At 43.0% G+C, this 57,671-nt stretch carries 62 protein-coding genes, 1 riboswitch and 1 other annotated feature (2 of these 64 cut by a window edge); of the genes, 14 read left to right on the forward strand and 48 right to left on the reverse strand.

What is annotated here, in order from left to right; all coding sequences use genetic code 11:
- The 20 genes from AC1DPK_RS05870 to AC1DPK_RS05965 form a co-directional block, all read right to left on the reverse strand.
- Positions 1–444, reverse strand: partial view of a biotin--[acetyl-CoA-carboxylase] ligase gene (locus AC1DPK_RS05870; protein ID WP_477509634.1) — the 5' portion only. The gene continues 531 nt to the left of window position 1, outside the view; only the first 444 of its 975 coding nucleotides appear in the window; its start codon is at positions 442–444; the stop codon falls past the left edge of the window.
- 52 nt (positions 445–496) lie between these two features.
- Positions 497–1,774 carry a CCA tRNA nucleotidyltransferase gene (locus tag AC1DPK_RS05875; RefSeq protein WP_477509635.1) on the reverse strand — a complete coding sequence of 426 codons (1,278 nt, stop codon included), beginning with the start codon at positions 1,772–1,774 and terminating at the stop codon, positions 497–499.
- Between the two features lie 30 nt (positions 1,775–1,804).
- The gene (gene bshA, locus AC1DPK_RS05880) at positions 1,805–2,971 is read right to left on the reverse strand and encodes an N-acetyl-alpha-D-glucosaminyl L-malate synthase BshA (RefSeq protein ID WP_477509636.1); all 1,167 of its coding nucleotides are present in this window, start codon (positions 2,969–2,971) and stop codon (positions 1,805–1,807) included.
- Between the two features lie 64 nt (positions 2,972–3,035).
- The gene (gene bshB1 / locus AC1DPK_RS05885; RefSeq protein ID WP_477509637.1) at positions 3,036–3,731 is read right to left on the reverse strand and encodes a bacillithiol biosynthesis deacetylase BshB1; all 696 of its coding nucleotides are present in this window, start codon (positions 3,729–3,731) and stop codon (positions 3,036–3,038) included.
- On the reverse strand, positions 3,731–4,150 hold the full coding sequence (locus AC1DPK_RS05890) for a methylglyoxal synthase (protein WP_339202866.1): 420 nt from the start codon (positions 4,148–4,150) through the stop codon (positions 3,731–3,733). Before AC1DPK_RS05890 ends, bshB1 begins: the two co-directional genes overlap by 1 nt.
- Positions 4,151–4,179: 29 nt before the next feature.
- Positions 4,180–4,986, reverse strand: a complete 807-nt coding sequence (dapB, locus tag AC1DPK_RS05895) for a 4-hydroxy-tetrahydrodipicolinate reductase (protein WP_477509638.1) — start codon at positions 4,984–4,986, stop codon at positions 4,180–4,182.
- Positions 4,987–4,991: 5 nt separating this feature from the next.
- Positions 4,992–5,534 carry a tetratricopeptide repeat protein gene (locus AC1DPK_RS05900; protein ID WP_477509639.1) on the reverse strand — a complete coding sequence of 181 codons (543 nt, stop codon included), beginning with the start codon at positions 5,532–5,534 and terminating at the stop codon, positions 4,992–4,994.
- A 54-nt stretch (positions 5,535–5,588) separates the two neighbouring features.
- Positions 5,589–5,924 carry a nucleotide pyrophosphohydrolase gene (locus AC1DPK_RS05905; RefSeq protein ID WP_076265695.1) on the reverse strand — a complete coding sequence of 112 codons (336 nt, stop codon included), beginning with the start codon at positions 5,922–5,924 and terminating at the stop codon, positions 5,589–5,591.
- A 243-nt stretch (positions 5,925–6,167) separates the two neighbouring features.
- On the reverse strand, positions 6,168–7,037 hold the full coding sequence (locus tag AC1DPK_RS05910; protein ID WP_477509640.1) for a sporulation protein YpjB: 870 nt from the start codon (positions 7,035–7,037) through the stop codon (positions 6,168–6,170).
- 42 nt (positions 7,038–7,079) lie between these two features.
- The gene (locus AC1DPK_RS05915; protein WP_441875575.1) at positions 7,080–7,712 is read right to left on the reverse strand and encodes a DUF1405 domain-containing protein; all 633 of its coding nucleotides are present in this window, start codon (positions 7,710–7,712) and stop codon (positions 7,080–7,082) included.
- 90 nt (positions 7,713–7,802) lie between these two features.
- Entirely contained in the window at positions 7,803–8,672 is an 870-nt protein-coding gene (locus AC1DPK_RS05920; RefSeq protein ID WP_076265692.1) for a menaquinol-cytochrome c reductase cytochrome b/c subunit, read from the reverse strand.
- 18 nt (positions 8,673–8,690) lie between these two features.
- On the reverse strand, positions 8,691–9,362 hold the full coding sequence (gene qcrB / locus AC1DPK_RS05925; RefSeq protein ID WP_053376377.1) for a menaquinol-cytochrome c reductase cytochrome b subunit: 672 nt from the start codon (positions 9,360–9,362) through the stop codon (positions 8,691–8,693).
- 16 nt (positions 9,363–9,378) lie between these two features.
- The gene (locus AC1DPK_RS05930) at positions 9,379–9,912 is read right to left on the reverse strand and encodes a Rieske (2Fe-2S) protein (protein WP_477509641.1); all 534 of its coding nucleotides are present in this window, start codon (positions 9,910–9,912) and stop codon (positions 9,379–9,381) included.
- A 241-nt stretch (positions 9,913–10,153) separates the two neighbouring features.
- Positions 10,154–10,576 carry a DUF2487 family protein gene (locus AC1DPK_RS05935; protein WP_441875282.1) on the reverse strand — a complete coding sequence of 141 codons (423 nt, stop codon included), beginning with the start codon at positions 10,574–10,576 and terminating at the stop codon, positions 10,154–10,156.
- Between the two features lie 196 nt (positions 10,577–10,772).
- Positions 10,773–10,955: an IDEAL domain-containing protein gene (locus tag AC1DPK_RS05940; RefSeq protein ID WP_076265688.1), complete on the reverse strand. Its 183-nt coding sequence runs from the start codon at positions 10,953–10,955 to the stop codon at positions 10,773–10,775.
- Between the two features lie 22 nt (positions 10,956–10,977).
- Positions 10,978–11,484, reverse strand: coding sequence for a gamma carbonic anhydrase family protein (locus AC1DPK_RS05945; RefSeq protein ID WP_339202874.1), 507 nt, complete (start codon positions 11,482–11,484; stop codon positions 10,978–10,980).
- 105 nt (positions 11,485–11,589) lie between these two features.
- Positions 11,590–12,765: a hypothetical protein gene (locus AC1DPK_RS05950; RefSeq protein WP_441875278.1), complete on the reverse strand. Its 1,176-nt coding sequence runs from the start codon at positions 12,763–12,765 to the stop codon at positions 11,590–11,592.
- Positions 12,766–12,954: 189 nt separating this feature from the next.
- Positions 12,955–13,536, reverse strand: coding sequence for a histidine phosphatase family protein (locus AC1DPK_RS05955; protein WP_477509642.1), 582 nt, complete (start codon positions 13,534–13,536; stop codon positions 12,955–12,957).
- A gap of 69 nt (positions 13,537–13,605) precedes the next feature.
- Positions 13,606–14,208: an anti-sigma factor family protein gene (locus AC1DPK_RS05960; protein ID WP_430058651.1), complete on the reverse strand. Its 603-nt coding sequence runs from the start codon at positions 14,206–14,208 to the stop codon at positions 13,606–13,608.
- Positions 14,205–14,801, reverse strand: coding sequence for an RNA polymerase sigma factor (locus AC1DPK_RS05965; protein ID WP_076265683.1), 597 nt, complete (start codon positions 14,799–14,801; stop codon positions 14,205–14,207). The genes AC1DPK_RS05960 and AC1DPK_RS05965 overlap by 4 nt, the downstream gene beginning before the upstream one ends.
- 396 nt (positions 14,802–15,197) lie before the next feature.
- On the opposite strand from AC1DPK_RS05965, the gene AC1DPK_RS05970 reads away from it, so the two are divergent.
- From AC1DPK_RS05970 to AC1DPK_RS06000, 7 genes are all read left to right on the forward strand, one after another.
- Positions 15,198–15,542 carry a hypothetical protein gene (locus tag AC1DPK_RS05970; protein WP_477509643.1) on the forward strand — a complete coding sequence of 115 codons (345 nt, stop codon included), beginning with the start codon at positions 15,198–15,200 and terminating at the stop codon, positions 15,540–15,542.
- Between the two features lie 65 nt (positions 15,543–15,607).
- The gene (locus AC1DPK_RS05975) at positions 15,608–16,279 is read left to right on the forward strand and encodes a class F sortase (protein WP_477509644.1); all 672 of its coding nucleotides are present in this window, start codon (positions 15,608–15,610) and stop codon (positions 16,277–16,279) included.
- Between the two features lie 255 nt (positions 16,280–16,534).
- Positions 16,535–16,720, forward strand: a complete 186-nt coding sequence (locus AC1DPK_RS05980) for a hypothetical protein (protein WP_339202884.1) — start codon at positions 16,535–16,537, stop codon at positions 16,718–16,720.
- Between the two features lie 392 nt (positions 16,721–17,112).
- A complete protein-coding gene (locus AC1DPK_RS05985) occupies positions 17,113–17,292 on the forward strand; it encodes a hypothetical protein (RefSeq protein ID WP_430058644.1) in 180 nt (59 codons plus the stop codon).
- A gap of 127 nt (positions 17,293–17,419) precedes the next feature.
- A complete protein-coding gene (locus tag AC1DPK_RS05990) occupies positions 17,420–17,533 on the forward strand; it encodes a sporulation protein YjcZ (RefSeq protein ID WP_083681477.1) in 114 nt (37 codons plus the stop codon).
- A 202-nt stretch (positions 17,534–17,735) separates the two neighbouring features.
- Positions 17,736–17,846 carry a YjcZ family sporulation protein gene (locus tag AC1DPK_RS05995; protein ID WP_441875260.1) on the forward strand — a complete coding sequence of 37 codons (111 nt, stop codon included), beginning with the start codon at positions 17,736–17,738 and terminating at the stop codon, positions 17,844–17,846.
- 285 nt (positions 17,847–18,131) lie between these two features.
- Positions 18,132–19,028, forward strand: coding sequence for an NAD-dependent epimerase/dehydratase family protein (locus tag AC1DPK_RS06000; RefSeq protein WP_477509821.1), 897 nt, complete (start codon positions 18,132–18,134; stop codon positions 19,026–19,028).
- A gap of 12 nt (positions 19,029–19,040) precedes the next feature.
- Here the strand turns inward: AC1DPK_RS06000 and AC1DPK_RS06005 are convergent, their stop codons facing one another.
- Entirely contained in the window at positions 19,041–19,529 is a 489-nt protein-coding gene (locus AC1DPK_RS06005) for a MarR family winged helix-turn-helix transcriptional regulator (RefSeq protein ID WP_339202888.1), read from the reverse strand.
- A 123-nt stretch (positions 19,530–19,652) separates the two neighbouring features.
- Positions 19,653–20,498, reverse strand: coding sequence for a copper amine oxidase N-terminal domain-containing protein (locus tag AC1DPK_RS06010; RefSeq protein WP_441875254.1), 846 nt, complete (start codon positions 20,496–20,498; stop codon positions 19,653–19,655).
- 218 nt (positions 20,499–20,716) lie between these two features.
- Between AC1DPK_RS06010 and AC1DPK_RS06015 the strand changes: the two genes are divergently transcribed.
- A complete protein-coding gene (locus AC1DPK_RS06015; protein WP_477509646.1) occupies positions 20,717–21,511 on the forward strand; it encodes an RtcB family protein in 795 nt (264 codons plus the stop codon).
- Positions 21,504–22,211, forward strand: a complete 708-nt coding sequence (locus AC1DPK_RS06020; protein ID WP_477509647.1) for an RtcB family protein — start codon at positions 21,504–21,506, stop codon at positions 22,209–22,211. Before AC1DPK_RS06015 ends, AC1DPK_RS06020 begins: the two co-directional genes overlap by 8 nt.
- 123 nt (positions 22,212–22,334) lie before the next feature.
- Here the strand turns inward: AC1DPK_RS06020 and AC1DPK_RS06025 are convergent, their stop codons facing one another.
- The 3 genes from AC1DPK_RS06025 to AC1DPK_RS06035 are packed head-to-tail and all read right to left on the reverse strand — an operon-like array spanning position 22,335 to position 25,389.
- Entirely contained in the window at positions 22,335–22,568 is a 234-nt protein-coding gene (locus tag AC1DPK_RS06025) for a hypothetical protein (RefSeq protein WP_477509648.1), read from the reverse strand.
- A 10-nt stretch (positions 22,569–22,578) separates the two neighbouring features.
- The gene (locus AC1DPK_RS06030; protein ID WP_441875245.1) at positions 22,579–23,781 is read right to left on the reverse strand and encodes a Ger(x)C family spore germination protein; all 1,203 of its coding nucleotides are present in this window, start codon (positions 23,779–23,781) and stop codon (positions 22,579–22,581) included.
- A gap of 3 nt (positions 23,782–23,784) precedes the next feature.
- Positions 23,785–25,389 carry a spore germination protein gene (locus tag AC1DPK_RS06035; protein ID WP_477509649.1) on the reverse strand — a complete coding sequence of 535 codons (1,605 nt, stop codon included), beginning with the start codon at positions 25,387–25,389 and terminating at the stop codon, positions 23,785–23,787.
- 242 nt (positions 25,390–25,631) lie between these two features.
- On the opposite strand from AC1DPK_RS06035, the gene AC1DPK_RS06040 reads away from it, so the two are divergent.
- From AC1DPK_RS06040 to cydS, 4 genes are all read left to right on the forward strand, one after another.
- Positions 25,632–26,729: a GerAB/ArcD/ProY family transporter gene (locus AC1DPK_RS06040; protein ID WP_441875239.1), complete on the forward strand. Its 1,098-nt coding sequence runs from the start codon at positions 25,632–25,634 to the stop codon at positions 26,727–26,729.
- 382 nt (positions 26,730–27,111) lie between these two features.
- Positions 27,112–28,464 (forward strand): cytochrome ubiquinol oxidase subunit I, encoded by a 1,353-nt coding sequence (locus AC1DPK_RS06045; RefSeq protein WP_441875236.1) that lies wholly within the window; start codon positions 27,112–27,114, stop codon positions 28,462–28,464.
- On the forward strand, positions 28,461–29,474 hold the full coding sequence (locus AC1DPK_RS06050) for a cytochrome d ubiquinol oxidase subunit II (protein WP_441875233.1): 1,014 nt from the start codon (positions 28,461–28,463) through the stop codon (positions 29,472–29,474). Before AC1DPK_RS06045 ends, AC1DPK_RS06050 begins: the two co-directional genes overlap by 4 nt.
- Before the next feature lie 47 nt (positions 29,475–29,521).
- On the forward strand, positions 29,522–29,608 hold the full coding sequence (gene cydS, locus AC1DPK_RS06055; protein WP_441875572.1) for a cytochrome bd oxidase small subunit CydS family protein: 87 nt from the start codon (positions 29,522–29,524) through the stop codon (positions 29,606–29,608).
- A gap of 63 nt (positions 29,609–29,671) precedes the next feature.
- Here cydS and AC1DPK_RS06060 read toward each other — a convergent pair whose 3' ends face one another.
- The 10 genes from AC1DPK_RS06060 to AC1DPK_RS06105 form a co-directional block, all read right to left on the reverse strand.
- The gene (locus tag AC1DPK_RS06060; RefSeq protein ID WP_477509650.1) at positions 29,672–31,141 is read right to left on the reverse strand and encodes a phytoene desaturase family protein; all 1,470 of its coding nucleotides are present in this window, start codon (positions 31,139–31,141) and stop codon (positions 29,672–29,674) included.
- Positions 31,138–32,352 carry a glycosyltransferase family 2 protein gene (locus AC1DPK_RS06065; protein WP_477509651.1) on the reverse strand — a complete coding sequence of 405 codons (1,215 nt, stop codon included), beginning with the start codon at positions 32,350–32,352 and terminating at the stop codon, positions 31,138–31,140. Before AC1DPK_RS06065 ends, AC1DPK_RS06060 begins: the two co-directional genes overlap by 4 nt.
- Positions 32,328–33,083: a lysophospholipid acyltransferase family protein gene (locus tag AC1DPK_RS06070; RefSeq protein ID WP_477509652.1), complete on the reverse strand. Its 756-nt coding sequence runs from the start codon at positions 33,081–33,083 to the stop codon at positions 32,328–32,330. Before AC1DPK_RS06070 ends, AC1DPK_RS06065 begins: the two co-directional genes overlap by 25 nt.
- Positions 33,052–33,774 (reverse strand): carotenoid biosynthesis protein, encoded by a 723-nt coding sequence (locus AC1DPK_RS06075; RefSeq protein WP_477509653.1) that lies wholly within the window; start codon positions 33,772–33,774, stop codon positions 33,052–33,054. The genes AC1DPK_RS06070 and AC1DPK_RS06075 overlap by 32 nt, the downstream gene beginning before the upstream one ends.
- Positions 33,771–34,646 carry a phytoene/squalene synthase family protein gene (locus AC1DPK_RS06080; RefSeq protein WP_477509654.1) on the reverse strand — a complete coding sequence of 292 codons (876 nt, stop codon included), beginning with the start codon at positions 34,644–34,646 and terminating at the stop codon, positions 33,771–33,773. Before AC1DPK_RS06080 ends, AC1DPK_RS06075 begins: the two co-directional genes overlap by 4 nt.
- Before the next feature lie 4 nt (positions 34,647–34,650).
- Complete coding sequence (locus AC1DPK_RS06085) at positions 34,651–36,093, reverse strand: phytoene desaturase family protein (RefSeq protein WP_441875215.1); 1,443 nt, start codon at positions 36,091–36,093, stop codon at positions 34,651–34,653.
- A complete protein-coding gene (locus AC1DPK_RS06090; RefSeq protein WP_477509655.1) occupies positions 36,084–37,634 on the reverse strand; it encodes a phytoene desaturase family protein in 1,551 nt (516 codons plus the stop codon). The genes AC1DPK_RS06085 and AC1DPK_RS06090 overlap by 10 nt, the downstream gene beginning before the upstream one ends.
- Before the next feature lie 95 nt (positions 37,635–37,729).
- Complete coding sequence (locus tag AC1DPK_RS06095) at positions 37,730–38,656, reverse strand: MerR family transcriptional regulator (protein WP_477509656.1); 927 nt, start codon at positions 38,654–38,656, stop codon at positions 37,730–37,732.
- The gene (locus AC1DPK_RS06100) at positions 38,656–39,156 is read right to left on the reverse strand and encodes a glycosyl-4,4'-diaponeurosporenoate acyltransferase CrtO family protein (RefSeq protein WP_477509657.1); all 501 of its coding nucleotides are present in this window, start codon (positions 39,154–39,156) and stop codon (positions 38,656–38,658) included. The genes AC1DPK_RS06095 and AC1DPK_RS06100 overlap by 1 nt, the downstream gene beginning before the upstream one ends.
- Positions 39,153–40,289: a glycosyltransferase family 2 protein gene (locus AC1DPK_RS06105; protein ID WP_477509658.1), complete on the reverse strand. Its 1,137-nt coding sequence runs from the start codon at positions 40,287–40,289 to the stop codon at positions 39,153–39,155. Before AC1DPK_RS06105 ends, AC1DPK_RS06100 begins: the two co-directional genes overlap by 4 nt.
- A 480-nt stretch (positions 40,290–40,769) precedes the next feature.
- Between AC1DPK_RS06105 and AC1DPK_RS06110 the strand changes: the two genes are divergently transcribed.
- On the forward strand, positions 40,770–42,275 hold the full coding sequence (locus AC1DPK_RS06110; protein WP_477509659.1) for a phytoene desaturase family protein: 1,506 nt from the start codon (positions 40,770–40,772) through the stop codon (positions 42,273–42,275).
- A gap of 73 nt (positions 42,276–42,348) precedes the next feature.
- Here AC1DPK_RS06110 and AC1DPK_RS06115 read toward each other — a convergent pair whose 3' ends face one another.
- From AC1DPK_RS06115 to AC1DPK_RS06175, 13 genes are all read right to left on the reverse strand, one after another.
- On the reverse strand, positions 42,349–43,536 hold the full coding sequence (locus AC1DPK_RS06115) for a chromate transporter (protein WP_477509822.1): 1,188 nt from the start codon (positions 43,534–43,536) through the stop codon (positions 42,349–42,351).
- Positions 43,537–43,670: 134 nt separating this feature from the next.
- Complete coding sequence (locus tag AC1DPK_RS06120; RefSeq protein WP_477509660.1) at positions 43,671–44,147, reverse strand: C40 family peptidase; 477 nt, start codon at positions 44,145–44,147, stop codon at positions 43,671–43,673.
- Between the two features lie 3 nt (positions 44,148–44,150).
- Positions 44,151–44,285, reverse strand: a riboswitch (cyclic di-AMP (ydaO/yuaA leader).
- A 235-nt stretch (positions 44,286–44,520) separates the two neighbouring features.
- The gene (locus tag AC1DPK_RS06125) at positions 44,521–45,873 is read right to left on the reverse strand and encodes an MATE family efflux transporter (protein WP_477509661.1); all 1,353 of its coding nucleotides are present in this window, start codon (positions 45,871–45,873) and stop codon (positions 44,521–44,523) included.
- Between the two features lie 78 nt (positions 45,874–45,951).
- A complete protein-coding gene (locus AC1DPK_RS06130; protein WP_477509662.1) occupies positions 45,952–46,851 on the reverse strand; it encodes a CehA/McbA family metallohydrolase domain-containing protein in 900 nt (299 codons plus the stop codon).
- Between the two features lie 24 nt (positions 46,852–46,875).
- Complete coding sequence (locus tag AC1DPK_RS06135; protein WP_477509663.1) at positions 46,876–47,787, reverse strand: carbohydrate ABC transporter permease; 912 nt, start codon at positions 47,785–47,787, stop codon at positions 46,876–46,878.
- A 130-nt stretch (positions 47,788–47,917) separates the two neighbouring features.
- A complete protein-coding gene (locus tag AC1DPK_RS06140; protein ID WP_477509664.1) occupies positions 47,918–49,639 on the reverse strand; it encodes an extracellular solute-binding protein in 1,722 nt (573 codons plus the stop codon).
- Between the two features lie 91 nt (positions 49,640–49,730).
- The gene (locus AC1DPK_RS06145) at positions 49,731–50,591 is read right to left on the reverse strand and encodes an ABC transporter permease (RefSeq protein WP_430059321.1); all 861 of its coding nucleotides are present in this window, start codon (positions 50,589–50,591) and stop codon (positions 49,731–49,733) included.
- A gap of 131 nt (positions 50,592–50,722) precedes the next feature.
- Positions 50,723–51,448 (reverse strand): glycerophosphodiester phosphodiesterase, encoded by a 726-nt coding sequence (locus AC1DPK_RS06150; protein ID WP_477509665.1) that lies wholly within the window; start codon positions 51,446–51,448, stop codon positions 50,723–50,725.
- Between the two features lie 266 nt (positions 51,449–51,714).
- Positions 51,715–52,509 carry a DeoR/GlpR family DNA-binding transcription regulator gene (locus tag AC1DPK_RS06155; protein WP_441875181.1) on the reverse strand — a complete coding sequence of 265 codons (795 nt, stop codon included), beginning with the start codon at positions 52,507–52,509 and terminating at the stop codon, positions 51,715–51,717.
- Positions 52,510–52,516: 7 nt separating this feature from the next.
- Entirely contained in the window at positions 52,517–54,283 is a 1,767-nt protein-coding gene (locus tag AC1DPK_RS06160) for a LamG-like jellyroll fold domain-containing protein (RefSeq protein WP_477509666.1), read from the reverse strand.
- Positions 54,284–54,288: 5 nt separating this feature from the next.
- On the reverse strand, positions 54,289–54,855 hold the full coding sequence (locus AC1DPK_RS06165) for a 5' nucleotidase, NT5C type (RefSeq protein ID WP_083681473.1): 567 nt from the start codon (positions 54,853–54,855) through the stop codon (positions 54,289–54,291).
- A gap of 252 nt (positions 54,856–55,107) precedes the next feature.
- A complete protein-coding gene (gene asd / locus AC1DPK_RS06170; protein ID WP_477509667.1) occupies positions 55,108–56,193 on the reverse strand; it encodes an aspartate-semialdehyde dehydrogenase in 1,086 nt (361 codons plus the stop codon).
- A gap of 143 nt (positions 56,194–56,336) precedes the next feature.
- Positions 56,337–56,597 (reverse strand) — a binding site (T-box leader).
- A gap of 179 nt (positions 56,598–56,776) precedes the next feature.
- Positions 56,777–57,671 carry the 3' portion of a FecCD family ABC transporter permease gene (locus tag AC1DPK_RS06175; RefSeq protein ID WP_477509668.1) on the reverse strand. It continues 113 nt past the right edge of the window, so 895 of the gene's 1,008 nt are visible here — the last part of the coding sequence; the start codon falls outside the window, past its right edge; it ends in the stop codon at positions 56,777–56,779.

Here is a 57,671-nt window from a genome sequence, read left to right on the forward strand (position 1 = left end):
AAAATGAATCGGTACGGAAGGACGCAGCACCATGCTCATCCAAATGCCTTTGCCGCGCGGCGAGATCCATCCTCGTCCCATTCGGCCGCGGCCTTTAACCTGCTGCTCAGCAACGAATAAGGTACCCTCCAAGGCGCCTTCTTCTGCTGCAGCACGAGCAAGATTTTGAGTGGATTCCACCGTTTCAAAATATTGAATATGCTGTCCAAATATGTTGCCTTGCAGCTGATTTTCAAGTTTCTCTACAGACAGCATGTCCGGTATGCTTAGAAGTCGATAACCAAGACGTCTTGAAGCTTCAAATTGATAACCAGCCGCTTCAAGCTTGCGAATATGCTTCCATATCGCTGTTCTGCTGACGCCGAGCTCTTGGCTAATGTTTTCTCCGGACACATATTCACCTGGTTTGTCTACAAACAATTGAAGCAAGAGCTCCTGATTCATCTGCGCGTGCCTCCTAAAATAATGCAAAACAATCTGCTGTGAATGTTATTGTTCATCGCTCGAGCGACGCTTGCTCAAGCAAAACATTTCGTTCATTCTCAATCTCACCGAGTGCTGTTAGCAATAGTAATTTGCTTAATGTTTCACTAACCCATGGTCCAGCATCTCGTTGCAAATGATTTGTTAGATCCTTGCCGGTCACTTTAAGCTGCTTAAGTGATGAAACGGTCAATAAATCAATCCAGTTCTCCAAACGTCTTAGAAACGCAGCAGTGAAGGCTAGCTCTTGCTTCTCTAGCGTTCGCATAACATGAATCCATTCGCCGCAAATCCCTTTTCCATAACGAATGACAAGGCTTAACCAGCTCGAGTGAAGCTCACGCTCATTAGTTTGCGTCGAGACAACTAGCATTTCTTTATGTATCGCTACAATTGTACTTATGGTCTTACTGCGCGTATTTGAAAATTTCAACACTTGCAGCGCCTGCTGCGCTGCCTCAACAGATAAATGCAACCCTATTGACAGTGCCGCCCAGCGAGAATCAACAGCTGTCAGCTCATGCAAGCGAGAATAAATCGTTTGTGCTTGGTCTCCGTGTCCCATCTCTTTCAGCGATAACAATGTTTCTTCATGGAAGGACTCCTTCAAATGAAACAAAAGTCCGCTTGCGGCAACAAAATGCAGCGCTCTTTGCGGAGCAGTTCCAGCTACCATTTTATCTAGCTCGACTTGCACACGCTCCATCGCAATATAATTTAACAGCTCGCGATAACGAATGACTGCTTTCCATGTTCGCAGCGAAGGAGTGAGCCTGTAGACGCCAATAAATCTGACCGCTCTTAACATACGAAGCGCATCCTCTTGAAAACGTGCGTTCGGATCGCCGACTGAGCGAAGCCTCTTGGACTGCAAATCATAAATTCCGCCATATGGATCATAAAGCGTACCATCGCTATAAAGCGCCATCGCGTTCATCGTAAAATCACGGCGCAGCAAATCACCGTCAAGTTCGGTAATATAAAGGACACTTTCTGGCTTGCGATGATCCTCATATGCAGATTCTTGCCTAAACGTCGTCACTTCATATGTGATGTTGTCTTGTATAACCGTTATCGTGCCATGCTGCAAGCCCGTTGGTATGCATCGCTCAAACAGCTCAAGCACCTGCTCTGGACGAGCAGATGTAGCGATATCAACGTCTTTGATTGGTATATCTAAATACGTATCACGAACTGCGCCTCCCACAAAAACGGCTTCGAAATGATGCTCTCGAAGCCGCTCAATGATAGGCAATGCAGCTATGATCGGTGTTGATAATGAAAGCTGCATGTCATACACCTCTTCTTGCAGGGGAAATGATTAGCTATCTCTGCAAACAGCGATTGGCAAATCTGCCTCTATGCCGAGTACCCGATAATAGATCTGCTCATATTGTGTTGTAATTACGTCATTACAAAACTCGTTTCTTGCTCTAAACATACAAGCCTGCTTAAACTGCTCATGCAGCTTCTCAGTCGTAAGCAGTCTTTCCGTATTTTTAGCCATATCTTCGACATCGCCGATCTCTGACAAAAATCCAGTTTCTCCATGGGTAACAAGCTCCGGAATACCACCAGCGTTAGAACCAATAGTTGGAACGCCGCAAGCCATTGCCTCAAGCGCAACAAGCCCGAAGCTTTCTTTCTCTGATGGAAGCAACAGCACATCTGCCATTGAAATGACTTGTGCAACATCCTCTTGCTTGCCCAGAAAATGGACACGGTCTTCAAGACCAAGCTGGCGAATGCGGCATTGAATTTTTGAGAGCTCAGGTCCTTCACCGACTAAGAGAAGTTTCGAAGGAACCTTCTCGGAAACGCGAGCAAATATTTCAACTACATCCCCAACCCGTTTAACCGGACGGAAATTAGATATATGCATCAAAATTTTCTCATTAGGAGCCGCATAATCAGCTCGCAAGGAAACCGCATCGCGTGGATAATAAACACGTTTATCAACAAAATTATAGGTTAAATCAATTGGTGTCGTAATATCAAGCAGTTGTCTAGTCTCTTGAATCAGATCCTTTGAAACGGCAGTTACAGCGTCGCTTTGATGGATCGCAAGACGAATTAAAGCTTTTAACGATTCATCCTGAGCCAGCACCGTTATGTCCGTGCCATGCAGCGTTGTGACCGTTTTTAAGCCATCGCCATTCATCTGCTTCGCCAAATAGGCGCAAACCGCATGAGGCACCGCATAATGGACATGAAGCAAGTCAAGCTGCTGCATTTTTGCTACCTGTGCCATCTTGCTTGCTAAAGCTAGATCATAAGGCGGGTAACGAAAAACATAATAATCATTAACTTCTACCTCATGATAAAAAATATTTTTATTAAAGTGTCCTAATCGAAAAGGAATACTGTGTGTAATAAAATGAATTTCATGACCACGTTCTGCCAGTAATTTACCTAATTCGGTTGCAACTACGCCCGATCCGCCCAAGGTAGGATAACAGGTAATACCAATCTTTAATTTTCTCGCCACTGTTGTCGCACCTCCTGTGTTCGTTACGTATAACTATTGTATTACACAAGAGCTGTACGAATTGTCAAAAATATTGTATGGCGTGAGGACGCTTAATTGCGAAACCCTCTGCATATGCCCAGCCTCTTGCTTGTCCAAGCAATGAATCACGTGCTTCTACTCGTTCAATGTAATTATTCGTTAATGGCGTAGCCACTCGGTCGGAGCCTGCTGCCGCATCGAATTGTGAACGGTAAGCAAGCAGCGCGTTTCTTTTGGTTGCTTGAAAATCACTAATATCAACGGTTAACGATACTTGATCCACATCATTTATATAGTAATAAATAAGCTGTGATACCTGTACGGCAGGCAGCTCCGGCATATAGCGGCGCAGCTTGGCGTTAAACACAGCTTCTTCAATTAATCTACTGCAAGCCACATGATCGGGATGACGATCTACCCAGTAAGGGGCAAATACAACCCGCGGCTTAAAATAACGAATTTCTGCTACAATACGTTCGATTTGATCGCGTGAAGGCTCCAAACCCCGATCAGGCAAACCCAAATTAGTACGAGTCTGCAGTCCAAGCACTTTGGATGCTTGATCCGCTTCTTGTTTCCTCAGCTCAACCGTTCCGTTTGAAGACATCTCTGCCATCGTTAAATCACATATGCCGACCTTATAGCCAGCTTGTACATGTTTGGCGATGGTACCGCCCATTCCAATTTCAGCATCATCCGCATGAGCGCCAAAAACGAGAATATCGAGTTCTGTCGTCATTATTCAATACCTGGTTTATATTTATGGACAAGCTCTCGCCATGCAAAATCACCGCGTTCAAGTGCTTTAACCAGCAGTTCAGCAGACGCTACGTTAGTAGCAACCGGTATGCCTTGTACATCGCATAAACGCAGCAAAGCAATAATATCCGGCTCATGAGGTTGTGCCATTAATGGGTCGCGTAAGAAGATAATTAAATCCATTTCATTTTGGGCAACCATCGCACCTATTTGTTGATCGCCGCCGAGCGGGCCTGACATGAACCGATGAATGGACAAGTTCGTTTGTTCCATTATCCGTGTTCCCGTCGTGCCAGTAGAGTATAGCTTATGCGGTACAAATACTTTCTCATAAGCGATTACGAAATTAACGATTTCTTCCTTCTTCCGATCATGCGCAATAAATGCAATATTCAACATGCGGTTCCCCTCTCCTGCTGCCTAATAATCTAATCCATAATATGTTCAAATCCGTAAATTAAACCGCTGTATGTCATTACCTTCTTCACAGCCACGTTTACACCAGGCATATAGCCTGCGCGATCATAGGAATCATGACGAATTTTGAGCGTTTGTCCATGGCCGCCAAACACAACCTCTTGTTGAGCAAATACACCAGGAAGTCTAACGCTATGTATACGGAATCCGTTGTAATAGCCGCCGCGCGCACCTTCAATGACTTCTTCCTCATTCGGGTTGCCCTGACGGAACTCTTTACGCACTTGTGAGATCAACTCCGCTGTTTTTATTGAAGTGCCCGAAGGTGCATCCAGCTTTTGATCTCCATGATATTCTATAATTTCAACATGAGGCAAATATTTTGATGCTTCTGCAGCGAACTTCATCATCAGAATCGCACCGATGGAGAAGTTAGGGGCGATTAAACCGCCGATTCCTTTTTCGAGGCAAAGCTCGTCCAGCTCCACGATCTGTTCAGGCGTAAAACCCGTTGTCCCCATAATAGGACGTACTCCTAATTCAATTGCCGTCTTCGTATGTCCATATGCCATCTGAGGAATGGTGAAATCAACGAGTACATCGGCTTGAGCACCTTGAAGTGCTTCCTCAAGTGTTGCACTGACTATAACTCCAGTATTTGCTTTCCCTGCAAATATACCCGCATCTACAGGACCAGCAGATGGAGCGACGGCCGCCACCAATTGAAGCGACTCGTCCTCCAGCACCATTTTTACAACTTCGCGTCCCATTCTTCCACTTGCACCAGCTACTGCCACGCGTATTTTTTGTGTCGTCATCTTTATCACCTGTTCCTTTTTCTTTTTGCATCCAATTGAAATCGCAGCATACGCCTCTTACGATTAACGTCAGCAAAGAGCCTTCTCGCTGCCGAATGGCTGGGATCGAGCCTCATTGCTTCCCTCGCATGAATAACCGCTTTATCGTATTGGCTAAGCGATGCATACAAAACGCCAAGCGTATAAAATGCATCGAAGCTTAATGGGTCAAGCAGTGCTGCTCTCTCAAGTAACGGTGCTGCCTCATGGAGCTCAGGCGGTACTTTGGCCAGCAAAAAATTAGCCTCCGCTTGCAAAATTCCGGCTTCTACGGTTTGAAGATGATATCTATATTCCGCAAGCTCGGGCGCAAGCCTAACGGCTGATTCTGCATGCTGCTTCGCTTTTGTCCATTTACCGCTTCGTGCGCAAGATACGGCGCATGTATGATAATAGAATGCATTTTCCGGTTCAACCTCAATGGCTTTCTCAAACCAATATATCGCTTGCTCGAAATCACTATTAAAGATGAATTCATAAGCCTTTTTCATGCAGCTCTCTCCATCCATCCGCCCATCCTCCTTGTACACAGGTTGATGGTACAGCATATGTATGGAGCTTGTTTACTGTTCGGTTATTTTCTTCGTCCACCGATTCGCATCGCGCGTAGTGAATTTATGCATAACCTTATTATGCGCTTCGGTTAAATCTATATTGAGGGAATTAGCGAAGCAAGAAAGAATAAATAAAATATCACCAAGCTCCATTTCAACGGAATTATCCGCTTCATCGGCTTTTTTAGGTTTTTCGCCGTAGAAATGGTTTACTTCACGAGCAAGCTCGCCCACTTCTTCGGACATTCTAGCCATCAAAGCAAGAGGACTGAAATAACCTTCTTTAAATTGAGAAATATAATCATCAACTTCTCGCTGAATATCTGATAACGTTTTTTCCGACATCTGTACATTTCCTTTCTGTCGATAGCTATACATTCATATGTTAACTTAAAGACGCAAATAAAATCAATGTTTTTAAATTGCTTTCTTTAGATAGCAAAAAAGTCGTCTATTACAACATTCTGCAGCAACTAATTTGGCTGCTAAAAATGAATGTGCGCAATATCGACTTTCATGTCTTTATACTAATCATTGCTTAAAAAAAACAATGCATTTACATATCATTTAGGATCTATCATCTACCCATTAGGAAATAGGCTTGACTCCAAAAGGATTTTCTTTATATTTTCTCCAGCCTGTGTAAGTAAGAATGGCTGAAATAAATGCACCTAATAAAAGTGTCCAGCGCAAAGGATTCGAAATAGGCACTGCTGCTACAACGGGAACATCCGCTTCTAATTGATTCTGATTAAACATTCGAGTGAGTGTATCCTTTAGTTCCTGCACTGATCGATTAATGCTGGCGACATTATTTTTATCTTTGCGAGATGCTTCCAGCAGTCGATTCGTATACTGAATTCGCTCCATCAACTCTGTTTCATGCTTGCTCCCGTACATCATACTGACAGCAGGTTTAATACGATCTGCATGTTTTTCCAAGCTTATCATTACAGCTCGTGCTGCTATAGCTCCATCATCAGTTTGGCGCTTCCAAGCTTTTTCCACACGCGAAATATCATCCAGCATGATCTTCTCATATTGCAGCCACAAGGCATTATTAGGCCTTGCAAGAGCATCAGCAGTTAATTTAATTCGGGCTGCCTCTACAAACCAGCTTGTCCCAAGTGAGCCTTTAACGAGCGTTTTCTCAATTGTATTGGCATCTCGTTCAACAGCTTGCCACCCTTCGGCATTACCAGCTTCATATTTAAGTTCTCCATCAACCAATTGCTGAAGCTGTTGGACATATTGATAAGCTGCTTGTCGATTATTTGTATAAGCTGCTTCATATAATGAGCTTGCAATATTATCCATACGTTGAACCTGTTTACTTGGATCTGGCGTCAACCGGGACGCAAAAGCTTGAAGACTAGCTCCGCTGCCCCAGACTAAATTAGCATAACCTATCGTCATGACGATACATACGACGAATGGAATAATAAAACGTATCTTCATGGACATCCCCCCATAATACAACTTATGAAGGGATGTCCATCGTTATACCTTCTTTCTAAAACGCCATACGAGTAATCCAGCTGCCAAACTAAAGAAGGATAAACCGTAGGTAAATGCGCGAACCGCATCCAAATCATCGTACAATTGTTTGGCAAGGTATGGAAATATCCCATATGTATAATCAACCGTGTCATTAAGAAGAAGCCATCCTGTAGCTACAATAAGCGAGACAGCTCCTGCTTTCATAAATCTGAAAAAAAGCAATGCCTCAAACGCCATTCCAAGATGTGAAGCCATAAGCATATAGTGCTGCCAGTTCAGCTCAGACCCCTGCCATGCTCCCGCTACAATCATCGACACAGCCCAAATGCCGTATTTGACTGAGCATACAACAGCCAAACCTTCAATAATGTACCGCAAAACTGTTACAAGGCCGTTTGAACGCTTAGGCGGAAATAAAAAATAAAGTAGAGCAATCGTAAAAAACAGACTTGCTGTGGGTGAATCGGGCACAAAAACAATTTGCCATAAGGGGTGGCTATCTAACGTTTCAGCTAATTGTGACTCGTACCAGATGTAGCCATAAACCGTTCCAAAAAAATTAACAATAAAAAGCAACCATAAAAATGGTCGGCTTAGTAAAAATTCACGGCTCCAAAAAATAGCGAGCATGATGAATCACTTCTCCTTCGCTTTATCATTAAAAAGGACTTATATTCGAAGAAAAACCTGACCGTGTAATACGATCAGGTTTTTTTCGATGATTTATTCTGTTGCCGCTTTTTGTTTGGACAGCCAAGTAGTCAGCTGATCAATTTCTTCGGCAGATAAAGTATCAGCGAAAGCTGGCATGCCGTTACGACCATTCGTAACTACTTCTACAAGCTGCTCTTTCGACAAAACGTCACCAACGCCAACCAAGCTAGGAACAGATCCTTGGCCTTTTAGGTCAGCTGCATGACAGCTGATACATTTTGCTTGCTCAGCAATTTTCATTGCTGGATCATTTGCATCAACAAGTGATGCTTCTACTGCTGGTTTCGTGTAGTTCGGACGCTCTTGGCCTGCTAGTGCAGCCTCACGCGCCTTCTCTTCACGCTCAATATGTTCCGGTACTTGTCCGTTAATTTCAAGCTGATGCTGGTAGTGATCCCAAGAAACAACTGTCAAGTAAACGCAAGCTACAAGTGTTAGCCCCATCAATGAAGATGCAATCGGACGACGGTAGAAGCGGCGTTCCTTGCCAGTGTCGAGGAATGGTGCTAGCAACAATGCGCCAAACATGACTCCGGGAATACCTACTGTTCCGAGCAAAATGTAATCTTGCGAAACATATGGGTATTTCAAAAATTGATACAAGAACAAAAAGTACCAGTCCGGCATCGGTATAAATGCCGCATTCGTTGGATCTGCTGGATAACCAAGTGGTGCTGGTTCAGCAATAACCCATACAAGAAAACCAACCAAAACGACACAGCCGACCATCCATTCCTTAAGCAGGAAGTTTGGAATAAACGCTTCCGATTTACCTGGAAAAGACGTGTAGTCCGGAGGAATGTTCGGATGGTTGTTTTTCTTAACACGCGAGTCGCCTACATAGACAACCTTCTCGTTCGAATTATGACCATGCGCCATAAGTATGCCTCCCTTCGCTTAAAGTGGTCCCGAAATACCTTGTTTCCGAATCATGATAAAGTGCGCTGCCAACATTGCAATCAAAGCGCCAGGTAAGAAGAATACATGGATCGCGAAGAAGCGAGTTAGTGTTTGTGCGCCTACGATATCGCCGCCGTAAAGGAATGAAGCGAGATACGGTCCGATTACCGGTACGGATTCAGCAATTTGGACACCAACTTTTGTTGCGTAGTAAGCTTTGTTATCCCAAGGAAGCAGGTAACCTGTAAATCCTAGGCCTAACATGATGAAGAAGATGAGCATTCCGACAACCCAGTTCATTTCCCTCGGCGCTTTGTAAGAACCGGTAAAAAACACTCGAAGGGTATGTAAGAACATCATAACAATAACTAAACTTGCCCCAAAGTGGTGCATGCCTCGAACGATTTGTCCGAATGCAACCTTGTGCTGCAGGTAATCAACGCTTGCATATGCGTTGATAATATCCGGAACATAATACATCGTCAAAAACATACCGGACAAAATTTGAATAACAGTGATAAAAAACGTCAGACCGCCGAAACAATATACGAATGCGGAAAAATGATGCGCTGGGTTAACGTGCTCAGGCACTTCATGGTCAGCCACATCTCTCCACAGAGGCGTAATGTCAAGACGCTCGTCGATCCAGTTGTAAACACTTTTAAACATCTGCCATACGACCTCCTTATTTCATTCTTGTATTCGGCATTACTGGACCCAAGTACACGAAGCCGTCTTCAAGCTTCACTTCGTACTCATCCAATGGGTTCGGGGCAACTGTAATGTTTTTCCCGTCTTTCGTGTAGCGCGCATCGTGACAAGGACAATCGTATTCATTTTGACCTTTTGTGTTCCATCCGATCGTACAACCTAAGTGTTTGCAAACTGGTGAAAGTGCAAAGATCTTGCCATTTGCATCCTTCGAAATCCAAGCTGCAAGCTCTGGGTCACTTACGTACCAACCGTCGATCTGATGAATTTTAAATTTGAATTCTTGCGGTTCGTTCGTAATTTTGCTCTCTTCCACAACTTTTACGTATGTACCCTCGCCCTTTTTCTTAAGGAGTGGATCCACTGCGAAACGAACCATTGGTAATACCGCGCCGCCCATCATAAATGCAGTTGTGCCACCAAGCGTATATGACAAAAATTGACGCCGGGACATTTCTTTGCGCTGAACCGGTCGATTCGCGGTCTCGTGTTGTTCATGGTTACTCATCTTCTGTTCTAACCCCCTTTGCCAACCATATCTCGCGTCTTGCCGCAGGGCAAAAACACATGACGAACTAGGACATAACTTATAATAGCCTAGGTGCTTGGGAGCGTCAAGAATATGGCTTCATATTTGAACGTTTATCAAATTATCGTTCAATAATTTGTTATCATTTTGTCACATTTGACCTTGTCTGGCATTTGTTTTCCCCGAAATCTAACTATATTATACGACAATTTTATGAAATTCATGTAGTCTGTCCACTCCATAAACTCCGTATCGCATTAGAAACATCAGATTGCTGCGGAAACTCACCATCTTGATTCGGACCAAACCATAAATCCACTTCTGGACACTCGGCAATCAATTGATTATTTGCAGTTACCGCAATAACATAACGAAACCCGCCGCGTTTCGCCGCAGCACACCACTCATTTAAATGCTCTGAGAGACGCTCGCTGTCGGAGATGTAATGCCATGCAGGATAAGTGACCACCCTCCCTTTAAAAGGGATTTCAATTAAATCCATTATGTCCCTAAGCTGCTCAAGCCATTCTGTTGCCTCATACGGCTTTGCTGCATTCGGCATTCCAGTCACAGGAAGCAGGCAAGTATCCAAATATGGACTTAACTCATCCCATTGCTCTTTTGTTATTTCACTAAATTTCATCGTTTACATTCTCACTCCTTAACATAATTGCAGCCTATATCAACATCACTGATTCTATGTTAACTCCATTTCCGCTCCTTGCCAAACCAAATGTACAGAAAAAAGCCTCCCTGTGTCAAAACCGAACAGATTCGTTCGCATTTAACTGGGAAGCTTCCTCGCTCAATCGTCATTTTTACAAAAAAGACGATACGCGTTATTTTTTTAAAGCATTTAGCTGTTTTGCGAGACGGTAAAACGTATCCTCGTCACCAGCGGCCAATGCTTTGTCAATTGCCGTATAAATTTGGTTGGTTTGAAATTTCAATACCGCTTCGTCAAGCACAAACTCTGCGGCCAAACCTAGCATGGCTTCATACGTTACTTTCATTTTGTCCATAGGATACACCTCCAAACCGGCGTTAAGAGATCCTATATTCTATTCCCTTTGTCACGTAGCTCTCCATCGTTTTTTTCATACGCAGTAAATCGTCCTCTGTTAACTCTCTTACGACTTTGGCGGGTGATCCGATAGATAGAGTATAGGATGGTATTTTTTTGTTCTCTGTAACAATCGAACCGGCTCCTATTAAAGCATATTCACCAATGTCTGCGCCGTTAAGTACGATTGCCCCCATTCCAATTAATGTGCCTCTGCCTATCGTACAGCCGTGTATTATAGCGGCATGGCCGATAGACACCTCATCAGCTAGAATCAAAGGTTGATTCACATTCAAGTGACCGACGACTCCATCTTGAATATTGCAGCTATGACCGATTTGTATAGGTGCAAGATCCCCTCGCAGTACTGCATTAAACCAAACGGTGCTTTTCTCAGCAATCGTTACGTCACCAATTATTTTTGCACCTTCAGCTATGTATACATCTTCATGAATCTTTGGCATTACGCCTTTGTATGGGATCAACAATTTTCTTCAGTCCTCTCCAAGCGATCAAATATAACAAGCCATTTCTGTCGTATTCTTATACTGTAGCTTATATTTGATCTTACTCCAAGAGTACGATTTCCAAAATCAATGGACCACTATCGGACCTGATTCCTCAAGGCTCACGCCAGCAACTACAGCTCGTCCTGCCTTGGTCATACGGACTACAGCCCCATAAATCGGATGCTCCCCAAGCCGAAGCAGCCCCAAATGAACCATCATAGCCATAATTCTCTGTTCCAAAATCGTATTTGCATCATCGTAAAAGTAAGGCTTAATGAACGGAACAAGTACCGTTCTGAGCGACTCAACCGTAACCCATTCCACAGCGAGGGTGTTAATCCAATGCACGAGCGACAGTAAATGTGTAATTGGTCCCTTGTATAGCTTCAACCAATATCGATAGATTTGCTCTGCTTCGCTTGAAGGCCTGCTCTTCATGCGCTCTTCACCTGGACCCGTAACTGTCAAAAGCGTCTGATTTTCATTAATATACTTTGCGTGATAACAGTAATCGTATACGAATGAGAAACGATTCGGATATTGGTTAAAATGTCTGCCATATCCAAAACGCCATGCTCCTTTTGCAGGCAGCTCCTCTTGCACGCCAAAACGATCAAGCAGCTGCAGCGTAAATCGCTTGTACATCGACCCATCAGCTGTTAGCTGGATTTCATTATGGTACGTGTAATGAAGCAGATGTGTAATATCGTCGTGAATAAGCATTTGCTCATCCCGGTAAATAGGCGGCTCATCCGTATACTGCAGATCAGCGGCAAACCTCCTCGCAAGCGTATCGCGGAAGCGCGTCTTCAAATCGTTTGGAACCTGAAAGAGATATCTGCTTGGGCCACTGAAGCCATTGAACAACCAACCGTGATGCTTGAATTTAGCTATCATTTCTCGCGGGCTAAGCTGCTTTTCGACTGCTTCTGTCTTTTTTTTGCTGCGTTTTGTTTTTTTCGGCGGGTCTAACTCCGGTTTGATGATCTCTTCTCCAAATCTGCTGTGCTGCACCCGAGCGAGCAAATCCTCTAAACTAAAGGAGTTTCTTGCTTCGAATAACAAAGAGTTGAGGAATCGTAAATCCTCCATCTTCATGCTGCTTATTTGCGCTTCAAAAACATCATTTCGACTTACGGTAGAGAGAATGGATTGGATCAAATCGTTTTTGGAATGTCCATTGCATTCGCAACGGTAAACATCTGCAATTCTGCTAAGTTGTTGAATATCAGCGTACCCTAGCATATCCGATAAATTCATAGCTCTCTCCTTTCTACAGAAGCCGCCTTATCACTCGGGCGCCCCGCTTCGTAAGGGTATTGTGTAATGAATAAGCGTCAGTTGATATCATTATGGGAAAATATCTATTGTTTTATAACCTAGATTACAAGGAGTTTATACAAAAAAAGCCGCACCTTAATAAATAAAGGCGCAGCTCGTATGCGATTCCTATGCTTCATTTAAATGGATCGTGCAATTATACAGCTGCGGATGCCATTTCTCATCACGCAGCTCCAAGATAGAATAAGACAAGTTGGATAAATATTGATCCTCGAGATCCGAACATATCTCTTCCATGATTTGAGCCAAAAAGCTGCCATGAGAAACGACAAGCAAGTTGCGCTTTGGATACTTCAGCTTCCATTCATTAATTGCGCTCAAGCCTCTTGCTCTGACCTCATCATTAGACTCTACACCTTCAGCAATTTCTCGCCAATTCGTTCCCCAGCGTTCGTGACGCTCCTGCTCCCTCGTGCCTTCAACCTCGCCAAAATACCTCTCTCTCAAGCGCGGCTCACTTTCAAGCAAAGGAATATTTAACTTCAAAGCGATAATCTGTGCTGTCGCATGAGCCCGCTGCAGATCACTTGATATAACAGCATCCCATATCTGGTCTTCACGGCTTAATCGCTCTGCCAATGCTTTGGCTTGTACAATACCTACTTCATTCAATGGAATATCCGTTTGCCCTTGAATCTTTCCTTGTTCATTCCAGTCCGTCTTACCGTGGCGCACTAATCCAATCAACAAGCCGTATTCAGCTCCTTTATATAGTAGACATAACAAAAGCTCCCTAGGGAGCTTTATCATACATCAACATTAGCTTCGTGTTCTAGAGAGCCAGTTCAAAATCAGCAGCGTCATAATAAGACCAAGCAAGGACAATGCAACATAATATTGCGGGAAGGCCGGCATAACCTTTAGAACGAATGGCTCGCTAATGCTGGCAACCGGAACCTCTGCATAAAATCCTGCTGTAATTAAACCATCACCAGACGCATTTGCTGTGTCCATCAATCCGCTTAGCTCGGCAATTTCAGCTTGTGAAACACCGCCATCATTATCAAATATGAATACAAAGAATGCACTTGCAAACAAAGCCATACAAGCTGCAACGATCAGCGCGATATTACGGCGAAACGACTTCGAAAACTGATAGCTTTTGTGCGGAACAGGCATTAACCAAGATTCCTCAGCGTAAATGCGATCCATCACATTTCGATTCACATGCTCCATAGGACCGAGGCTCTCATCTTCCTCTGATAAGAAACGAATGATATCCTCGCTCTCTTCCCACAGCTCAAACTGCTCCGCACATGTCTTGCACTCAAGCAAATGAGTGTCTATTGCTATCCGCACTTCATCGTGATCAGCTAAATCCCAATATTCGCCGAATTTGTCTTGCGCATCGTTGCAATTCATCTCGTATTCATCCCTTCGAATTCCTCCATCAGCGGCGATTGTCCGAAATACGGCTCCAGCTGCGTTTTTACGCTTGCTCTTGCTCGGAATAGCAGTGATTTAACAGAACTGACCGTTTGTCCTAAAATATTAGCAATTTCTTGATAGTCCAGCTGGTCATATTCCCGAAGAATAAGCGCTGAGCGTTGTTTTTCTGGCAAATTGTTTATCGCTTCTCGCACCATCGCCATACGTTCATTTCTTAGCACATGCTGCTCAGGAACCGCATCAAGCGCTGCGACAGGCTCGAATCCCGATTCATCAAGCGACACATGCGCTGATTTTTGCTTGCGAAGCTCGCTAAGTACTGTATTTCGCGCAATCGTATATAACCACGTCGAAAAAGAAGCATCCAATTCGCGAAACGAATGAAGGCTGCGGTAGGCTTTATAGAAGGTCTCAGAACACAAGTCTTCGGCCATAAGCTCGAGCTTTGCACTCTTCAGCATGTGATAAATAAACGCTAAAATTTTTCGTTGGTAGCGCCGCATAAGCTCGGAGTACAGCTCGACATTGCCATCCTTTATCTCTCGTATCAACTGGGAATCAGTCATGACAGGCGAACCTCCTCCACCTGCGGATTATTCCCGGACCGCTATATATCATTGTACCGTCCCGGGAACGAAAAGTTGCGGTGTTTATCATAATTAATTCAAAAAACACGAATATACATATAATTCGTGTTTCGAGGGCAAATTCCTGCCTCTTTCGACAAAAGGATAAAATACAATATTTTTACAAATGTGGATGCGTAATTATAGATTTCGGACTCAAGCTGATCTATAGCTATGTATTGGAAATAAAGTTTTATTCTACTCGCCTTACAGAGTTCTTGCAATATAAATCGCTTTCTTTAGGCTGGTAAAGGTTCACATTCATGATTATTGGCTTCAATGGAGAACATGACAATGCACAATCATTTAAACAACAATTTGGAGGTCATAACCGTTATGAAAAAAACAATTATCGCCGTTTTCTCAGCATGTCTAATCTTTAGTGCAAGCTCTGCTGTGTACGCTGCTGCTCCTGTATCTGAAAAAGAAATGCATATGAAGAAAGTGGAAGATAAGAAAAAGCATCAAATGCATGTAAAGAAAATGGAAGAGAAAAAGAAACATAAAATGCATGCTAAAAGCCTTCATGCAAAAAGCATCCATGCAAAAAAAGCTCATGAAAAAAACCTACATGCTAAAAGCTTGAAAGCAAAAACTTTGAAGGCAAAAAACTTGAGAGCAAAAGAAATTACTAAAATGCCGAAAACCGGCTTCGGCGGCGCCAGCGAACAAGCTGAATAAACAGTAAAAAACGAGGGGATCTACTCTCCCCTCTCTTACTAACTTTGAAAAAGTTTATATTGCAATTGATAGCTGCAGCTATTTTTGCCGGGTGTACAGCCTGCAGCTACTCAAATGATCAAGATCATGGTATTAAGCCTCAAATAACAACAACAAAATCTGAGTATAATGAACCCATTGTAAAAGCAGAAACCATGCCGAGTCCACCGCCTACAAATCATAATCAAATCATTCCGAATACAATTTCTAAAGTAAAATTAGAGGGAATCGTACCCATTAAACTTTCCATTCCCGCTCTAGAAATCGATGCGATCATAGATCCAGTCAGCATAACAGAAAACGGCCAAATGGATGTTCCATCAAGCACCAAGAGGGTAGGGCTATTATCTAATGGCATTCTTCCTGGCATGGTCGGCAATTCAGTTATAGATGGACATGTTGACAGCCATACAGGACCAGCCGTATTTTACAGATTAAAGAACATAAAATTAGGTGACATGATTTCAATAAAAAGTAAAGAGGACTGCACCATCGATTTTAAAGTGGAATCGATTGAAATATTCAAAACATCCGAGGCTCCACTTTCGAAAATTTTTGGTCCCGCGGACGAGTCTCGTTTAAATTTAATTACATGCACTGGTAAATTCAATCGTAAAAATCAAGAATACTCAGAACGGCTCGTCGTTTTTGCAAAACGGCACTCCGATAAAAAAATATGCAAATCTGCAAGCAGCTAAAACCCATGATCTGATTCAGTTGAATAGTGGAGGTCAAAACGACGCCATTAATTGAATCATTGATGGGTTTTTTCTATGGTATTCATCCTTCTAACCGCATATGTACATTTACTTTTTTATCATATCCCTCTCCTACCTATTTCCTTCTAATAGTCACATGACATAGAAACTATGCCTCTGTAACAAACACACAAACACTTAAATAGATACAAACATATCTTATATAGCAGTCAAATAAGAGGAGGTTTTTAAATAATGGCTCATAATATCGGTATTATCCTCGTTCTTTTCATTCTTTTGGTTATTGTCGCTTGCAGCTGCGGTGTCTTCGGTCGTAATGAGAGAAACGATGACAGAGAAGAAAACAACGATGTACGCAGCAACGAAAACAATAGAGTAAGCGACAGAGGTTACAACGGCGGTTGTGGAGTAGGCTATTAATCCCTCAATTTAGCTTCAGACATGGATAATTTGTATTTCCCTGCCAAACAACCAATAACTAAACGGCATCCATGTATAACTTACTTTCTAAACAGCAGCAAGGAGGTGAATTTCTTATATCAGGATCAGTAGGCGGTGCTCACAATAACATTGGTTTTATTCTCGTGTTGTTTATTTTGTTAGTCATTATTTCTTGCAGCTGCGGTATTTTCGGTGGCAGATACTAGTCGTATATAAGATCCAGTTTAACAAGATTCCATTAGATTATTTGCTCTATCTTCATTTACTAGTCTAATGACATTGAAACTATGTCTATGTAACAAACACACAATCAAAAAATGAGAGTCAATCATACGTTATATAGTAGTTAAATAAGAGGAGGTTTTAAAATAATGTCTCATAATATCGGTACGATCTTGGTTCTTTTCATCTTATTAGTCATTGTTGCTTGTAGCTGTGGCGTATTGGGCCGCAATGAAAGAAGAAATGAAAATCAAGTTGAAAGTGTCAACGAAAAAAGAAATGACAGAGTGAGCGACAGAGGTTACGGCGGCTGTTGCGGAGGCTACTAATCCTATTTTCACCACTCTGCTCGCTCTATGAGATGGATAAACATACTCTATCTACCCATTATCCTGTCTTATAGCTATAGCTTTAACTAACTTGCTCTATAAGATAATACAAGGAGGTGAATGTTTTATGTCAGGATCAGTTGGCGGTGTAAATAATAATATTGGTTTTATTCTTGTACTCTTCATTTTGCTCGTGATTATCTCTTGCAGCTGCGGAATTTTCGGTGGTAACAACTACTAATCATTAGCGATTGGATATGACTTATTCACTTGTCCTACAGACTACAGAGTATCCTTAACGGTCTTCCCTATACAAAACCTCTAATCCCCTATTATAGGCTAATGATACTGGGCATATGTCACCCCATGACAAATATCCAGTCACTAAGCTTTTGCTATGCATACCTTACAATGTATTCAAGTCGCAAGGAGGTGGATGTTTAATGTCAGGATTCGTTGGTGGTGCTCATAATAATATTGGTTTTATTCTGGTACTGTTTATTTTGTTGGTGATTATCTCTTGCAGCTGCGGTATTTTCGGTGGTGGTTACTAATAAATAATAATTGAAGGGCTTACTGCTGCTCTCACGCATTCAAAATGCTGAATACACTTAAGCCTCTCCAGAAGACCCATTATGTGGGTCTTCTTTTTTTTTTAATTTTGAATCTAATCCTTGCTTACATAGTCAAAAAAATGTTCACACATGCTCTTTCAGATGTAGCCCTTAATTGAATTACCTTTTTTTATGAAAGTATTGACAAAATAGTAAAACCGCTAAATAATAAAATAAATACATTAGTTAGTAAATTAATTAATTTGAGGAGGTTTTTTATTGAAAGTGTTCATTACAGGAGCTACTGGGTATATCGGCTTCGCGGTAGCTAAACAATTCCTATCCCAAGGTTATCAAGTTTCCGGATTAGTTCGAACACAAGAAAAAGCTAAGCATTTAATAAAATTAGGCATCTCCCCTGTCATAGGCGATCTTGCTGATCAGGCTTTGCTGGCGGAATGTACTCATGCTGCTGATGCTGTCATTCATACTGCTATTTCGCATAATTCTGACATGGAAAAACTAGATGTTCTTGCAGTTGATGCCATGTTAGACGGTTTGGAGGGCACTGGCAAAACATTCGTATATACGAGCGGAACGTTAATCTATAACGATACGCTTCATAATGTCGTTGATGAGGATTCGGCTGTAAAGCCATTGCCGTTCTTGCAATGGAAAGCAAATCAGGAGCAAAAAGTGCTGACAGCTGCTGAGAGAAACATTTGTACTGTCGTTATTCGACCAGCTCTCGTTTACGGACGTGGTGGCGGTTTAGTTGGGGCGACTATTCAAAGAACGAAGCTCACTCAATTCGCCAAATACGTTGGTGATGGACTAAATGCATGGTCAACCATTGACGTAGACGACTTGGCAAACCTTTATGCATGCGCTTATACATTTGTATCTCCTGGGGCGTTATATAACGCTGCTTCCAGGGAACTCATTACGACCAAAGAGCTCATGATAGCAATTGGCAAAATTGCCGGCGTCGCTGAAATTGAATCGTGTAGTTATGAGGAAGCTGTTCATGTTTTGGGCCCTGCTGCTTGGGGAGCGAGCATTAACCAAAGAATATCTGGTTTGCGTGCTGAACAGCAGCTGCAATGGAGCCCCTCTGCCAACTCGATCGTCAAAGAAATGGAGGAAGGTTCTTACCAAGCTCTGGCAAAAATAAAACGATAGTCCGTTACCGGACTATCGTTTGGATGCTTCGCTATCTTCATAAGTATTCAGAAATTTTATGGATTTAGCTAATATTCGTATGAGTTGCTCGGCGTCATCTGCACCTAGATGTTCTCGCAAGTGCTGAAAACGTTCAAATAGCTCTGTCTCCCTTGCTCCAACAAATTCATGTCCAGCTTCAGTTGCTGTAACAAGAATGGATCGTCGATCACTTGCATCCATCGTACGAGTAATATACCCGATCTGTTCAAGCGATTGTATGACATGCGTCACAGCAGCTGAGGTTATTTTCAACTGTTTGCTTAGATCGGAAACTTTAATGCCATTAGAACCCGGCGGACATAAATACGTCAAGTAAACAAGCAAGTTTGATTCGCTCTGCCGGAGCTCCTTAGAAGGACTAAACACATGCCCGACACGCTTCAATTGGCCGAATACGAGCGCAAGTTCCTTCGTTAAGTGATCTATATTCGTTCCTTGAAAGTTATCGTCATTACTCATACCATTATGAGCCCCCATAAGCTTTTTCCAATTTATTTTTAAATTATTTACTAAATTAATAATGGTGTCAAGATGGAAAGTCAAGCTTCATTTTTTATGGATGACTCAAAGTTAATCCAAACCTTATCTTTCATTTAACGGTTTAAACGTCCTGCCCGCGATGAGTATGTACTGTAATTCATTTGGCTGAATGATCGTGCCTCCACCTGCGTTTAATTGTTTTTTGATGATGGCATCCTTTTTAACAGCTGGTCTTGGCCTATCCTTAATATCCACTGTAGAATCATCTGCATCCATGATGGATGAGTGTTCAAAATATACGATAGTATGCAGATCCTCTTGTCCCTCCGGTATATCTTTCCCTGTACTATTTTTGGCAGTTACGGTTAGATCAATGAGCGATACTTTATTTTTCACAAAGACATTATATGAAATTTCTATTGGCTGGAACGCATTGGGGTCTGCTGTTCTTGCTATCCCTACTCGGTCATCATCAGAAAGATACTTCAGTTTTCCTTGCTTTAATAATCGTTCGTCATTCAAAGTGATCACATTATTTTCATTCGTGACTTTAAAAGAGAAGGAATCAAAAAGTATTCGAGCTGGAACGAGCAGAAAACCTTTCTCCACTACTGCTTTAGTGTCCATCTCTACATTTTGACCATTAACCTTTGCAGTCTTATTGCCTGCCTGAATTTGAACAATGTTCTCCCCTTCTTTAATTTCAGCTGTTTTCGTTTGGTTATTATAAGAAACTGTAGCACCCAGCAATTCACTTACAGATCTTAATGGTAAAATCAATCGATTCTGTTTATCAACATAAGGCTCCTTTGGATAGGTATATGCCACATAATAATTGTTCATTTTCAAAATAACAGGTGTACTTTTTTTGGGTGCAGCATAACTGACAGCTGTTATGGAGAACATCATTACACCCGCAATGGTCAATTTTATTAATTTTCTCATCATTTAACAAACACTCCTTTTTTAGCATTTATGGATAAAACGTAATTCTCTATCCATTTGTTGCGCTAAAGCCCGAATTAGGTAATGCTTTTCAAATTTTGAAATGATATATTGAAATCATTAGCTAGGAAAGGATGATTGCCGATGTTATGCATCTTTTTCGAATACTTCAATATTACTAATGTCAATAATCTACCTATAAATCAAAAGGATGGTCCTATTTGAAAATTAACAATAGCAAAAATATTCCTGTCCGTTTTTTCATAAACGACAAAATTAAGCTTGAAAAAAATGCTTTAGCAGAACTTGATCAACTCCTCACCGTCAATGAATCTGTAGAAACCCTGAAACAGCACACTAGCGGTTATTTTACGAACGAAAATGCAAAAATTGAAGAGGTAGCGATCACTCCCGATTTCCACAAAGGCAGTGGCATTCCGATTGGTACAACCATCTTCACCAAAGGATTTGTCATCCCTCAAGCTGTAGGCAATGACATTAATTGTGGCATGCGGTTATACACGACATCGCTGAAGGAAAATGATATCCGGTCAAATCTTAAACAAATCGAATCCGATATTCGTCATATTTTCTTTGAAGGCGGACGTCATATACCAATGACAAGGGTGCAGCGTGAAGCTATTTTCAAAGAAGGATTAATGGGTATTCTCGAGACACAGAAATCGATTAAGTGCAATGGTTTGTGGGAATTTTATGATGCTAAGCAGCAAGAGGACGACCTTTTAAAGGTAAATCGATTTGGTTCATTTATTACGGATAAAGTAGTTGGACTGGATAGTTATTTAGGCAGCGATGATTTGTCCTATGATAGTCAGATTGGATCGATCGGCGGCGGCAATCATTTTGTAGAAATTCAGAAAGTAGTGAATATACGCAATCATGCTTTGGCAAAGGAATGGAATATCAAAGCTGGCCAAATCGTCGTTATGATTCATACAGGCTCTGTATCTATCGGGCATCACGCAGGCAGGTCTGAACATCAAAGAAATGCTTAAAGAAATTTACCCCGCCTCTCTTAAGCATCCAAGCAATGGGATCTATGTCCTGCCTCATTCCGAACAATATGAATATCAATGGAATCGTTATTGGAACCTCCTTCATAACGCAGCAAACTTCGCTTTTGCGAATCGCTTATTTCTGGGGCTTATGCTTCAAAAGTCTTTGTCCAAAAGCTTAAAAGATTTTGAGTATAAATTGCTCTACGATGCCCCTCACAACTTTGTATGGGAAGAAACGATTGATGGCAGCGAAGGTTTTATCCATCGCAAAGGCTCTTGCACAGCAAAGTCAGCTGAACAAATGGCCAACACCCCTTTTCAATTTACGGGTGAGCCGGTCTTTATACCTGGATCCATGGGAGCGAAAAGCTACATTCTTGCAGGACTAGGCAATCGTGAGAGCTTATTCAGCGCTAGTCATGGTGCTGGTCGAAGCCTTTCAAGAGGAGATTCAGTAAAAGTAGATGATGCTTTGTTTCGCGAATTTATTTCCAAGTTTAATATTGTTACACCTATTGATCCGAACCGTAACGATATTAAATCCAGACAGGATATACTCAAGAAATGGGAAGAAGAATTGAAGAAAGAGGCTCCTTACGCTTACAAGGATATCAATGCCATCATCGAATCACATGAAGAACACGGCATGGCACAAATTGTTGCAGAAGTTGAACCTATTTTAACGATAAAAGGGTAAAGCTTTTTATACTGAAGGTTTAGTGGTTTAAACTAAAATATTTCATTTTTAATAATTAAAACAGCAAAAAAGCCACGTCCTTGTGACGTGGCTAACAGATGACATTCTATATTTTAGACAGCTTTATTTTAACCATGTGTCCAATAAGTGTGAAACAGGATTATATATGTAGATAATCCCATCCAAAGGGTTGGGGAGTCCAATATGTAAAGCTTGAGCAATGCCTATTACAGTCCCAAACAGCAGAAGAATGGAAAATATCCATAATTCTTTTTTTGATTTTCCTCTTAATAGCGCAGGAACATCAATGGCAATAATTAAAGCGACCGCTACAAGGATCACTATGATAGGTACCATATGTGCATCTTCACTCCTCTTTCTTCATGTCTTCCAGAAAGGAATTAGACACCGTACCTAAATGTCGAATCTTATGATTTACCTTCACATTTACTGGCATCGTCTCAAAAGTGTGATCCCAATTTTTTTTGAGCTTTCTCCAATCTTTAGGATTCGAACGATGAATAACATCCCCAAATCCAAAAATATCAACTTTGTATTTTTTCTGCACTTTTTTTACTGTCGCGTCAATGAAACCTTCCACTTTGCTGTTTGCTAGCCTTTCTACTTCTGCAATATTTTTCGTCTCCAACAAATCTATGGAGCATTGTACTTCCCCTATATTAATTTCTATTCGTACTTCAATATCGATCTGAGGTTGTCCATTCTTTACGCTGCCTTTGACCTTTGTCTTAGACCGAATGACCTCGAACGTAATTTTTCCGCCTTGTGGACAAGCAACAAAACCAACCGTGCTTTTAATTTCATCGCTAATATAGTTGTATGCTTTGCTTTCAGTTTCATTTAGCCAACCAATCAACTTATCCTTCTTAAATACCGCGAGTCCCGAATATTGCAATGTAGTTGGGGTCAGAACCTTCTCCATATTTCTCTTTTCTTGCCCTATTTGCTCGTCTCCCAAAACAACAAGACCTGTTAATACAGGATCTCTTCCTTCGCTCACGAGTGTAGTAATAAGCTCATCCAATGTAACCGTTGTTGTTGGAGCCCATTGCTGCTCAGAAGTCTGAAGAGTAGAGAACAGACTGACCGCGGGGATCGTTTCCAGCTTTGTTAATACTTTTAGCGTATTCTCGGCAGTCGTATGCTTTGAAACAACGATAAAGAAATCAGTACGAATTTCTTCATCTCTTGACAAGAGATCTAACGCCTGACCGATTCCTTCCTTAGCTAAGGATTCGCCAAGAACCACAATTCGCAGATGGGAAGGATAGATTTTACGAGGGTTTACTGTAGTCATTTTGCGTATTGCTTCGAAAATGGTATTAGCCGTGATTTGATACGTCGTGACGGGTGTCTTGTCACCGCCCTTCTTCCCTGCAACTTCAGTCGGCTCGACGACCTGAACGGAAACCTTATATTGATTTCCGACCTTGTCAATCCCCAAAGCTACAGCGATTGCGAGCTCATTCAACTCACGGCCCTTCCAACAACCTGTGACGAATATAAGCGAGATGACAATTAAACAGAGTAAATATCTTTTATGCATCATCGATTATCCACCTGCATTATCGCGCGACGGTTCAGAATGACTACTTTGTTCGCGAATGATGTTGTTTTTATTGATCAATCTAGGTCGCGCAATCATTGCCCATCGGGGGAATCGGAATATGGTATCCTTTTGCTCTTCAAGATTAAATGGTGCAAATGGACTCAGGTAGGGAACTCCGAATGAACGCAAACTGCACAAGTGAAGTACGAGTGCAAAAATCCCAATAATAATCCCGAACAACCCAAAAGAAGCAGCAAGTATCATCAAAGGAAAACGAAGCATTCTAAAGGTCATGGACATGTCGAAGGCCGGAAGCACAAAGCTGGCAATCCCCGTTAGTGCAACGACGATTACCATTGCGGCAGATATAATCCCCGCCTCAACAGCCGCTGTTCCAATAACCAATGTTCCTACAATGGAGACGGCCTGTGCAATGGCCTTTGGCATTCTTAAGCCAGCTTCCCGTAAAATTTCAAATGTTACCTCCATCATCACGGCCTCGATGAACGCTGTAAAAGGTACCCCTTCTCGTTGAGCAGCCAAACCGATTAACAGCTGCGTAGGCAGCATTTCCTGATGGAATGTAGTGACAGCAATGTAAAGTGACGGACCTAACAGAGAAATAAAAATACTAAGAAAACGAAGCATACGAATCAACGTGCTGATATCCGCGCGCGTATAATAATCCTCAGCAGCCTGTATAAACGAGATAAATAATGCTGGGACGACCAATACAATCGGCGTTCCGTCAACCAAAATGGCTACTTTCCCTTCCAAAAGCTCAGCTGCTATGACATCCGGACGTTCCGAATGATACAACGTAGGAAAAGGAGTATAGGTTTTTTCCTGAATTAATTCTTCAATGTAGCCGCTCTCCAATATGCCATCAATATCGATCCGATCGAGACGACGATGCACTTCTTCTACTATCTTGTCATTTGCAATTCCTTTGATATACATGATCGATACATCGGTTTTTGTCACTCTCCCAATTGACGTTGTTGTGAGCCATAAATTAGGATCTTTTATTTTGCGGCGGATTAACGCCGTATTGGTTCGAATACATTCTGTAAAGCCTTCTTTCGGTCCCCGAATGACGGTCTCTGTCGTGGATTCCGTGACTGCACGGTCTTTCCAGCCTCGCATGCCGATGATGAACCCTTGGGCGCAACCGTCCAATAAAAGAATGACATCTCCAGACAACAAAGCAGTTGTCAAAGCACCAAATTCAGAAACATCCTTGATAGCTCCTACCGTTAGAATTTGATCCTTCACAACTTGGAGGATCTTATCTGGGCTTGATTCGTTTGGGTCAAGCTCCGTATTAGGGATGCTTGGCATAAGCGATTCGATGATGAATTTCTGCACAGATTGCAGATCCGTTAAACCATCTGTATAAAATATCCCGGCTTTAAATTTCTCTCCTGCTCCAATCTGAATTTCTCTGATCACAATATCGCTGCTATGACCTAGCATATTTTTTACATATTGGATATTATCATCAAGGCATAAATTCAACCTTTTTTCTTGGGCAGCTTTGTTGGAATCTATACGCTTGCTTGCTGGAAGATCCATCTTGTTTTTTGATTGATTATTGAAAAACCCCATTTGCCTATGTTCCTCTCTGCTCTGAAATAGGGTAAGTTTTTTGAAAATATCTTTAACATTTGTTAACCAAACTTCGTTGATTCATACATTCATTGAATGAAGAGAGTGACTAGGACAAGTGTTTATCTAACAAAGTAAAAGGTAACAATGAGAAGATGCTGCAATGCTCTAGTCAAAGCTAATGGGGAATGGTTTTTATGGACTATATAATATAATGCAGATAACTTAGAAAGAGGCCAAAAATGGTAAGAGACATCAAAATAAATGTGCGTCAATTTACCGTGTTAGTCATATTGTATTCCGTTGGTACTGCTGTCTTAATTATTCCATCAACATTAGCTGAAATCGTCAAACAAGACGCTTGGATCGCGGCTGTTCTCGGTGTGGGATTAGGGATGTTACTCGTATTATTGTACAATGCCGTAGGGAATATTTATCCAGAAATGACCCTAGTTGAAAAAAATGAGAAGCTTCTCGGACGCTGGCTGGGAAAGGCCGTTTCTATTACCTTTGTTTTTTTTGCATTCATTACAGCGGCAGATCTTTTGTATTATATGGCGGATTTTATAACTACACAGATCATGGCCGACACACCAGCGCAAGCTATTCATATTCTTTTTGCTTGCATAGTCATCATGGGAGTTCGTCTTGGTCTTGAAAATCTAGCTCGGACAGCGGAGTTTTTTTTCCCTTGGTTCGTTTTATTATTTATCATATTAGTCATTTTCATCTCGCCGCAAATCGACAATCACAACATTCAACCCGTATTTGATACTGGAATAAAACCGATGATTCGTTCTACTTTAATCTTCACAAGTATTTTCTCTCTTTCCCCTGTTGTTTTTTTAATGATTTTCCCTGTTTCAGTGAATCAACCTAAAAAAGCACAAAAAGCTTTTTTGATAGGCACATTTATAGGGGGAATCATTTTAATTATTATTATCGCTTTGGCTATTCTAGTTCTCGGTCCTGATACAACAGGAAGGCATATGTATCCAAGTTTTGCGCTAGCCAAAAAAATAAACACAGGAAATTTTATACGTATTGAAGCCATAATGGCTGGAATATGGTTTGTCACGATTTTTTTTAGAACATCACTGTATTTTTACGCAGCTGTAATCGGTCTTGCACAAACGTTGAACTTAAAAGACTACCGCTCACTTACGTTACCTTTAGGGATGATCATGGTCGTATTTTCCCTCATTTTACATCCTAATGTCCTTCATGGAATTGAATTCAACAAAGGAGCATGGATACCTTATGTCTCGACATACGGACTCATTCTTCCTTTGATTTTATTAGTCGTTCATGCGTTTCGAAAACAGTTTTTAAAAAACTAACGTTTGAAAATAGGCTGTCCAACAAGTCATTTAGATGATTGGACGGCCTTTATTAATTACACTCCCCTACTCCTGCATTGTTCATCGATTCGTTACATTTCACCCTCCATATAGCTCTATCGAGTCATATTATTTTCACTTCATAAAGGGCATACTGATTTCAGCCCAATTGGAAGCTGTAATCATTTATTCATTGTGAAATACATCACATAGTTTGAAAGCGAGTGAAATCATGAAAGAAAACAAACAAAATCGTCCAAAACAACAGGAAAAAAAATTAATTATGTTATGTGCAGTTGTGACACTGCTCATGCTGCTGTCGATCATCCGAAAATTTATGAGCTAGTTCAAACAAGAATCAATCATCTAAGGAGTGAATTCCATGCTGCTTAACGGCTATGATCCCGTTGTATTCAGTCGTATACTAACCTCTCTCACCCTTGGCTTCCACATCATCTATGCCACGATAGGTGTCGGCATCCCGCTGATGATAGCACTAGCCGAATGGATCGGCATTAAACGAAATGACTTTCATTACCTGCTGCTTGCAAGGCGCTGGGCTCGTGGCTATGTAATCACCGTTGCAGTAGGCGTCGTGACAGGAACAGCTATTGGCCTGCAGCTAAGTCTGCTATGGCCAAGCTTTATGAGAGTTGCTGGACAATCTATCTCCCTGCCTCTTTTCCTTGAAACCTTTGCATTCTTTTTTGAAGCCATCTTTCTCGGTATTTACCTCTACACTTGGGATCGCTTTAAAAGTAGGATGACGCATTTTTGGCTGTTGATTCCCGTCGTTATTGGTTCTTCAGCTTCAGCTTTCTTCATTACGATCGTGAACGCATTTATGAATTACCCGGTTGGATTTACTTTAGTTAATGGTGAAATCGCGGACGTTAATCCTATTGCAGCAATGCTTAGCCCGGCCATGCCGACTAAGGTAGCACATGTGCTCTCTTCAGCTTACTTAACCTGCGCATTCATACTCGCAGCCATTACGGCTTGGTCGCTGCTTAAAGGAAAAAACCATATTTACTATAAGAAAGCTTTAAAGCTCACAATGGTTTGTGCCTTTGTTTTTATGATTTCTACAGCGCTTATCGGAGATTTGTCGGGAAAATATCTTGCAAAATATCAACCCGAGAAGCTGGCTGCAACGGAGTGGCATTTTGAAACGATGGGCAAAGCGCCGCTTATACTCGGAGGTATCCTTACCGAAGACAATGAAGTGAAATACGGACTAAAAATCCCGTTTGGCCTAAGCATTCTCGCTCACAGCAATCCGTTTGCTGAGGTTACTGGATTAAATGAATTTCCTGAGGATGAGCATCCGCCTCTATGGATTCATTACCTCTTTGACATTAAGATGGCTTATGTAGCCTTTATGGTGCTGGTCTCCCTTCTGTTTATTATTGAAATGGTTCGAAAAAAAGGGAATACATACCGCCGCTGGCTTCTTTGCGCCGTTGTTATTGCTGCTCCAGTAGCGATACTCACCATTGAGCATGGTTGGATTTTCTCAGAGGTTGGCAGGCAGCCGTGGATCTTAAGAGGCATTATGCGTACTGCGGAAGGTGCAACGACATCCGATCATGTCGATTTGATGCTTTTGCTATTTGCTCTGCTTTATCTTGTGCTCGGCATTTCTTCTGTAAGAGTTCTAATAAAAATGTTCCGAAATAATCACGCTGAAGATGAAATAGCTGCCTACGAGAAGGAGGCTCATGATCCATTATGAGTTATGAAGTCATTGGTATTACCGTGCTCTGGACTTTTCTGTTTGGCTATCTCATTATCGCTTCTATTGATTTTGGCGCCGGTTTTTTCAGCTATTACAGCTCTATTACTGGAACGAGGCATCTGATCCATTCCATCATTGATCGGTATTTGTCCCCAGTATGGGAGGTCACGAATGTTTTTCTCGTGTTCTTTTTTGTCGGGTTTATCGGATTTTTTCCGGATACCGCCTATTATTATGGAACTGCCTTGCTTATACCGGGAAGCATTGCCATTGTGCTGCTAGCTATTCGAGGGGCTTATTATGCTTTTAATCATTACGGCTCACGAAGTCGGAAAATCTATACACTCATGTACGGGGCTAGCGGCTTGCTTATTCCAGCTGCCTTATCAACAGTACTAACGATCTCAGAAGGAGGATACATCAAGGTTACAGACGAAGGAAAAGTAGTATTTCTCGTTAACGAACTGTTTAGAAGCAGCTATTCCTGGTCCGTTGTTCTGCTCGCCCTTGTAAGCGTGCTGTACATATCGGCTATGTTCTTAAGCTTCTATGCCCATAAAGCAGGCGATGCTCCTGCATTTAAGATCGTTCGAACATACGCGCTCGTATGGAGCTTACCGACAATACTTAGCAGCCTTCTTGTTTTCTTCGCCATCCATGACCATAATCGTGAGCACTATGAGAAAATGCTGGATAGATCATGGATGTTCGCTTTATCCTTTCTCTTTTTTATGTTAGCGGTTTACTTGGTGTGGAAGCGCCAGCGACTTGGATTATCGTTTATCTTCGTCATTTTGCAGTTTGCATTCGCCTTTTATGGATACGGCTCAGCTCATCTGCCTTACATTCTGTATCCCTATTTGACCATACACGATAATTTCACCAATGACTCGATGGCTATTGCGCTAATCATAGCATTTGTACTCGGCTTGCTGCTTCTGATCCCTTCACTATACTTGCTGATGCGTCTGTTTTTATTTAACACTAAATACGTCAAAGGCAAATAAATACCGTAAACGAAAGCAGGTGTACGATATTGGAAATTACTTTAATTATGATTGCCCCTCTTCTCATAATAGGCATTGCAGTTGTGTTCCTATTTGTATGGGGTGCTAAAGGCCAAACTTCGCCTAGGGAATAATCTCATTAAAAAACGCGTCTTTTTCCTTTTGGAATTGGACGCGTTTTTTATTAAGATCTATATTCACGATGAAAGTATAGCCTCTGCTACAAGCTGCCCCGATAGGGTTACCATCGGTGTTCCCCCGCCTGGATGCGTCGTACCTCCGACAAACCATAAACCCTTTAGATCAGCTTGATTGGAGGGTCTGGCAAAGGTTTGCCGCGCTGTATTGGAGGAAATGCCATATATAGCTCCGCGGTATGCCGATGTCTGCTTTTGCATTTGGTCAGGAGTGTAGACTGCTGAAAACTCTGAATCATCAATTAAACCAGACAAGCCATATGCTTCAAGTTTCGTTAAAATGTTTTTCTGATACGATTCGGCTTCTTGCTCCCAGTTCAACAGCGGAGAAGTGTATGGAGCGTTAGTCAGGATAAACAGGTTGCTGCCTCCAGCAGGGGCCATCCCATCCTCTGAGTAACCTGAATGGCAAATGTAAATTGCAGGGTTCTGAGGTGCTCTTCTTTGCTGGAAGATGTCGTCAAACTCACTGCCATAGTGTTCTGGGAAAAACACAGTATGATGCAGCAGCTGGCTGTAGGTCTTCTTACTGCCAATGAGGGAAACAAAACCTGATAACGATGGCTCATACGATGAGATTTTGGCATTGCTCATGCTTGGTCGCTTTGATTCTTCCAGCAGGTTTTTGCAAATAGCCAGCACATCACCATTTGCGATGATGATATCAGCTTTATAGTCCGCTTTGCTCGTAACAACACCTGTGATGCGACCGTTTACTGATGTAATCTGTTGAACACTCTCGGACGTATGAATCGTTACACCAAGCTCCTGAGCAAGGCGGCCGAATGCCTCCACAATCTGGTAGGTGCCGCCTCTCACTCCATAAATACCTAACTGCAGCTCCAAATGAGCAAGCATTGCAAAAATAGACGGAGCCGTCCGAGGAGCCGATCCAACATAGGTCGCATACCGTCCTAAGAGTGCAAGTGTATGCGGATGCCTAAAGTAACGGCGAAGCAGCCGTTCCAATGTCAGCCATGGACGAATCCGCAGCAAACCCGCAAGCAGTCGGAAGTCAACTTTATCCTTCCATGACAGCAGCAGCCGATTCATGAATAGCTGATCAGCTTGTTGATATAACGCAGCAGCCTCTTTCATGAATGAGCGATACTGCTTCGCATCCTCTGGACTATATGCTGCAATTTGCGCTTCCATTAGAACGAAATCAGAGCATAAATCAACCGTCGTTCCGTCTGCAAAATGATTCCGCGTGCCCGGGTTCAGCGGATAAAAAGTAACGTAGTCCTCCATTCTTCGACCAACGCTCTCGAATACCTGCTGAAATACATGAGGCATCGTAATCGTGCTTGGTCCACGATCGAAGCGATAACCGCCAAGCTCAATGCGCTGAAGCTTTCCGCCGAGTGCTGCCTGTTGTTCAAGCACAGTGACGTGATAACCCGCATATGCCAATCGAATCGCTGCAGATAATCCGCCTAAACCTCCGCCAATGACCATGACTCGCTTCACGAATACCTCCTCCCCTTCCATTCATAACCAGTGCCATTTAAGCTCGCCCGCCACGAGGCCAACGCAATCGCTGACAGCAGAAATATACTTGCAGGTAAACAGAAGGATAAGTACCAGGGCTGTCCACTTTTCCTATCAATGATTCTCTTCAGACAAACGCCTAGTAGATAGCAGAGCGAGCTTGGCAATAAAACAGTTGTAAGCCATCCTTCCGGATATGCATGCATGAGAAGCCCAGCTAAACTAATGATCATCATTATCGGAGGCAGTATATAAAGCAAGGTGTACATAAACAACATAATTCCAAGCAATAAGCTGCTGCGACCTACACCTGCAAATATATTTTTCTTATAGCCGTTCCAAACCCCGGCAGCGTTCTGATACATACGCATGGAAATTTGGGGGCAAACGTAGGCTAAAGTGACGGGAAGCCCGGCTTTTTTGACAGCACCAGCCAGCTGCATATCATCGACGAGATGACCTTTGAAGCCAGCATGGCCGCCTGTCGCCCAGTAGCTTTCTGCTGAAATCATCAGAAAAGCACCGTGTGCGGCGACGAATTTTGGATCTGGCGATTGCCGAACGAGTCGTATCGGCAGATGGCAGGCAATCGAGAAGCTCATCATCGGGACGATGAGCTTCTCCAGCCATGTTCCAGTTTCCTGCTTAGGGAAACCGGTCACGAGCCCTTGACCTTGCGCTAAAGCGGTGTCAAGCGCATCCGCGAGCGCACCCGGCTCAAGCCGCGCATCAGCGTCGAGAAATAACCACCATTCGCCGTGCGCCGCTTCGACGAGCTGATGACATGCGTGCGACTTGCCCAGCCAGCCGAACGGCAGCACATCACCGGGCAAAACGCGAACACGGCTGTCGCCTGCTGCAGCGAGCCGCGCAGCTTCTGCTGTTCCGTCTGTGGAACGATCATCCAGCACCAGCACCTCAATAAATATGGAAGGCTCCAGCAGCACCGATTGTATACATGCTGCAATGTTATCCGCTTCATTACGCGCCGGGATAAGAACAGACAGCCGTGGTCTAGGTGTAATTCCGTGAACATCTGGAGCATCAGCTTGAATGGACTCAGCTCCTCCTGACAGCCAAACTCGTCCTATACCGCTGCCTCCCAACGAAGGCATTTGCGAGAGGTTCCATAACACAAATAATAGCTGCAGCATCAGGGCTGCAGCTACCGTCCAAAAAAAGATTTCCACCTTGTCACCCCGTTCATCCAAGCATCAAAAACCTCGTTCGTTGACCGTTTCGCCTTCAGTATTGATCGATACTCGGCTAGCTCCCCGCGAGCTGCTGCTATTACTGCAAGGCGGTGTTCATTCAGTTGATCCTCCAAAGCCGATTCAAGCATTGTCGTAATGGTTTTACGTCCCAGCTGCTGCCATGCTCTGTGGATAGGTTTACCGAATTGAAGACTGACTTCTGCCTTTTGATGAAGTCCTAGCGAATAATATGCTGTTACGGGCTGAACAATCGTTCCCGGACAGCGCTCCAATAAATAGCCCGCGCCGGTTTGAAATCTTAAAGGTCTACGCTCCAGATGCTCGATATCTCCTTGTGGAAATAACCAAACTCCATATCCTTGATTTAATAGACTCTCACTATATCGAAGGGAAGCAACGATCGCTCGGCTTGACTTCTTATCAATCGAGAAAGCTCCTATTTTGCGAAAAAATCGATACCGCTTCATTTGCTCTTCATCCATCATCATATAGTGTTCACGCGCTGAAGCGTTTGCGATCGCATGATATACAACCATTCCATCCCACCAAGAGCTATGATTCATAAGATAGAGCACAGGCTGGCCTTGCGGAACTGGATCGATCTCACCGCTCAGTTGAAACGAGTGAAAATGCCGTCTTAACAAATAGTTTTCATTGTATTGCGCGAATATTCGTTTAAACCACTTGCTTGAGCCCGCTGCGATCAATCCTTCCCGCTCCTTCCGCCACAACGATAGCTGCCAATGCGATGATGAACGGCATCATTAAACCTTCTTTGGCCCCTAAGAGACCAAACATAAACAGCATCATTTGCGTGAGTCTTACAGCCTGGATTCGAACGTTCGCCGATACTTCTCTTAAAGGGAACAGAAATGATATAGCTGCTGATATAACGAACCAACTGATGAAGTTTGCTGCCGGTATCCCGTAGAAATCACCAGGCTCATGCCAAATCCAGAACTGCCTAGCGAAAGCCACTGGATCGAGTACGAGGTCAAAAACAACCGTCCATAAGCCGGTATGAAGCGCACGCGTCCATCGATTCGAGAAGGCAGTCATTCGCATCACAGTGACAATGACACCAATCCACGCACAAAATATGGCGAGGGGTACTCCGCCAAGCGAGATGCCAAGTAAAGATGTGTATTTGTAGTCTCCAAACGGCCATCCCATCGTCACACCAAGCCATTCTACAGCAAACGTAAGTACCCCAACGAGCATTATTCTACTCCAGCTGCGACGGCGCTCCTCGCCCATCATGCCTTCAATATGAATGGCATACAGGGCAAAAAACACGAGAAACAAACCATTGGAAAAGGAAAGCCACGTTGGAACGCCAATGGTCAGCATGAGGATTAACCCGATGCAATACCAAAAAATAAATAGGTAGCGGATCATAGCGATACCGCATTGCTGTCATTAACCTCTGATACGAGCATATATTTCATTTTTATATTCGTATAAAGCTTTAATTTATTTAATGAGCTGACGATAGCTCGCTTCTTATAGACTTCGTAGTTGGCAGCCTTTACTTCATCCAAAATCGCTGCATAGAAGCTTGCGGCCAGCTCAACTGAAAAAGCGCTGCTGGAAGGATACGTTTCAAGCCCGCGCAAGCCTCGTGCGAACCAACTGCGTGAAAGTGTATCCAGCTCTTGCACAAGATGTTGAAATCGTTCGTCGACAACGCCCATTTCGAAGTCGCTTTCGGTATAGCGATGACGAGCGAGCAGCTCAAGCGGCAGGTAACGACGCCCTCTACTCTGATCCTCGCCAACGTCGCGAACAATGTTTACAATTTGCATGGCTTTTCCAAGCCATATTCCCGCTTCTATTACTTGAATATCTGGCTGATCATGCAAGACTGGCAGCAGCATCTCACCAACTGTTCCGGCAACCAAGTAGCAGTAGTCCTCCAACTGCTCCATCGTCTCATAGTGGGTGAAAGATAAATCCCGGCGCTGTCCCTCCATTTGTCTGAAAAACGGTTTTTTGCTGAGTGGAAAAGTATCAAACAGCCACCGTAAAGAAGCCCATATGAAATGATCCGCTGCCTGATCCAAACGGTAAAAATGTTGTTCTAGCTCATCAATGGTATAGGGAGAACGTTGCGGCTCATCTACTGCATCGTCTATCATGCGGCAGAAAGCATAAATAACGTAAACGGCTTCGCGCCTTGGGCTAGGCAAATAACGAAAAGCTTTATAGAACGATGATGATCCTTTCTGAATCATCGCTTCACATTGCGCCAAACAGACAGTGGGTTCCATGAGGTCACTCCTTTAACAAATAGTTGGCTAGCAATCTGGCACCTTGCATAACAATCGGGATTCCACCGCCAGGATGCACGGATGCCCCTACAGCATACAAACCTTTTATCGGATATGGCACGATTTGAGGACGGAACACTGCCGACTGTCCAAAAGTTGGCGCGATGCCGAAGCTGCCCCCATGATAGAGTCCATCCGACTCCGCGTCCTGCGGCGTCCTTACTTCCTTCCATTGAATCGCAGCTCTCAAGCCGGGAAAGCCCCTCTTCTCAGCCTCATCAATTACATGCTCGACTAACGCGGGCACTTCATCCTCCCACGCTACAGAACCGTGTGGCGGAGCGGGAATCAGCATATACATGACGCTCTCACCTGGAGGTGCTGCTTCCATATCCATAGCTGACGGATAAAATATGTAAAAGGATGGATCTCGCGGAAGCTGATTGTTTTGAAAAATTTGTTTTAATCCACTTTGTAAATTGTCAGGTAAAAAAAACTGGTGAACGGAAGCTTGCTCCCACTGTTTGTTTAGGCCTAAATAGATCAAGATTGTTCCTGAAGACGGCTTATAGGCTTTCATTGGAACAGTGTTCTTTGGCATCAATGAGGCTAGATGCGGAAAATCACCGTTATATACAATCGTATCATGCAGCGTTTCCCTGCCGCCTTCGTCTATCACGCCAATGCAGCGTCCATTCTCAAGTAACAATTGCTCAATCTGAGTTTCTGTCTTGATTTGAACCCCTCTACTCCGCAGCTCCTCTTCCAAGATGGAAACGATTCCGGCATAACCTCCTTTTACATACCAAATGCCATAAGCATGTTCAGCGAAGGGCAATAACGTATACAATCCGGGAGATTGAAAAGGAGCGCCACCTATGTATAAGGTTTGTAGAGAGAACGCATCAAGCAGCTTCTCACTTCGGAAATATCGTCCTGCAAAGGAACGCACGCTTTTGTAGGCTTTAAGCTTCGTTAATAACGTTAGGTTTCGAAAAGTATAAAACTCTCGTTTTCGCAAAAATGGACGTTCCAGAAAAGCTTCCTTTCCTTGTTTAAAAGCCACTTCCATGTCCGCCATATAACGCCGAAAACCATCGACTTCCTCTGGAAACATTCGCTCAAGCTCTTCGATCTGGCGCTGCTGATTCCGCCATTTGTGAAATACGGTGCCGTCTGCATAATGAATACGGTAAAGCGGATCGCATTCGAGGAGCGGTATGCGTGATCGCTCGATTCCAGCTTCCTCCAAAATACTAAGCAGCATTTCAGGCAACAGCACAATTGTAGGGCCTTGATCGATCCGATAGCCTCCGCCTTCCTGAAAAGCTAATCTACCGCCAAGCCGGGGGCCTCTTTCATAAATAGTAACCTGCTTGCCTTGCTTGCTAAGCAGCAGAGCTGCTGTTAAACTGCCTATTCCACCACCGACAAAAGCTACTCCCACCGAAAGGCCTCCTTCTGTGAGTGGATGACTGCTGAAGATCCGCCAACCCTTATACGTTCACTATCATCCTGCGCCATAAGTAGACGGGTACTAATGCGCGCTGATTCGAAGATCGTCGGCAAGCCGCTGCCAGGGTGAGTTCCTCCCCCTACAAGCCAACAATTAGCGAGCTCTTCGAAGCGGTTATGTGGACGAAGCTTCATCATTTGATCCAGTGAATGTGCAAGATTAAACGTTGCTCCTTCATAGACATGATGATCATTTCGCCAATCTAATGGTGTAATGATGGCTTCCTCTTCGATGTCAGCCGAGAAGCCTGCTAGCTCTGGCTCCTGCTCCATACGCTCGATCATCTTTTCTCTAACGAGTGTCCTCTGCTCCTCCCAACTGACATTCGCTGTCAGATTCGGTACCGGCATAAGCGCGTATAAAGCGGTTTTCCCTTGAGGAGCCAGCGTTGGATCGTTAAGCCCAGGATTATGTATATAAATAGATGCGTCTGTAGACAGCATCTTTTTTGTCATGATTTCATGTACGTTTTGGCGATAGTTGTTGGCAAATAAAATGTTATGGTGCGGCATATGTATTTCACGATTTACTCCGAGGTAGAGCATATAAGTAGAGCAAGAATATTTCTTCTTGGCAAGCTTTGCCGGACTGTATTTCTTAAGCTCACCCGGTTCAAACAAGTGGTTCATAGCGGTTGCAAAATCAGCATTGATGATGATATGATCCGCTTCTATTTTTTCACCATTTTCCAAAAGCAGACCTACTGCTTTTCCGCTCCGGCTCAGCACTCTTTGGACACCGCAGGAGGTAACAATCTCGCCATCGTACTCGCGAATCACTTCAGCCATTGCCTCGCAGACGCGGTTAACGCCTCCAACGGGATGAAAAAGGCCAAATTTATGTTCCAAATAAGCAAGTATTGTAAATGTTCCAGGGCATTCCCATGGCGACATGCCTAAATATTTTGCTTGGAAAGTAAACGCATATTTCAGCCTTTCATCTGTAAAATAACGTGAAAGTCTGTCATACACACTTCCTACCGCATTCAGCCGCGGCAGCGCTTGAAACACATCCCGAGAAATATAGTCGCTTAGCTTGCTGAAAGGCCGCTGCAGCAGCGGGGAAACCTTGTTATATTTCTCCCCCTCCTCTTTCATAAACTGAAGATAACCTTTACCGTTGCCGGGAAATAGCGCCTCGATCCTCTCAACCATCTGCTTCTCGTCCCGTGTCGGTGAAAATGTAACATCGCCGAATTGCAGCCTATATAGCGGATCAAGCGCTATGAGCTCAACATAGTCGTACAAAGAGCGATTTACAGATTGAAACATTTCTTCAAGCAGGTGTGGCATCATGAAAAACGTAGGTCCTCGATCAAAAAAATACTCACCCAGCTGAAGCCTGGAGGTTCTCCCACCTATATAGGGCTGTTTCTCATAAACGGTAACTCGGTAACCTCGGCCAACCAGCTCCATGGCAGCTGCTAAACCGCCAGGTCCTGCTCCAATAACGGCCACGATTCCCTTATCCATACCAATTCCCCTTTCCAAAAAAAACAAATTAACTATACAAACATTATACAAACATAATACATACTTGATAATAGTCTGTAAAGTTAATTTATTCATTAGAATTGGAAACTTAACCCTAAAACCTTATCTTTAAACCATCTTTCCCATTCTTCTTGATTGCCATTCGGCAGCACCCAATCAGAATACGATTCAGGTACGTTTTTGAAGCCTTGTCCGCCTAGAACGACTTGCAGATCAGCATGATGAACCAATAAACGGTTTATAAAAGCAAAAGTGGGTTCCATTAAGTTTGCGTCAGTTAACGAAATACATAGGACTCGAATTTGCTGCGACTTAATCAACTCTGCAATGCCATCCTCCGGAGTATCTGGTCCAAGATACAGCACGTCAGCCCCTTTTTTACGCAAAAATAAAGAAAATAAAAGTAGTCCTGCTTGGTGATGTTCTCCAGATGGACATAAAGCAAGCATGCGGGGCACTCGATTATCAATCGGAAAAAGTTGAAAGAAACTAAGACAACGCTGAATCACGAACTGTGTAATAAAATGCTCCTGCGCAACAGAAGCTCTGCCTTCTTCCCACTCCGTGCCGGCTTTAATCATTACTGAAAATAAGATTTGATAGATCATAATGTCATAGCCATACATGGAAAATCCTAAATCAACCATCGTTTTTGCTTGTTCCGTACGAAAGTTGCAAAGCGTGTTATACAAGCGCTCCACCATTTCTTGATGAGCCTCTTCTGCCCCAACTTTAGCATGGGTCTCTGTCTTCGCTTCCAACATCCGTTCACGCAAAAGCTGCTGCTCCTTTAGCAGCCGAACAGCTTGTGAAATCGTCATCCCTTTCTCATCCGTCTGATTTTTGAGGAAGCGTAAATCCTCCATATTTTTATCATCAAAGAGGCGATAGCCTGTTTCTGTGCGAATGGGCTTAATCGCTTCATATCTTGTTTCCCAAGCACGAATCGTAACCGCAGGAATACCTAGCAGTGTTGAAGCTTGTCTGATTGTGTACATCATTACATTTCACTCTTTTCCTTCAGTTTCCAAAAAATGCGCTGCAGCCGAAAACGGTTATAGCGCTGTACAATGATAAATGGGACATTGGCGACAATGGCATAAACGATCATGATCCAGCCATAAATGCTTTCGTTCCATAGGAAAAATAGCGGCGCAGGCAGCATCGATATAATGTGAGTCCACTCTCCGCGCCGCGTTTCAAGTATAAAGGTCTGCAAGTAAGCTTTCTCAAGGACAGCTAATTTTTTCTTGGCAAAGCCTCCTTGAAACAAGCTTCCTCCGTCTGGCAGTTTGTCTTTCCAAACACGAATGAATAACAATCGTTCATAGACCAATTCTTCTCCGCGCCTCTTTGTCTGAGGTTTCATGCGATCAGCAGTGCGGCTGAACCAAACATCAGGCATTTTCAAAAACAAATAGGACACGCCCATATGCACAAGCAGCCATGCAAAAATATTTACAACCAATGTCCAAAACGGTGAAAATTCAAAAATTCTCACTTCCGCCCGCTTCCCTTCATAGTTGAAATCGAGCGACCTTTCCATGTGACCTTGCGGCGAAAAAAGGTTTGCAGCGTTGAACTAGCGAAGATCCCCATAAAAAAGAGAAGCGGAATAGGAAACAGGATAGCGGTCTGGAAACCAAAATTTCCAGCTCGGCTTAACTGTATATTTATTAACAAAACATAAGCAAGGTAGCTGATTATTCCTATCGTTATTTGGTCGCTTGATCGCCAAATTTGAGGATTCAACCATTGTGTAACAACCGTAATCAAACCAGTTAGCCACCAGATTATAGCTAGTAAACGCAGCGGTGTCGTAGATGATGCACCTGATGCGAAGCTTTTACTCCAGCCTGCACACAATTGCCGAATGCCTTCCGGGTACATTCGGAAAGCAATAACGCTTTTTCCGCAACAATTTCTAACCGTTTGCTGCTCAGCAAATAGAAGGCCTAAGCTGTAATTTTCGAGAATACGCTCACGAACAGCCTCGTGCCCACCTGTTTGAAAATATGATTCTCGGGTACAGACTATACAAGGACCGAAAGCGCCTACAGCCTTCTTATTTGTTGCGGCAGCAGTTTGAGGTGCTCCAACCGCAGCTAAGACGATGATGTTGAAGAAAGCTGACAACCATTCATAGGGCCGCTTCATCTTGTGGTAAGGCTGGATCGAAAGCAGCCCGTTCTGCTTGGAATGGGCCTCAGCCAGCATCGCCAACCCAGCATCCTCTAAACAAGTATCTGCATCAAGGAAAATAAGTAAATGACCGCTTGCTGCCTGCGCGCCATTCCAGCACGCCCAGCTTTTACCAAGCCAACCATCCGGCAGCTCGCCCGGGTTTACAACTATTGCACCAAATGATTCAGCGATGGCTGCTGTACGATCAATTGATCCGTCATCTACTACAATCACTTCAAATGGAGCGAGTTGCTGCCCCTTTATTGATGGCAATAACTGTGTCAGGTTTCTCTCTTCATTTCTAGCTGGAATGATAACTGAAATGCTTGGGAGACTCTTTCTATCGTTCTTTGAGAAAGGCACCAAATCCTCATCTAATGGTCGGATTTTGTTCAGCAGCCAAGCACCACAAATAAGTCCGCCAAGCAACAGCACAACATTTCCAATCATAGATCTAATCCTCTGTACAAAAGGTACCAAAATTCCTTATATGACTCGTTATTCCATGTTTTCTTATACAAACAGCTCATTTTCCCCAAAGTTGTGTACCACCTTTCACCAGGCTGATTAGGTCATTCAATTTGGCAGTTGATAATGGTTATACAAACTTACAACCACAGCCCTATCTTTGGTGAAAATGATGGCATTCAAACTATACGAGCCATTATTCGCTCTTTTTATAGCCTCATTCTCGTCGCTTAACGACGAAATAGCAGGAGCTATCCGAAGATTTGATCCTGCAAAAGCTGCATGTTATAGGTAAAATTTGTTAATACTGAAAATGAAAAAGTGTTGGTTAAATGCATATCCCGCATTCAGCTTATCGCATTAACCTTTTACGTTAGTTCTACAACGATTATACGATTGTGTATATAGTTTGTCATCTGCATCGTTTCGGCTAAATGACCAATGATGAGAGGAAGTGCTCCTATGAGCAAAAAGATTATTGTCGTCGGAGGCGGTCTCGGCGGACTATCAGCTGCTATTCGCCTCTCTGTAGATGGGCATCAAGTGACCATATTAGAAAAAAATGAACGCGTTGGCGGCAAATTAAACGTAAGATCAGGGCAAGGCTACACTTTCGATACGGGCCCTTCTATTCTGACGATGCCTTGGGTGCTCGAACAGCTGTTTGAAAGTGCTGGCCGCAAACTAGAGGATTATATGAAGCTGGTTCGTGTTGAACCTCAGTGGAGAACTTTTTTCGAAGATGGGGTAACACTTGATATAACAGGTGACTTCCCTGACCTAATCAAGCAATTCGAACAAATCTCACCGGTTGATGCACAGCAATTCCTCTCTTATTTGGATTATTGTCAGCAAATGTATCAGCTCAACACAAAAAGCTTTTATAACAAGAGCCTTAGTGGTCTGAGCGACCTGCGGCGTCACCACAGTATGAAGGAACTGTTAGCGATGGACCCGATGAAGACGATGCATCAGACGACAAACCGCTTTCTGAAGGACAAGCATTTGCGTCAATTGTTCGATTTTTTCATCATGTATATCGGTTCCTCGCCTTATGCCGCTCCCGCTGTGCTGTCACAATTAATCTATGTACAAATGGGGCTTGGCATCTATTATGTAGAAGGCGGTATGTACCGAATTGCGGAGGGTATGCTTAAGCTGCTTGATGAGCTCGGTGCGGAGGTTCGCACTTCAGCTCCAGTTGCTCAAATGAATACAGTCGGCCAAACCGCAACAGGGGTAACTTTAGAAGATGGCAGCGTAATAGAAGCTGATCTGATTGTGTCAAATCTTGAGGCTATTCCAGCGCATCAGACACTGCTGCAGCATCATCCGAAATCGGCCGACCGCGTAAAGGATTTAGCTAAATACGAGCCTACTGTATCAGGACTTGTGCTGCTTCTTGGCGTGGATAAAGTTTATGATCAGCTTCTTCACCATAATTTCTTCTTCTCTGAAGATCCAGATAAAGAGTTCAACGATATATTTGTCGAAGGCAAACCTACAGATGATCCAACAGTGTACATCGGGGTTTCAAGCAAAACCGGTCCTGGACAGGCACCGCAGGGCAAAGAAAATCTATTTGTGCTTACTCATGTGCCGGCGCTCAAACCTGGAGAAAGCTTCGAGTCACAGAAAGCGGCTTACAGAGACCTGGTTCTGAATAAGCTCGAACGTATGGGACTAACGGAGCTGAGACAGCATATTGAGTTTGAATATACCTTCACTCCAGATGATATCCAGCACCTTTATGGTTCTAATGGCGGTTCCATCTACGGCATTGTAACGGACCGCAAGCTTAACGGCGGCTTCAAAATTCCAAGCAAAAGCAAGCTGCTCGATAATCTTTATTTCGTTGGCGGATCAACGCATCCCGGTGGCGGCGTCCCGATGGTCACTTTATCCGGACAACTCACCGCTGACCTCATTAAAGAGCAATTGAGCATTGGTGCAAAATCCGTTATGTAGGCAGATTCAATTCATATAAAAAAACCTCTAATCCGTTATCGCGGATTAGAGGTTTTTATCAATTGATTAATTATTAAATAAGTTCAAGGGCCATTCCACCTAATGCACCGGTCACAACAATCATCCAAGGTGGAAGCTTCCAAAAAACAAGCATAATAAACAATACGGCAGCCAGCATAAAATCACCGGACTCTACTATCGCGCTAGTCCAAAGCGGATCATACAGTGCAGCAAGCAATATGCCAACTACAGCGGCGTTAACGCCAACTAATGCACCTTGGATTTTTGAGTTATTTCGCAACACATTCCAAAACGGCAATGTTCCAGCAACGAGAAGAAATGCCGGCAAAAAAATTGCAGTTGTTGCAACAATGGCTCCAGTCAATCCACCAGAGAGAGTACCAAGATAACTAGCGAATGTGAAAAGTGGACCAGGCACAGCCTGCGCAGCGCTATAACCAGCTAAAAAATCCGATTCATTAACCCACCCGGTAAAGACAACTTCGTTCTCAAGAAGCGGCAGAACAACATGTCCGCCTCCAAACACCAGTGAGCCTGCACGATAATAGCTATCGAACATCGCAATCCATTCCATATTTTCCCATTGTCTTAGAAATGGCAAAACAATAAGCAGCGTGAGAAATATAACGAGGCAGGAGATCGCAAGGGAACGGCTAATTCGAATGTTCAGATCAGGAGTTCCCTCGACTGTTTTCATACGATATAACCATACCCCGATCAGTCCAGCTGCAGCAATAATGATTACTTGACTATAGGCCGCTTGCCAATATAACGTTATCGCAGCAGCGATGACTGCTATCGTAGCTCTGTTTCGATCCGGTGTTAGTTTCTGCCCCATCCCTAGAACGGCATAAGCAACGATGGCCACCGCTACAATTTTCAATCCATGAATCCAGCCTGTGTTTCCAAGATCAAATCCTTGCAGCAAAAAAGCAAAGGCCACTAATGCAATGATCGATGGCAGTGTGAACCCTAACCAAGCCACTAGTCCGCCCAATAACCCAGCCCTAACTATCCCTATACCGATCCCAACTTGACTGCTGGCTGGTCCAGGTAGAAACTGACATAAAGCAACGAGGTCTGCATAACTACGTTCATCCATCCATTTACGGCGACGAATATACTCATTGTGAAAATAACCCAAATGGGCTATCGGACCCCCAAATGAGGTAAGTCCTAGTTTAGTAGATACAGCTAGTACCTCTACCAAAGATGCGATTGTTCCTCTTTTCAATCCTATAACCTCATTCCATTACTCATGTTATTTACATTGTAAGCTTGCGAATTATTGGCTTACAACCCTTTAACAAATACTTAATAAATGGTTACATAAAAAAAACCACCTCGTAAGGTGGTTTTTAAAATCATTACGCTTTATTTAGACTCCATCATCGCAGCAAATGTATCTTCCGTTACGACACGCCTTGCTGTTACATAACGTTTTGCATAATAAGAATCGTTAAGGTTTGTAATCGTAACCCCTTTGCTTGTAGAAGAATGAGCAAATTTCCCATCCCCAATGTAAATGCCCGCATGAGAAACGCCTTTGCCGCTTGTGTTGAAGAACACAAGATCACCCACGCGTAGTTCATCTTTATTAACCTCTGTGCCTGTGTCTGATTGCGATTGCGATGTTCTAGGCAGCTTTACATCAAATTGATTAAAGATATGTAGAATAAAACCCGAGCAGTCAAACCCTTTGCTCGTTGTGCCTCCCCATTTATAAGGAGTTCCAACAACCTCGCTTATGGAATCCGTAAGCACTGACTTGTCCGACTTATCTGCAAGCACGCTTCCTCCTCCAGTAAGCAGCAGCAAGCAGGATAACAATAAAATAAAACCCTTCTTCAAAACAACTTCTCCCTTCGGTGCCTACGAGGTTAGCTTATGGGTTCGGTTGAAGATCCCTATGCTTAAAAACATACATTAAGCAATTCACCCTGGGTGGTTCCCCCGTTTCCGATATACAGAACTCGGCATGTCAATAAACCTTATAGTATCGTTAAATTCGATTTTTTTTACCATAATCCTGCAATTGGTTTATTAGAATACTTTCATTTTTCTTCATTATTATTATTTATTTAGCTGCTCACAACATGATTTTTGTCAAAGGTGCTGGTTTTTTTGTAATTAAAATAGATGAATTTCCAAGCACATTTTCAAAATATAACGGTTTAAACACAAAAAAAGAGTATCCATATTTTCATACAGTTACTCTTTCTAGTTAAGCAAGTTTCGCCAAAATATCGACCTTCTGCCAAGAACGTCTCCTCCATCTGTAGAACATCAGTAATGCTCTTATCCATTCATCGATTGAAAAGGCCAGCCATATTCCTACCAACCCCATGTCGAACACAATCCCGAACACGTATGCCAGCGGCACACTAATCCCCCACATGGACACTAACCCGGCAGCAACTGGAAATTTCACATCTCCAGCCGCATTTAGACAACTGATAAGCACCATGTTGCAAGCCCGAGCCGGCTCCAGCATAATCGATAACAACATGAGCTGCTTGCCTAACATTATAATTTCCGCATCATTAGTAAAGAGGCTGAGCAATAGACCTGAGAAGCTATAAATACAAATACCAAGCGCAAGCGAAATGACGAACGCCAGCTTCAAACTTTGAATACTGGATCGATAAGCATCATCCTTCTGATGGGCTCCAATCAGATGTCCAACAATAATTTGCGTTCCTTGACCTATTGCCATTGAAAAAACAAAAACAAAAGAAGTTATGCTCTGCGAATAAATTTTTGTCGTTAACGCTGCCGTACCGATCAGCGTGACTAGATATGTGATTACAACCTGTGAAAGATTATAAGAAACATGCTCACCTGCCGAAGGAATACCTAGTTTAAATATAAGGCCAATATTTTTTCTTTGAAACTTAAATGGACTAATCAAGCCAACCTTATACTCCAAGCTTCGAATACATAAAATCAAATAAGCGATCATCCCTATGGTACGGGTTATCCATGTAGATGCTGCTACTCCTTCTACGCCTAAATTAGGTAAGCCGAAGGGCTCCATCAGCACCAGATAATTTAAAGTAATATGCAGTACATTTATCCCCAATGCGATGAACATCATTTCTTTCACAATACCGCGGCATCGTAAAATAGTACCTAACGTCATGCTTATTGCTGTGATGAAGACGGAGCTGCCAACAATCGATAGATAGCTGACTCCTTCTGCCATCACATCCTCGGGCACTTTAAAAAGCGCTAAAAACACGTCGGCATAGACAATCAATCCTACGCTAGCTATTAAACCGAGCATAACATTCAAAGTAAGCGCCGTTCTCCCGATTCGATCGGCGCCATGCAAGTTGCCTGCGCCGAGCCATTGATTGAGAATGACACTTGTACCCACCGTAACAAATCCAAACATCAAGCCCACTACAACTAAAATCTGATTAGCTATCCCAACCGCTGCCACTGCTCCATCAGAGTAGCTGCTTAGCATCATCGTATCGACCGTTCCAATCAGCATCCCAAATAAAGCTTCAATAAAGATAGGCCATGTTATCGAAATGATGCTCTTTTGGCGCGGATCAACCTGTTTACTCATTCAAATTCACATTCTTCCTGTTCATGTACTACCCTGCTGTTATCGTCAGACTACTGTTATCATGTATGAGAGTACACCCTATCCAACAAATAGGGGTTGAGAGAATGCGCCAAAACCGCCTTCCAAATAAACTGCCGCCCTTACGTAACCTTCATCACCACGACACTTGTAACTAACGCTATTGAAACGACCGGAAGTCTCGAATAGTACATTTCCGTCTTTGCCGAACAAAGTTGCATATTTGTACATCCGGTCCAATCCTTCACTCGCAAGCAGCTTAAACTCGATCGTCCCAGCGGCTGCATGAATCGACTCAAACCCATAGCCTGTTGAAACATAGAAACTTCCGGATTTCATCGCTGAAGTAATACTCTCATTGGTGTTTTGCTCAGCAAGCACCATATTCCAAGTTCGTTTCTCTTGCCCATATACATGAAAATCGTCTCCGCCAAACCCCCATACTTTTCGCCCAGCTGAGAGCAGCGCATCCCATTTGTCAAACGCAATGTCGAACGCTGGATTTCCTTCGCCATTTACGATCTCGATTCCGGTGTAGCAAGGCATCGCGAGCATATCTTCAATCGGCCAATACTGCGAATAATAACGATTCGGATGAACGAGTACGCTCATTCCTCCTTGCTTCGTGCAAAGGTCAGAATACTGCTGATACCGTTCTACCGAAAACTCGTTGGAATAGCTGTCCATCATCGAGCGCGGAGGGTTAATGAGAAGCATATGCCTTTGCGGACTGCTAACCTCCATCGCTTCGAATACGGTCGTGATTGAACGTTTCCCTTCATGAACGGTAATGAAATCGTGGTCGGAAATGCCGAGGAAATCGTATTGCCCATACATCCGGTAAACCGTCTCAAGCGTTTGAGAGCCACAAGCACTATTTGTCGTATGATTATGGAAGCTCCCTTTCAGCCACATGCCCTCTTGTTTATCATAAGGATTTGAAATGATTACTTGTGTCATTCACTATGTTCCTCCGTTCCTGCCTTATTCTTTGACCGAACCGATCATAACGCCTTTGGCAAAATACTTCTGAATAAATGGATAAATCATAATAATCGGTGTGATGACGATAATAATCGTCGCCATTTTCAGCGAGTTTCCTGTCACCTGAATTTTGTCCAGCATTTCATATTGCGTCGAACCAGCCGCTTGCTCGAGCGTATTTCGAAGCGCATCTGCCCGGGTCAGCATTTCCTGCAGCAATGTTGATAAAGGCCGCAGATTGCTCTCTCGAACATAGAAGGCACCTGTAAACCAATCATTCCAATGCCCCTCTGCGTTAAATAACGCGATGACAGCAACAACCGGCCTGCTGAGCGGCATGATCACCTTCATGAAAATTGAAAAATCATTATATCCATCAATTCTTGCAGATTCTTCGAGGCTTGGACTGATCTCTTGGAAGAAAGTCCGCATAATTATTAAATTCCATGCACTATACAAGCCCGGAATGATATAAACCCAGATTGTATTCGTCAAATGCAAGTCTTTCAACAACAAATAGTATGGAATGATGCCGCCGCTAAACAACATGGTGAAAAAAATAAGCATGGTAAAAAACCGAACGCCTGGCATCGCTTTTCTCTTTAATGCGTAAGCTGCCATCGCAGTCAAAAAGACGCTCGCTAATGTCCCGACAATCGTTCGGAACATCGAAATGCCGAATGCACTTACAATATTGGAGGATGAGAAAACTTCCTTATAGTTTTCAATAGACCATAATCTCGGCCACAAATAGATGCCTCCTCTTTCCGCATCTTTGCCTGAATTAAAGGACAAAGCAAAGATGTTCAGAAACGGAAGAATGATAGATAAACATAAAAGAATGATCAATACATAGATGGCAATCTGAATTAATTTTTCTCCTGTAGAAATCTTATAAAATGGTTTATCCACGTTATTTGCACTCCTTCAACATTTGCGAAGCAAAACAGCCTCGGAAGCATGTCCTTAGCGTTAGTGGTCCGTCTCATCGCATTACATTTCATGTACGAATGAAACAGACCACCAGCAGCTTTAATGAATGTTATAGTTCTACTTTTGTATTTGGATCGCTATCTTTTTTCTCAAGCAATGCTAAGTAATCATCCAAGCCTGCAGCCTTTAATTGTTCAGATGCTGACTCCAATATTTTCGTTACTTGATCCTGGCTTTTAGCATAATAAGCACGTTTGAGGCTCTCGTCATAATTATCAAGTGCAGCTTTTAATTCCGTTTCCTTCGCAAACTCGCCAAGGAAAGCCGTTGGAGCATACGTATCTGAGATTATTGCACTCGCTCTTTTCTTATCCCACTCCCAATACTCAGCAATCTTGAGCGGTCCCTCATTGATATTAGGTTTGGCAGCATTACCGTATTCTGTTTCACCAAAATCCGCTATACGATCAACGTCTGTATTGCCAAGAATTTCGCCCCAATAGTTGCCTACCCCCGCAAACCCAAGCGCTTTCGCGGCTTTCGAATCTTTATCTTTCAATTCCAATACTTCATTTTTCACAATCGGGTTGCCCTTACCATCAAGTGTGTAGTCTCTTCCTTCAATTCCGTATTGCCAGAGCAGCTTGCCTTCGCGGCTCGCCAAGAAGTCAGCGAATTTGACGATATCTTCGGGATTTTTGGTTGAAGATGGAATCGCCCAAGCACCGCCAGCTGTTTTATAGCTAAGCTTCATCTGGTAAGGCTTATCCGCTTCATTTAACGGACCAATCGGCAAGTAATGCATGTCTTTATTAAATTCAAGGTAGTTATGCATATCAGCAATAATCGCGAAGGAGCCGTTCAAAATGCCTTCTGTTGCACGATTTTCTTCCATCGTATAAAACTCAGGATTCATCAGCTTTTCTTTCAGCAGCTTTTGAACAAACGCTACACGCTTGAGCGGGTATTCCGTTTGACTCTCGTGAACAATTTTACCTTCCTTATTCCGTACAAAAGTTTGGTTCACATTTACAGTCAAGTCACTATACAACGCTTTAACTTCTGTTCCGCCCCAGTATCTTGGACCAATAACGCTGGCAATGTCTTTTCCATTGTTGTCTTTGAAATTTCCAGCTTTAATTTTTTGTGCCACCTCATACAACTTCTCGGAAGTTGTAATCGTTTTTGGATCGATATTAAGCGCTTCGGCAATATCCTTGCGAATAAATGGTCCGCCTAACATTTTCCGCGTTTCATAGCCTGTTTCTCTCGAAATATTCATGTGCATGAAATAGGCTGAGCCGTTAAACTCTGGACGGAACATGACGCCGTTTTTCGTATCAAGCGGCAGATAGCCATCTTCTAGATACTTGCTGTATACTTTCGTATCCTTCATAAACGGAGTCAGATCTGTGAACATGCCTTCGCGCGCAGCTTTTAGTACAACCGGCATTTCTGGTCGACCGCTATGATTCAAATAAAATCCGATAAAGTCAGGCAAGTCACCCGAAGCAAGTCCAGCAATTAAGCCGTCAAGCGAACGATTGGCTGGCATTATATTAATTTGATAATCAATTCCCGTTTTCTCTTTAATTTGTTTTAATACTTCCGGGTTCATCTCTTCCGTATAATCGTCTGCCCCCATAAAGATTAAGCCTTTAATTTTGCGGTCGGCAATCCAAGTCGCAGGTTTATCTTTGTTATCATTTACGCCTTCCTGCTTGTTCCCTGAATTTGTTGAATTTGTTTCTTTGGCCGCGCAGCCAGTAATTAACAAGGAAGCTATAATCGGAACCGTCAACAGTCTTGCCCAATTTTTGTTCTTAAACATGATATCTCCATTCCTACCTTCTCTTTTTAATTTATATGGAAAAACGCGGTTAAGCGTCTCTCTTCAAGGAAAAATGCTGCTATCGAACAAGTTACCAAACCGAAGTGCCGGACACTTTTCGTGCAAAACGATTGGCAGTGACTACAAGAACTAAAGCGATAACACCTTGCATCATACCGACTGCTGTTGCATATCCGTATTGTCCTTGCTGCAAGCCCACGCGGATCACATACGTATCCAGAATATCTACCAAATCACTGTTTCCTGGCATTTTGAGCAAATATAACTGGTCGAATCCCGCTGACAAAATGCTTCCAAGCGATAGAATAAACACGATGAGAATGGTCGGACGAATCGACGGAAGGGTTATATGCCATATTTCCGCCCATTTGCTTGCCCCGTCAATTTTGGCCGCTTCATACATGTCTTGATTAATTCCAGCGATGGCTGCCAAATAGATGATGGAATCCCAGCCGATTGTTTTCCATATGTGGCTGCCGAACATGATTTGATAAAAATATTTGGCTTCATTCATAAAGAATGTGCTGCCGTCTCCCCCAAAATAGGTGATCGCTTCATTAAGCAAGCCAGTATCCGGCGCCAATGTTCTTTGTACTAAACCAATAACGATGACCCATGACATAAAATGCGGTAAATACGAAATACTCTGGGCGATGTTTTTAAAGGCACGGTTTTTAATTTCATTGAACATTAGCGCAAGTAAAATCGGGAACGGCAAACCGAGAAACAGCTTCATTGAGCTGATGATGAGTGTGTTTTTGATCAGCGTCATACTTTGAACATCGTTGAAAAACTTTGCGAAATATTCAAAGCCGACCCACGGACTCTCAAGTATGGTCTGATTAAATTTGAATTCCTTAAACGCTAGAAGCAATCCGCCCATTGGGATATAGGAAAAAATAATGAAGGACGCTAGACAAGGCAGAAGCATGAAGTACAAATAGCGGTATAACCATATTTTTTTCAACAAATAAACAAAACGCTGTTTTTTTCGATTTCCAGTTGGAACTAAAGCCACTTTGGTTTGCAATGAGGGCTTCTCCCTTCGTTATCATTTTTGAATTAACCTGTTTCCATCTTTAATTGTTTCAGCAGATTAACCTCGTTTGTCGTTATTTCATCGACACCTAAATCAATCATCTCGTTAAGAGATTCCCTATCATCAACGGTATAGACCCATACTGCCAAACCCAGCCTATGTGCGTATTCCACCAATTCGCTGCGGCAAGTTCGGTAATTCAGGTTTAAGCCGTAATATCCGCCTACATTTGCCCATTCGCAAACGTTTCGCGCCCATCCGATATAGTCGAGTTCCTCTTGTTCAGTAAGTACATCCGGCGTGTTATAAAGAACCTTAATTCCCCGGTGGCGGTTCGTAATTTCGTCCGAGCACCCCGTAATGAATACAAGCTCCTCCATTTCAAAATTCCTGATGCTCCTAATCGCCGGTTCAATTACCGCTTCTGTTTTGATATCCAAATTGAGCTTTATGCCGTATTCCCTTGCCAAGCCTAGAACTTCATCGAGTGTCGTAATGGTGTGGCTTTCGTAAACAGGGCTGAGCTTTACGCGGTTTTCCGGCCGGTTCAATTGCTCGAATGTCAATTCGGCAAGCAGCGGGCTATGGTCATGCAGCAATACCACCTTACCGTCCTCTGTCACCCTAAGATCAACTTCTGCCACGTCTGCACGCATAGCTATGCTCTCCAGAAAGGAAGCCCTTGTGTTATCCGGTGCAGCACCGCTCCCTGTATGGGCGCAAATGAGCGGAAAAGTTCGACAAGTCATAAACCATTCTCCTATTCTTCTAATTTCAAATTTTCTCTAATGAGTATTTAATGAAGCACTTATTACTGTTGTTGTGATATTTATAGTGTAGTTAAAGATTGTTATCGTGGTATTTTCGTAATAATAAGGTATCATTAAGCCCGATGTTGTTGTTTGTTGAATGATTGTTCAATTTCAAGCCAAAAATCTAGCAGTACCTATTATTTAAGCTAATCATTTTCGCAAAATAAAAAAGAAGAACCGGAGCTGCGTCCGATTCTTCTCGCTTAATTGATTTGACTTGCGTTAATCCAAGTAATTCCTTTTATTTCGAGCTCTTGTGCCCATGCTTCAGGATGATCCTTCTCACAGACGACAACATCAATCGCTTCTAAAGGTGCAATGTGGCAAAATGCCTGTATACTAATCTTGCTGTGATCCGCTAACACGATCACTTCCTTCGCCTTCAATATAATCATTCTTGAAATGACGGAATCATTCATATCGTAATCGCTAATTCCTGTCTCGATTGAAATACCGCCTACGGAAACAAAAGCTCTATCCACGTAAAAGTTTTTAAGTATTTCCTGTGATATATGACCACTGACTGATTGCTGCTCTGGCGAGATTTCGCCTCCCAAAATAATGACTCGTCCGTTAAACAGTCCTTGCGTTAATGATTCCGTTAGAAGATTCGCTACCGTTAAGGAGTTGGTAATAACCGTTATCCTTTTTTTACCTCTCAGAGCTCGTGCCATTTCATGAATCGTTGTACCGGTATCCATATAAATCGTGTTCCCGTCATTGATCAGATCTACCGCTCGCTGCCCAATAACCTGTTTAGCTTCAAGATTGAGAATTTGACGCTGCTGATAGGGAGGCTCGCCTTTCTCATATTGCACCTTTACAGCTCCGCCATATACACGTTTAAGCTTTCCTTCCTCCTCCAGCACAAACAGATCACGTCTAATCGTTTCAAGAGAAACCTGAAGCTGTTCTGCTAACGAAATGACCTGCACCTTCCCGAAGGTATCCAGCTGAACGAGAATATACTGCTTTCGATCTTCTGATAAAAGAGACATTCAAAGATCACTCCATTTCTAGCCTTAAGCTATTATTCACAAAGGAAAACCGTTTTTTAAAATCAAATGAAAAGGTAAACGAATCATATTTTCCTGTTAAATAGCGATAATCCGGATAGGTCAAAGATTCGCTTTGCCCTAACATGTCCACCCAAGGAGAATAGGTTTGAAAACAAATATGATTGTCGTTCTCGTTAAATTGAGCCAATCTCATCCAACCATTGCCGCCGCGGTAGCTGTCTTGATAATTGATTAGCAGCTGTATAACCTCGTGACCTGAATTATTCTGCCTTGTTTGATGAAAATTGCCGTTATAATGCCCATTAGCCGTCATGAACACTTGGTTATAGGGAGCAACCAGCTCATCCCATATGATTTTCCCGTTTTCCGATTCATGTGAAATTAGATTCTGACTATCACCCGTTGTATACAAAATATCATGCGAAACAAGAATAGTTGGCATATCGCTATGTTCATCAAGCACTATTTTACACCATGCCAAGTCCTTTATAAGATGCTGCATATCTACCATTAACCATAAATAATGATAGCTTCCAGCCTGGACAATGCCATATGAACTATATCTTGATGGTGAACTGCCCTTATAATAATCTTTGCTGAGAAAACGTTCTGGGCCAAAATAATTCAAATACGTATCTTCCTCATTATAGTCATGATTTCCAGCTGTCATCAAATACGGGGTTCGTGACTGATCCATAGCAAAGATTGCACTGGTGGAACGTTCCCACTCCTCTAAGGCATCACTATGATCGACAATATCACCTACATAGGCAGTCATTGCAATTTTGCTGCTCAACTCATTATTCACAATCCAATCAACCTGTGCTTCAAACATTTCCGGATTTAAGTAGACCAGCTTCTGAGCATCTGGAATAAAAGCGAAATTGTAGTTGGTCTCCTGCTGCAAAAGTGAAACATGCTCATTCGTACCTTGAAGAACTTGCTGTGGACTAATGTTTTGCAACCAATCTGCCCTGTCCAGAGGCTCATTAGCGATACGGATTTCTCGAATGGTTCCGGAAAATAATTGATCCAATTGACCGCCCCACTCCGATGCTCCAATATTCCATCCTTTGCCTTCAACTCCAGAAACGCCGACAATTGATTTGGCAGGACTGCTGTAATCACAAATACCGTTCACATACATTAGCGTTTGTTCCTTATCGTTCACAATTGCGATATGATGCCATTGTCCTGAATTCAAATAACGCGACCAACTCGTTACCGAGGATGATCGATTCGTTGGATGACATATCCACTGGTATTCCTTGCAGTTCGAAACAGACAATGTCGCGAGCAGCTCATTTTCTCCCGAGTTGCCGATGTCAGCGCCCCTGCCCTGTCTCGTAAGCACCCCCATCCAGCTATGGTTATCCTCATGAAATGGCTCAGGCAATTGAACGATTGCTTCAATCGTGTACCCATGTTCTAATCGGTCATGATTAATGGGAGCATTCTCCACCGTTTGAAAATAACTACCGCTTCCATTATTGCATCGATCATTTTGAAAAGTTAATCCCGCTTCGTCACGGCTTCTTTCCTTCCATCCAAGCAGAACCTTATCAGGCTGCTCCAAAACATCCTGCGTCGTAACCATCTTAATATGATTCCCGTTGCCACTTTCATCGTTTAGGACCAAATTCCTTTCCTCAATCGAACCAGACAATGTGTTCACAGAATCAAATATCCAATGCGTCAACACATTGACAGGCTGCTGCCGCTGCGGAATGTGCATGACACGTCCTTGTTCCATAGTGCTCAACCATCCTTCTCTACATTAAGATCGTCTGTTTGTCGTTCCTTGTCCATAAAATAGTCCCTTACCTCACCCCAGTTATGCACCCGAACATACCCGGTCTTATGAATATTGTGCGGAGCATCGTAAAGAATGCCTTGACCTCGAAAACGTTCAAGCTGCTTTACATTGTCATCAATCAAATAATCAGCGTGAATGACACTCTTATTTCCGCAAAACACAAAATTCATATTGTTCAGAAAACTAAAGTGCTCGAGTAACCACTCGTACTTGGCTTTAAATGATGCCGGAACCTCCATCGCAGCAGTCGTAATATAAATCTCATAAAATTGACTGAGCTCGCGTATGACTTCTTGGCTATGTTCAATAACTTTTAGTTCACGAAAAAAAACTTCATTGTCAAAACAACGGTCTATTTCTTTTTTTAGTTGAGGCCTCAATTGCGACAAGGTTGTTCCATGCAAATCCGTAATCAGCAGGTTATCGTTAAAATCCCTGTTGTACCATTCCAAATGCGCACCCGCAGTATCCGCCATTACCTCATCCATATCAATCGCTATGCGTTTCAATGCAATCTCTCCTTGTTCAAAGCATTTAATTGTTCAACAAAACAAAACGAATCGGTAACAAACAGTCTACATACCACAATTATAGGCACGAATTGTTTTCACCATCTCAAATACATATTAACTTACTGTAAATCTAATGGCGTGGAAAGCAGCTAAAAAAATCAACTCGATATATAAAAAAAGACCATCCCGAAGGATAGTCTTTAATCATAATGAACCTGTTAAATCTTATTAAAAAGCTTATGCGTTGCTTTACTTTGCCTGAATATAGCCTTCTGCTTTAAGAAGCTCGGCAATCAGTACAGCACCGCCCGCAGCTCCACGTATTGTATTATGAGATAGTCCTACAAATTTATAATCGTATACAGAGTCTTCACGCAATCTTCCCGCTGAAACGCCCATGCCCTGTTCAATGTCACGATCTAGTCTCGTTTGCGGTCTGTTCTCTTCCTCGAAATACGTAATAAACTGTTTCGGTGCACTTGGCAAGCCAAGCTCCTGCGGACGACCATTGAATTGCTGCCAACGATCGAGAATTTCTTCTTTCGAAGGTTTGTTTTCAAATGATACAAACACAGTTGCCAAATGTCCGTCCAATACGGGAACGCGGATACACTGTGTAGAAATTAAAGGTGCGTTCGCTTTTACGATTTCATTATTTTCGATGCTGCCCCAAATGCGTAGAGGCTCCTGCTCGCTCTTTTCTTCCTCGCCGCCAATATAAGGGATAACGTTGTCTAACATTTCAGGCCAATCGGTAAAGTTTTTGCCTGCGCCAGATATCGCCTGATACGTCGATGCAATGACAACTTGTGGTTTGAAATCAAGCAGTGCATGAAGTGCAGGTACATAGCTCTGAATGGAACAGTTGGGCTTAACAGCAATAAATCCAGTTTCTGTTCCAAGGCGCTTTCTCTGTGCTGCAATGACTTCCAAATGACCAGGATTTATCTCCGGAATGACCATAGGAATATCGGGCGTCCAGCGGTGAGCTGAATTGTTGGATACAACAGGCGTGCCTGTTTTTGCATAAGCTTCTTCCAACGCTTTGATTTCATCTTTTTTCATATCGACTGCACAAAAAACAAAATCGACCTGATTAGCAACTTCATCTACTTTCGAAGCATCCAGAACAACAATATTTTTTACAGCTTCAGGAATAGGGCTGGTGAGCTTCCATCTGCCTTGTACCGACTGTTCGTAAGTTTTACCTGCCGAGCTGGCGCTAGCTGCAATAGCTGTAACCTCAAACCAAGGATGCTGATCCAGCAGGTCAACAAACCGCTGGCCCACCATGCCTGTTCCTCCAACAATACCTACTTTTAATTTTTGTGTCATTAGATATTCAATCCTTTCTATATCGCTTAATCATTCTGTAACTAACGATTCGAATATTTTAAATTGTTATACCTTATATACAATGTACATTGAGTAAGCTTTGCACCAATAAAAAAAATCCCACCCCCAAGACTATGGTAAGTCTTAGGGACGAGATTAATATGCTCGTGGTACCACCCCAGATTCGTCAATATGTCGCCATATTAACCTCTTCAAGTACGGCTATGCAAGCGCATGCTTATACTCTAGCTCTGTAACAGGAGCTCCTGTCACACCATCCCCGTAACCCGGTTCCGATGTGCTGCTCTAAGTCTTTGTTCAATAAGGAACTCTTACTCCTTTTCAGCTAACGGAGCTCTCTGTGAAAGAATTCATTTATTTACTCATCTCTTCATCGCATTTGAATGTTGCGATTATATTATCAAAAATCTGTTCTAACGTAAACAACAATTTTTGAAAAGTAGAAAAAATTACACATTTGAGTAACTGTGCTCCGTTTAACACAAGTCCTCGAGATGCTGTTTTTTGCCCAAAATGGTGCAATGCTCTCTTCAAATAATCTTTTCATGAAGCTAGAAAACTGTTATTTTTTGAGCAGTAAATAAACAAAATACGGTCCGCCGATCAATGAAACCATGATACCGGCAGGTATACCGTCAGGATCGACGATATTGCGGCCAATTGTGTCCGCCACTAACAGCAGTAATCCGCCGAGCAAAACAGCGACAGGAATGAACAGCTGATTGCGTGGACCAACCAATGCTTTCGCAATATGCGGTGCCATCAATCCAACAAAGGCAATTCCTCCTGTAACCGATACCGCTGACGCAGATGCGGCAACCGCGGTTAGAATCAACACGAGACGTTCCCGTTCAAGCTTTAGACCGACACCAACCGCTGTTTCTTCGTTCAATGAAAGAAGATTGAGCCGATGTGACTTATACAAGGTGAACGGAATGAGTAAGCACAGCCATGGAAGCAAAGCCCAGATGAACGGCCAATCCGCCCCCCATATATTACCTGCAATCCATTTTGCGATAAAATCGACCTTCGAGCGTTCTGCTGAGGAAATAATGACGATCATTATTCCCGACAGCGCCATTGAGAAACCGACACCGACGAGTACCAGTCGAATGGGATCAAGCCCGCGTGTTCGGCTGTACGAGAAAAAATAGATTAGAGCCGCTGTGAGCAATGCGCCAAGGAAAGCGACTAACGGCAAAATATAAACGAATGTTCCTACATCGATCGGGAAGTAGAGAAAAAATATCGCGATAGCCACGCCTGCTCCAGAATTGATGCCGATTATTCCAGGATCTGCGAGATCGTTGCGAGTGACGCTTTGCAATATTGAACCAGCCAATGCAAGAGCCATACCCGACAGCAAGGTGATCAAGATCCGCGGCAAACGTACGGAAAACAGGACAAAATCCTCTTTGAAGGTGCCATGGCCAAGCAGTACAGGAAGCAGTCTGTCA

It is taken from the genome of Paenibacillus sp. 01T424 (genome assembly GCF_056398745.1).

Bases quoted from the DNA above. Each gene is read 5' to 3' on its own strand.
- AC1DPK_RS06110 (WP_477509659.1), top strand. From the start codon at position 40,770: ATGAGCAAAAAGATTATTGTCGTCGGAGGCGGTCTCGGCGGACTATCA.
- AC1DPK_RS06035 (WP_477509649.1), bottom strand. From the start codon at position 25,389: ATGGGGTTTTTCAATAATCAATCAAAAAACAAGATGGATCTTCCAGCA.
- AC1DPK_RS06140 (WP_477509664.1), bottom strand. From the start codon at position 49,639: ATGTTTAAGAACAAAAATTGGGCAAGACTGTTGACGGTTCCGATTATA.
- AC1DPK_RS05970 (WP_477509643.1), top strand. From the start codon at position 15,198: ATGAAAAAAACAATTATCGCCGTTTTCTCAGCATGTCTAATCTTTAGT.
- AC1DPK_RS06030 (WP_441875245.1), bottom strand. From the start codon at position 23,781: ATGATGCATAAAAGATATTTACTCTGTTTAATTGTCATCTCGCTTATA.
- cydS (WP_441875572.1), top strand. From the start codon at position 29,522: ATGATTGCCCCTCTTCTCATAATAGGCATTGCAGTTGTGTTCCTATTT.
- AC1DPK_RS06150 (WP_477509665.1), bottom strand. From the start codon at position 51,448: ATGACTTGTCGAACTTTTCCGCTCATTTGCGCCCATACAGGGAGCGGT.
- AC1DPK_RS06025 (WP_477509648.1), bottom strand. From the start codon at position 22,568: ATGGTACCTATCATAGTGATCCTTGTAGCGGTCGCTTTAATTATTGCC.
- AC1DPK_RS06040 (WP_441875239.1), top strand. From the start codon at position 25,632: ATGGTAAGAGACATCAAAATAAATGTGCGTCAATTTACCGTGTTAGTC.
- AC1DPK_RS06005 (WP_339202888.1), bottom strand. From the start codon at position 19,529: ATGAGTAATGACGATAACTTTCAAGGAACGAATATAGATCACTTAACG.
- AC1DPK_RS05990 (WP_083681477.1), top strand. From the start codon at position 17,420: ATGTCAGGATCAGTTGGCGGTGTAAATAATAATATTGGTTTTATTCTT.
- AC1DPK_RS05960 (WP_430058651.1), bottom strand. From the start codon at position 14,208: ATGAATTGCAACGATGCGCAAGACAAATTCGGCGAATATTGGGATTTA.
- AC1DPK_RS06145 (WP_430059321.1), bottom strand. From the start codon at position 50,591: ATGCTTCTGCCTTGTCTAGCGTCCTTCATTATTTTTTCCTATATCCCA.
- AC1DPK_RS06125 (WP_477509661.1), bottom strand. From the start codon at position 45,873: ATGAGTAAACAGGTTGATCCGCGCCAAAAGAGCATCATTTCGATAACA.
- AC1DPK_RS05905 (WP_076265695.1), bottom strand. From the start codon at position 5,924: ATGTCGGAAAAAACGTTATCAGATATTCAGCGAGAAGTTGATGATTAT.
- AC1DPK_RS06010 (WP_441875254.1), bottom strand. From the start codon at position 20,498: ATGATGAGAAAATTAATAAAATTGACCATTGCGGGTGTAATGATGTTC.
- AC1DPK_RS06075 (WP_477509653.1), bottom strand. From the start codon at position 33,774: ATGATCCGCTACCTATTTATTTTTTGGTATTGCATCGGGTTAATCCTC.
- AC1DPK_RS06020 (WP_477509647.1), top strand. From the start codon at position 21,504: ATGCTTAAAGAAATTTACCCCGCCTCTCTTAAGCATCCAAGCAATGGG.
- AC1DPK_RS05910 (WP_477509640.1), bottom strand. From the start codon at position 7,037: ATGAAGATACGTTTTATTATTCCATTCGTCGTATGTATCGTCATGACG.
- dapB (WP_477509638.1), bottom strand. From the start codon at position 4,986: ATGACGACACAAAAAATACGCGTGGCAGTAGCTGGTGCAAGTGGAAGA.
- AC1DPK_RS05980 (WP_339202884.1), top strand. From the start codon at position 16,535: ATGGCTCATAATATCGGTATTATCCTCGTTCTTTTCATTCTTTTGGTT.
- AC1DPK_RS05965 (WP_076265683.1), bottom strand. From the start codon at position 14,801: ATGACTGATTCCCAGTTGATACGAGAGATAAAGGATGGCAATGTCGAG.
- AC1DPK_RS05940 (WP_076265688.1), bottom strand. From the start codon at position 10,955: ATGGACAAAATGAAAGTAACGTATGAAGCCATGCTAGGTTTGGCCGCA.
- AC1DPK_RS05935 (WP_441875282.1), bottom strand. From the start codon at position 10,576: ATGAAATTTAGTGAAATAACAAAAGAGCAATGGGATGAGTTAAGTCCA.
- AC1DPK_RS05900 (WP_477509639.1), bottom strand. From the start codon at position 5,534: ATGGATGGAGAGAGCTGCATGAAAAAGGCTTATGAATTCATCTTTAAT.
- AC1DPK_RS05890 (WP_339202866.1), bottom strand. From the start codon at position 4,150: ATGTTGAATATTGCATTTATTGCGCATGATCGGAAGAAGGAAGAAATC.
- AC1DPK_RS05985 (WP_430058644.1), top strand. From the start codon at position 17,113: ATGTCTCATAATATCGGTACGATCTTGGTTCTTTTCATCTTATTAGTC.
- AC1DPK_RS05950 (WP_441875278.1), bottom strand. From the start codon at position 12,765: ATGAATTTATCGGATATGCTAGGGTACGCTGATATTCAACAACTTAGC.
- AC1DPK_RS05875 (WP_477509635.1), bottom strand. From the start codon at position 1,774: ATGCAGCTTTCATTATCAACACCGATCATAGCTGCATTGCCTATCATT.
- AC1DPK_RS06080 (WP_477509654.1), bottom strand. From the start codon at position 34,646: ATGGAACCCACTGTCTGTTTGGCGCAATGTGAAGCGATGATTCAGAAA.
- AC1DPK_RS05920 (WP_076265692.1), bottom strand. From the start codon at position 8,672: ATGGCGCATGGTCATAATTCGAACGAGAAGGTTGTCTATGTAGGCGAC.
- AC1DPK_RS06105 (WP_477509658.1), bottom strand. From the start codon at position 40,289: ATGATTGGAAATGTTGTGCTGTTGCTTGGCGGACTTATTTGTGGTGCT.
- AC1DPK_RS06090 (WP_477509655.1), bottom strand. From the start codon at position 37,634: ATGGATAAGGGAATCGTGGCCGTTATTGGAGCAGGACCTGGCGGTTTA.
- bshB1 (WP_477509637.1), bottom strand. From the start codon at position 3,731: ATGACGACAGAACTCGATATTCTCGTTTTTGGCGCTCATGCGGATGAT.
- qcrB (WP_053376377.1), bottom strand. From the start codon at position 9,362: ATGTTTAAAAGTGTTTACAACTGGATCGACGAGCGTCTTGACATTACG.
- AC1DPK_RS06045 (WP_441875236.1), top strand. From the start codon at position 27,112: ATGCTGCTTAACGGCTATGATCCCGTTGTATTCAGTCGTATACTAACC.
- AC1DPK_RS06155 (WP_441875181.1), bottom strand. From the start codon at position 52,509: ATGTCTCTTTTATCAGAAGATCGAAAGCAGTATATTCTCGTTCAGCTG.
- AC1DPK_RS06050 (WP_441875233.1), top strand. From the start codon at position 28,461: ATGAGTTATGAAGTCATTGGTATTACCGTGCTCTGGACTTTTCTGTTT.
- AC1DPK_RS05995 (WP_441875260.1), top strand. From the start codon at position 17,736: ATGTCAGGATTCGTTGGTGGTGCTCATAATAATATTGGTTTTATTCTG.
- AC1DPK_RS05930 (WP_477509641.1), bottom strand. From the start codon at position 9,912: ATGAGTAACCATGAACAACACGAGACCGCGAATCGACCGGTTCAGCGC.
- AC1DPK_RS06130 (WP_477509662.1), bottom strand. From the start codon at position 46,851: ATGACACAAGTAATCATTTCAAATCCTTATGATAAACAAGAGGGCATG.
- asd (WP_477509667.1), bottom strand. From the start codon at position 56,193: ATGACACAAAAATTAAAAGTAGGTATTGTTGGAGGAACAGGCATGGTG.
- AC1DPK_RS06095 (WP_477509656.1), bottom strand. From the start codon at position 38,656: ATGATGTACACAATCAGACAAGCTTCAACACTGCTAGGTATTCCTGCG.
- AC1DPK_RS06160 (WP_477509666.1), bottom strand. From the start codon at position 54,283: ATGGAACAAGGACGTGTCATGCACATTCCGCAGCGGCAGCAGCCTGTC.